The organism is Janthinobacterium longum (assembly GCF_051380735.1).
Classification (GTDB): domain Bacteria; phylum Pseudomonadota; class Gammaproteobacteria; order Burkholderiales; family Burkholderiaceae_D; genus Janthinobacterium.
In genome coordinates this window covers 169665-226421 of sequence record NZ_JBNYXQ010000002.1, presented here as the reverse complement: position 1 = coordinate 226421, position 56757 = coordinate 169665, and the positions used below count along the sequence as shown (strand labels likewise).

Below are 56757 nucleotides of genomic sequence, written 5' to 3'. Positions count from 1 at the left end.
ATAGTATGACGACCTTCAAACGCCCCGCCCTGACCCTGCTGGCCCTCAGTTTCGCCCTCGCCACCGCTTTTTCCGCCGCCCCCGCCATCGCGCAGGCCGATACCGTCGCCGACCGCTGGGACCTGAGCGCTCTGTACCAGGACGATGCCGCCTTCAACGCCGATGCCACGCAGCTCGATGCGCAATTGAAGCAGCTGGCTGCTTGCCGCGGCCAGCTGGGCGCTTCGGCGGCCCGCCTGAAATCCTGCCTGGACCTGTATGCCGAGGCGCGCAAGCGGGTAGGCCGCCTGACTTCGTACGCGTCGCAGTACTACGACCAGGATACGGGCGACAGCAAGGGCAATCAGCTGAACCAGCGCGCCGCCCTGCTGGGCAACGGCTTTGCGCAGGCCACCACGTTTATCCAGCCAGATATCCTGGCGCTGGGCAGCAAACGCATCGACGCCCTGCTGGCAAAAGACAAGGGCTTGCAGCTGTACCGCTTCCAGTTGACCAGCATGCTGCGCAATGCGCCGCACACGCTCGACGGCGCGGGCGAACAATTGCTGGCGCAGTTCGGCCTGGCGACCCGCTCGGCTGCCAGCGTCTACCGTACCCTGGCCAATTCGGAAGTGCCGTGGCCGACCGTCAAGCTGTCAAACGGCAAGCAAGTGCGGCTCGACCAGGCAGCCTACACGAAGTATCGCGGCGACGACAACCGCGACGACCGCAAGCTGGTATTCGACACCTTTTTCGGCAAGTGGAAAGACTACGAGCGCACCTTTGGCGAAACCCTGTACGGCCAGCTGAAGACTGACGCCGCCTATGCGAAAGTGCGCCACTATGCCGATTCGCAAAGCGCCGCACTCGACTCGGACAACCTGCCGCCGGCCGTCTACCAGACCCTGATCGCGCAAACCAATGCCAACCTGCCTACCCTGCACCGCTACTTCAAGCTGCGCGCGCGCATGCTGGGCGTGACCGACCTGGCCTATTACGACATCTATGCGCCGCTGATGAAAAGCGAGCGCACCTTCCCGCTGGCCGAAGGCAAGCGCATGATGCTGGCCTCGGTCGCACCGCTGGGACCGGACTATGTCAACGCCCTGACGGCGGCGGCCAACGCGCGCTGGATGGACGTGTACCCGCGCCCGCGCAAGGCGGCCGGCGCCTACATGAATGGCGAAGCGTATGACGTGCACCCCTTCGTGCTGCTCAATTACACCGACAACTACGAAGCCGTCAGCACCCTGACCCACGAATGGGGCCACGCCATGCACTCGGTGCTGGCCAACAAGGCGCAGCCGTCGATCTACGCGCCGTACAGCATTTTTGTGGCGGAAATCGCCTCGACCACCAATGAGGCGCTGCTGCTCGAACATCAGCTGAGCGTGGCGAAGGATGACGACGAGCGCCTGCTGTACCTGGGCGCGGCGCTGGAAGGCCTGCGCGGCACCTTCTTCCGCCAGGCCATGTTCGCCGAATTCGAGGCGGCCATCCACGGCAAGGTCGACAAGGGCGAGTCGCTGACGGGCGAACAGATGACGGCCATCTATGCCGACATCCTCAAGCGCTACCACGGCGAAGCACAGGGCGTGATGAAGATCGATCCGGCCTACGCGCTGGAATGGGCCTATGTGCCGCACTTCTACAACGGCTTCTATGTGTTCCAGTACGCCACCTCGATCGCGGCGGCGCAGGACTTTGCACAGCGCATCCTGGCCAAGGAGCCGGGCGCGCTGCAGGCCTACCTGAAGATGCTCGGTTCCGGTGGCTCGGCCTATCCGTATGAGCTGGTGAAAGCGGCCGGAGTCGACCTGGCCACGCCGAAACCCTACCAGGCGCTGGTGGCGCGCATGAACAGCATCATGGACCGCATCGAGGCGATCGAGAGCAAGCGCGGGAAATAAAAAACCCAACGACTTGACTGCTGGGGTCAGACCCTCAATGCCGCTAACTCAGAGGCTTGAGCTAACGCTAGCGGGGGTCTGACCCCGGAATTTCCGCTTCCGCAGCTGCGAAAGCCACGGCATCGCTCTCGAACATGTCTTCCAGTTCCTCGCGCGCCTTGCGCGTGAGTGACATCACTTTTTGCTGGTCCTGGAAGTGCGGCGCCACGTCGAGCAGGGTCTTCAGGTTATGCGTGCGGAAGATGGCGGCCGCGCGCCCGGCACGCTCGGCGCTGAAGCCGGCCTGGCGCAAGGTCTGCTCGCCCAGCAGCAGTGCGGCGGCAAACGTCTCGCGCTCGATCAGGGTCACGCCCCGGTTCATCAATTCATAGTAATGCGTAACGTTGCGCGCACGCGCCAGGATGGTCAGGTGCGGCAGGCGCAAACGCACGGCGTCGACCAGCGCCAGGCTGTCGTCGACATCATCGATGGCGATCACCAGCGCTTTCGCCTTTTCAATCCCGGCCGCCACCAGCAGGTCGACCCGCGTGGCGTCGCCATAAAACACCTTGAAGCCGAACTTGCGCAGCAGGTCGATCTGGTCCGGGTCGTGATCGAGCACCGTCACGCCGATCTTGTTGGCAGCCAGCAGGCGGCCGATGATCTGGCCGAAGCGGCCGAAGCCGGCGATCATGATGGGATTGTCCTGCGCTTCCATGGTGTCGTCGGGACGGCGTTTTTTATCGCTGCGCAGGCGCGGCGCCACCAGCTTGTCGTGCAACAGCAGCAGCAAGGGCGTGGCCACCATCGACAAGGTGACCACCACCACCAGCAAGGCAGAGGTTTCGGGCGTGAACACGTGCGCGGCCAGCGCGGTGGCGAACACCACGAAGGCGAATTCGCCCCCTTGTGACAGCAGCAGCGCAAAGAACAGTTGCTGGCCGCGCGGGATATCGAACAGTCTGGACAGGCCATACAGCAGCGCAATCTTGATCACCAGCAGGCCCGCCACCAGCGCCAGGATCAGCAGCGGCTGGGCGCGCAGCACGCCAAAGTCGACCGACATGCCGACCGCAATGAAGAAAAGGCCCAGCAGCAGCCCCTTGAACGGTTCGAGGTCGCTGATCAGTTCATGCCGGTATTGCGAATCGGCCAGCAGCACGCCGGCGACAAAGGTTCCCAGCGCCATCGACAGGCCCACCGATTCCATCAGCACGCAGATGGCGATCACCAGCATCAGCGCAAAAGCGGTGAAAATTTCGCGCAATTCCGTCCTGGCGATGAAACGCAGGATCGGGTTGACCAGGAAGCGGCCTGCCACCACCAGGGCGGCCAGCACGGCCACCAGTTTCAGCACGCGCAGCCAGCCCGGCACATCGCTGTGGGTGGCCAGGCCGCCAAGCAGCGGTACCAGCGCGATCATCGGGATGGCGGCAATATCCTGGAACAGCAAAATGGAAAAGCCGGCCGAGCCGGCCGGCGTCGACATCAGCTTGCGTTCGCCCAAAGTGGCCAGCACGATCGCGGTCGACGACAGCGACAAGCCCAAAGCCCCCACCAGCGCCGTGCGCCAGTCCACGCCAAACGCCATGGCGCCGGCGCACAGGCCCGCGCTGACCACCACCACCTGCGCCCCGCCCCAGCCGAAGATGGGCCGGCGCAGCAGCCAGAGCCGTTTTGGCTCCAGCTCCAGCCCGATCAGGAACATCAGCAGCACCACGCCGAACTCGGAAAAACTGAGGATCACGTCGACATTGTTGATCAGGCCAAAGCCCCACGGCCCGATGGCGACGCCGGCCACCAGGTAGCCCAGCACGGCGCCCATGCCCAGGCGCTTGGCCAGCGGCACCATAACGATGGCGGCGACCAGGTAAAACAGGATATTGAGTAAAAAGCTGTGGTGTTCCATGCGAATTCCGGTAAAACGTGACTGGAAGCGCAATCATGCCTGAACTTGCCTCCGGCGTAACCGAGCCGAAGGCCAGGCCCGCCGCTATTTTTTTACGGCCACGCGTGCGCGCAGCGCATCGAACATTTTCGGGATGCTGTCGCGGCTCATGCTGTCAACGATCCAGCCCAGCCCCATCGGTACCGGACCGGGATCGGTGTACACCTGGTATTTGATGGTGGTGCCTTGCGCAAGCTGCGGGTCGGGCGACAACTGCCAGTAGCCGCTGGTGTCCGCGATGGTATCCTCGGTTTTCACGCCTTCCATCGGCACCAGTTTCCAGGCCAGCTGGCAGGAAGCATCGGTGACTTTCGGCGTCATCTTCAGGCGGTACTGCTTGATTTTCCCCATCGGCAGCTTCAAGGTGACGTCAATCAGCGAGGCGCCGCCGCCGGCGGGAGCGACCTTGATCTTGTCCACATTCGGCATGAACTGCGGGTAGCCGGCAAAATCCTGGATCGCTGCACACACCGTTGCGACACTGGCCGGCACGGTGGTGCTGGCGGCAAAGGTCTTGCCGGGCGCACCGGGTTTGCTGATATCGACCAGGTTGACAGCAGGCGCGGCCAGGCTGGCCAGAGGGCAGCAGGCGGCCAGCAGGAGCAGCAAGGTCTTCATGGTTTATCCTGTTCGATCTGTGCGCGGATGGCTTCCACGTCAACGCGCTTGAGGTATTTTTCTATATTTCTCCACACCGCGTGATAGCCATAACCGCCGTTTTTCAGTTCGTCGATGGCCTTTTCGCGCGGCCAGGCCTGGTACAGCATGCGGTACATGGCCGTCATCATGCCGGTACGGTCGGCGCCGTGCAGGCAATGCAGCAGCACCGGGCCATCCTGTTCGGCAGCGCGGATGCTGCGCATGGCTTCGATCACGTGGCGGTCGCGGATGGCCCAGGTATTGATGGGAATGCGCACGGTGCGGATGCCGCTGTCCTTCAACACTTCGGTATCCGAATGAAACGAGCGCAGGCTGATCACGGTTTTCACCCCCAGCGCCTGCAGCTGCTTCACGTCGGCCCGGTCCAGCATGGCGCTGCGGTACAGCACCGGCGTGACCTGGTGCAGGTTCGACACATGCGGCATCGGCGTGGCCCAGTCGGGGTTGCGCGCGGGCGAGTCGGGCGCCTGTGCGCCGGCCGGCATCATCATCAGGCCGAACGACAGCGCCAGCAGCATCGCGGGAATCGAGTTCATGATTTTCTCCTGTATGAAAAGAACAGCAGCACGCTGGCCACCAGCAGCGAGACCCAGTAATCGGTCGGTGCAAACCACAGCCAGTGCTTGTGCCAGGCGATATGCGCCGGGCTGAAATGCGCCACGCCGTAGGCGGGGTTCATGACAAACCACAGATAGTCTTCGACCACCCAGAACAGCATGATGCAGCCGATGGCGCGCGCTTCCAGGCGCCAAGACCATTGCGCCAGGAATAGCAGCGGAAAATGAAAGAACAGCGCCACAAACGGAAATACCCAGGCGTGATAGCCCGTCATCGGCCGGCCGCCCCAGAAGATATCGAGCAGCCAGTGGTGTTCGATGCGCCAGGTGGGCAGGTTGGCGGCCCAGCCGGCCGCGCCTTCGATCTGGATCTCCACCTGTGCGAAAAACAGACCCAGCAAGCAGACCCAGGCCACGGTCAACGCGATCTGCCACGGTTTGACCACGGTGCTCTTCATGCCTGCGTTCCCAGCACTTGCCCCAGGACGTCGATCGCAGCGCCCGGACGGCCCAGTGCCAGCGCTTTTTCGTGCATCGATTGCAGCTGTTCAGGGTGGTCCAGCAGATGGCGCACGCGGTATTCCAGGGTCACGCCATCGAAGGCTTTAAGGGCCACGCCCTGTTCCAGCAGATAGTCGGCATTGCGCTCTTCCTGGCCGGGAATCGGCGAATTGACGATCATCGGCAGGCCCAGCGCCAGGCATTCGGACGTCGTCAGGCCGCCCGGCTTGGTGATCACCAGGTCGGCGCAGGCCATCAGCCGTTCCACTTCGCTGGTAAAGCCCTGCGCCAGCAGGCGGCCAGGGTATTGCGCGGCCAGCTTTTGCAGCGCCGCCAGCGCCGCCGCGTTTTTCCCGGCCAAAACGATCAGCTGGAAGTCGCCCGCCAGCGCCAGCAGGCGCGCAGCGATCGTGTCGAGGCTGCCGAGGCCAGCACCGCCGCCCATCAGCAAAATGGTTTTGCGGGCAGGGTCCAGTCCGAATGCCTGCGCACACTGCGTGCGGTCCAGCGCCTTGGCAAAGGCCGGCATGACGGGGATGCCCGTCACATGGATGCGCTCGGCCGCAATGCCTTCGTGGCGCATGCGGAACGCCACTTCGTCGGTGGCGGCAAAATAGCCCTGCATATGATCATGCACCCACATGCGGTGCAGGTCGAAGTCAGTCACCTGCACCCATACCGGGCAGGCCAGCTGGTGTTCGCGCAAGGCGCGCGACAGCAGTTCGGCCGGCAGGAAGTGGGTGCAGACGATGGCGTCGGGCGCAAAGGCGGCGATCTTTGCCATCAGGGCGCGCGTGTTGAGGCGCTCGACACCACGCCGCAAACGCTGCATGGTGCTGTCTTTCGGCGCATCATTGGTGGCGTGGTACAGATAGCCCCACAGCGCAGGCGCCTTGTTGACCAGCTTGATATAAAAATCCGTGTACATCTTGCGAAATGCGGGCGTGACGAACTCCATCACATCGAGATGGCTGGCGATGGCGCGCGGCCCCTGGCCATTATCCTGCGCGGCATAGGCTTCGATGGCCTGCGCCGCGCGCATATGGCCGGCGCCGGCCGACACGCTGAGGATCAGGATTTTTTTCGGTGTAATGTGCAGCATGCGCTGGCGCTCCATGGAAGCCCGCTTGTCGGGAAAGCAGGCACAATAGCATTTTCAAGCAAGGACATCGCGCACAGCGCTTATTTCAGCGCCGGCGCCACATTGACGCGCATGACCGGATACAAGTTCAACCGCTCATCCCACGAGGCATGGCGGCGCGCGAAAAACGCCAGCCGCGCTTTCGGGTTGCTCGCAAAGGCCGGGTCGGCGGCCAGCTTCTGGCGGAACTGTGCCGCCAGCGCCGGGTCGGCCGCCAGCTGGGCGCGGGCCACGTCTTCGGCCACATAGTCTTCCATGTATTCTTTCGCTTCGTAGGCCGTGTTGAAACTGCCCCAGGCCTGCAGCGAATCGGGCGCGCGCGGCTCCAGCAGGGCCAGCACCAGGCGTGCCTTGGGCTGGTTCACCGGCACATACAGGGCGCCGGCGCCGATGGTGCGCGCTTCAACTGTCCATTCGCCCGTCACCTGCGCCGTCTGCCGGCCTTCGAACGATTGCGCGCCGAATTTCACGCTGCTGGCGCGGAAGGTTTCGACTGCCTGGTTGGCCAGCGCCGTGCGCAGCACCTGGTACTGCACGCCATGCTGGCGCAGCTTGTCCGCCACCATGGCGGCATGAAAGGCCGGCACCAGATAGCCGGCCTTTGGCGCCGTCACCTGCAAGTCGGGCACAATCTCGTCGCGCAGCGGCACCGTCCACAGCTGCGGCGTGGTCTCGTCATAGCGCGTCATCAGGGCCCCGGAAATGTCGGACGGCGTGCGCGTGTAGGCGTAGCCGCGAAAGTCGATCATGCGGCTTTTGTCGGTGGTTTTATAGCTGAGCGGCACGCTGGCGCCGGCAAGTTGCTGCGCACGCGCGTCGGCCGCCAGCGCGGTGTCGCGCCAGGCGGCGCCGTGCTGCGCCACTTGCTCCAGCAGCGAGACGATGGTGTTGCGCGTGATGCGCACGCGGGTCGGGTAGTCCTTCCACGAATGGGTTTCCACCAGCACGCCGAAGCGGTTGCGCAGCTGGAAGTAGCCGTGCGAAAAACGCGGGTTCGGCGCGCCGTCGACAAAGCCCGATTGCGGATTGTCTTCTTCGGCAAACGAGATATAAAACGGTTTCGGGTCCGAGCCCTGTTTTGCCAGGTCGGCCAGCACGCCGTCGCGCAAGGCAGTCCCCGCCTGGCGCAGTGCCACATCGCCCGTGTGCACGGGTTCGACCTGGATCGAGATATCGGGTTCGAACTTGGCGCCATCGGTGACGTGCAGGTCGACATAGGCCAACGGGTCCCAGGCGTTCACCAGCGCCAGCATCTGCTGCATTTCGGGCGCGTCGGCCTTCATGTAGTCGCGGTTCAGATTGTAGTTTTGCGCCGTGCTGCGCCAGCCCATTTCCACCGGGCCGCGCTGGTTCGGGCGGTTCCACTGGCCAAAGCGCTCGTGGCCGTCGATATTAAATACTGGCACGAACAGCAGCACCTGTTTGTCGAGCGCGCCGGGCGCTGCCTTGCCATCGAGGATTTCGCGCAGCGCCAGGAACCCCGCATCCTTGCCATCGATTTCACCGGCATGGATGCCACCCTGCACCAGCAGCACCGGCAGCTTGCGGCGCGCCGCCTCCTGCGCGCTCAAGGCGCCTGTGTTCGACACCGCCAGCGCCAGCATGGGCCGGCCCTCGGGCGTGCGGCCAAATTCGAAGCAGCGCACCTGCTTCGGATAGCGGGCCTGGAACTGTTTGCACAAGGTTTCCACTTCGGCGTAGCGGCCGGTGTTCAAAAAACCCGAGCGTTCGGCGATGGTGCTCAAGGGCGTGGTGGCGTGGACAGGCAGGGCAAAGGTGGACAACAAGGCGGCGGACAGCAGGGCGTGGCGTAGCATGGGCAAGGCTCCAACGGCAGATGGGAAGCGGGCAATTATAGAGTGTCATTTCCTGTGCGGCCTCAGCTTTTTTATTCACCCAACTACGTAAAGGCTGGGGTCAGACCCGACGGGTCTGACCCCGAAATCAGCTACCGAAGTGGTAATTGAATTCGATCCAGCCCTGGCGTCCGACCGGGCTGTAGTTACCGATCGGGTAGTACGGCCAGCCGCCGCTGCTGTCGCGCTTGATCTTGTCAAACACATTGTTGACGATTACCGACACGCTGGCGCGGTCGTTGATGCGGTAGACGCTGCTGATATTGGCCAGCGCCGTCGGCGTCAGGTAGCCGGTACCGGCGGAATTGGGCACCTTGCCGTAGCGGCTGACCAGCAAGGTGTTCGACCAGTCGCCCGCACCCCAGTTGACGCTCAGGTTCAGCTTGTCGGGCCAGTCCATATTCGTCAGCGATTTGGTTTCGTCAATCTCTTCGTCGCCCACGAACTGCTGCGACTTCTTGCTCAGCACCCTGGCGTAATTGGCCTTGAAGGCGAAGCGGCCATAATTCGTGGTGCGCAGCAGGTACTTGAGGCTGACGTCGATGCCGCTGCTGCTTTGCCTGGCGGCGTTGATCGGGTTGACGGTGATGGTCTTGATCTCGCCGGCCTTGTTCAGGGCCGTGGCCGGGTAGCGCTCGATGCGTCCCAGGGTATCGATGCAGGTCGGCGAATTGATGTCCGTCTTGCCCAGCCGGCAATCGGCTTCGTCGCGCAGCAGCTTGTCGTCGCTGAGGTTGGTTACCAGGTCATCGATCTTGATGTTCCAGTAATCGACCGACACATCGAAATTCGCGCTCGGCGACCAGACGGCGCCGATGCCGAAGGACTTGCCTTTTTCCGACTGCAGGTCGCGGCTGCCGTTCTGCACATAGTCGGCACCGGGCGACTTGTTGGCGAACTCGCAGGTCTCGATAGCCTGGCCGGTGGCGCCGCAGCGGTAGTAGTCGGTGGTGCTCGCATAGTAGCCGGTGCCCCGCGCCTGGTAGATATAGTTCATGTCCGGTGCGCGGAAGCTGGTGGCGTAGTTGGCGCGAAACAGCAGCTCGGGCGACGGGCGCAGTTCCAGCCCGCCGTTGTAGGTGAACTTGCCTTCCTTGCGGCCGGCAAAGCTGTAGCGGTCATAGCGGCCGGCCAGCGTGCCGGTCAGCTTTTCATGCAGCGGCAGATTCAGTTCGGCGCCCAACGCGGTGCGCGAGCGGGTGCCGGCCGTGACATCGGCACCGTTGGCCAGGTTGAAATAGCCTTGGTTGATACGCGAGTCGGGCGCGTTGCGGAAACCCTGCTTGCCCACCTCGGCGATCGTGGCGATCTTGGCCGTGCCGGCCGGCATCTGGAACAGGTCGCCATTGGTGGCCAGGCTGAGGGTATTGGTCCAGGCTTTGTCGTCGCTATTGGTGTAGTCGGTGATGCCGTTGAATTGTTCCGGCGTCAGGCGGCGCGACAAGCGTGCCGGGTCTGGCGCGTAGATCGCCACGCCATTGGCGTCAGTGCCCAGTCTGGGGCCCAGGAAAAAGCTGTCGATATTGGCGCGCATGCGCGGCGTGTGGCCTTCGCTCTTGTAGATCGAGGCGTTGTAGTTCGCTTCATACTGCCACGTGCTGGTGCCGGGTATGCGGCCCTTGGCGCCCAGGGACACGGCGGTGGCCAGGTCGTCCCAGCTGCGGTTGTAGCGCTGCACGCCACCGATTTCCTCGGGCGATATATAGCGCGACCACTCTTCGTAGCCACCCGTGTTCTGGTTCAAAAACGAACCGCCGTTCAGCGAGGCCGAGGTCCACGACGGGCCGCGCGTATTGTTGACGGTCTTGTTCTTGCCAAGCAAGAAGTCGGCAAACAGGGTGGTGTCGGCGTCAAGCTCGTAATTGGCGCTGCCGAACACGTTCTGGCTGCTGTTTTTGGTTTGCGTGGTCCAGTAGGTGGGCCGGGTTTTCGGGCTGGCGCAATAGCTGCCGTTTTTTGCCGTGTACTTGATGACGCTGCCGCCATACATGTCGCCAAAGTCATTGCAGGTATTGCCCAAGTCGACATAAGTACCGGACGTGCCGGGCTGCAAGGTGCGGCGCGAGGCGACGATGGTGGGCGTGCCCGAACGGCTGGACATGAAATCGCGGTCCATGCTCGACAAAGGGTCGCGCTCGCTCAGTTCCAGGCTGAACAGGGTATGGAGCTTGTCGAAGTTGCCGCCGCCCGTCAGCTGCACACGCTGGCTGGCCGCGCCGCCGCGCGAGGTGCCGCCGGCCTTGACGTTGATATCGAAGCCTTCGGCCTGTTTTTTCAGGATTACGTTGACCACGCCGGCGATCGCGTCCGAGCCATAGATGGCGGACGCGCCGCCGTTCAGGATCTCGATACGGTCAACGATGCTCGAGGGAATATTGGCCAGGTTGGTGAAATTGACGGCGCCGTCATAAGCGATCGGAAAATCGGCCAGGCGGCGCCCGTTCAGCAAAATCAGCGTATGGTTCGGGCCCAGGCCGCGCAGGCTGATAGTATTGGCCGATGGCGTAAAGGTATTGCCATAGTCTTCGCCCTGGGTAAAACCGCTGTTCTGCACCTGGTTGTTGAGCGCATCGAAAACGTTTTTATAACCCTGCTTGGTGATCTCGTCGCCAGTCAGGATGGTCACCGACGAAGGGCCCTCCAGGCTGGCGCGCGGGATGCGCGAACCGGTGACGACGACAGCCGGCGGGGTGGACGCCGGCTGGTTTTCCGCTGCGGGCGCTTGCGTTTGTGCGTACGCCTGCGATGTGGTACCGCCCAGCACGGCCAATACGGCCAGTGCCAGCGGGTGTAACTTGTGAACTTTGTGCATTGCTAAATATCTTGGAGGTAAGAAACCTCGCACGATATCAAAATGCCAGTCTTCACAGAACGAATGCTTTCTTCTTTCCTTATACCAATATTGTTATAAGCAAAGATCCACCCATGCCGTCAAGGCTGGCGGCGGATGGCGATTTCCTTGTATTGCGGGCGCAGCAGGCGGGTGGCTACCGTCTCCGAACTTTCCACCGTACTGAGCAGGCGGCTCATGCCGGTGGCCAGGGTGCATCGGCCTGTACTGCGGTATTGCAAGGCGGCCGCCAGCATGCCTTCATTGCTGTCGCCGAGCGCGTGCTGGTAGTCGTCGGCCACGGCGCAGGTGGGCGCCATGCCGTCGGCATAGTCGCCAAAGCCCTTGGCATTCACGCCTTGGAACTGCACCGCAAAATAGGTGGTGCCGCAGTTCGGCTGCGGATAGAAACCGTAGGGCTTGCCGCAGGTAGTGCCGCCGATCAGATTCACCTCGACATCGACGCCGCGCAAGCCGTTGATGATCGATTCGCTGGCCGAGCAGGTATTGCCGGTGGTCAGCAGAGTGACGCGCTTGAGGCCCAAGTAAGGCAGCGCCGTACCCTTGGCCACCGGATTGGCGGCGGCGAAGCCCTGGCTTTGCGCAAGGAAACCCACTGGCGCTTCGCGCCGCGTCTTGTCATTGGCAATAATCTGCTCGAAGGTCTTGCCGCTGGTCGTTTGCGGGCCGGCGATCATGTAGGCCAGTTCGCTGGCAATATCGAGCAGGCCGCCGCCGTTGTAGCGCACGTCGAGCACCAGGTCGCTGATGCCGGCCGCCTGGAAGCGGCGCATGGTGTCGACCAGCTGGCGCTCGGCCACATTGTTATGCGTATTGAAGGTCAGGTAGCCGACCTTGCCGGTAGGCGTATCGATGATGCGCTCGTTCTGCACGGCGCTGGTATTGACTTCGATCGCCTGCAAGGTGGCGCTGACGGCCACGCCGTTACGGCTGAAACTCACCGTATGGGTGCCCTGGGCCGACGGAAACAGCGCTGCATTGAGGGTAGTGACGCTGGCCTGGTCGCCCGCGTTGACGAAATCGATGCCATCGACGGTTTGCAGCACATCGCCGCGCTGCAGGCCAGCCAACGCCGCCGGCGAACCCGGCTCGACAATGGTAATTACCGCCTTGCGTGGTGGCGTGGTCTGCGTCAGCGCCAGCAGCATGCCGTAGCCAAGCTCGACACCCTTGAGCGAAGCTTCCCATTCTGCCGTGGTGTAGGTGAAATGGAACTGGTCCTTGGGCTTGCCCGAGGCCGTCACGGCCGAGGTTTTCAGCACGTTGAAATAGGCAATCGGCGTGCTGAAATTTTGCGGCAGATAGGTGGTCGGTACTTCCTTGTACCAGAGATAGCTTTCATCGATCCAGCTGCGCACCCAGGTCAGCTCATTGAGCAAGGTACCCTGGCGGTCCGTGGCATTGCCGCTGCGCGGCTTTTCGCACAGGTTCTGCACGGTGTTCGAGGCAACAATGGTGGGCGTGACGCCGCTGGCCGGTGGCGTCGGCGTTGTCGGTGTTTCGCTGACAGCCGGGCTGCCACCACCTCCTCCGCCACCACAGGCACTGAGCAACAAAAACAGGGGAAGGGCCAGCAAAGAAACATCACGCAAGGTTTTCACAATTATTTTTCCATGAAGAAACTATTTAAAGATTATAAACCTTTTCAGCAAATAGTTGCACATTACAATACTGAAATAAACATGTAAAAATGGCGCCCGCAGGCGCCATTCATCAGCTCATTATTTCCTTACGCCACCGTGGCCGGCAGCAGTGGCGCCACTGGCGCTGCCGCCGGTACCAGGATCGGGCTGCTATTGAAGGCGGTCAGCAGGCTGGCTTCCTTTTCTTTTGCCGCCACCAGGTGCCGCTCCTTCACATGGCCATAGCCGCGGATATCTTCCGGAATACTGGCAATCGCCACAGCCTGCGCCAGCTTTGCTGTCGTCAGCTTGGGCAGCAGGCCACCCACCGTGCGCCGGTATTCGTCGATCAGCGCGCGCTCCATCTTGCGCTCGGCTGTGCGACCAAAGATATCGAACGGCCCGCCACGCAAGCCCTTCATTTTTGCCAGCAAGCCGAATGCCTTCATCATCCAGGGGCCGAATTCCTTTTTCACCAGGTGTCCTTGGGCATCGGTTTTCGCCATGATGGGCGGCGCCAGGTGGAACTTGAGCTTGATGTCGCCTTCGAACATGGCGGCAATCCTGGCCTGGAAAGCGCCGTCCGTGTACAGCCGCGCCACTTCATACTCGTCCTTGTAGGCCATCAGCTTGTAGAAATAACGGGCCACCGCTTCCGTCAAACGCAGCTGCGGGCCGTTCAGGGCAGCTTCGGCGGCGCGCACCTTGCCAACGAAGTCGAGGTACTGCTGTGCATAGGCGCGGTCCTGGTAGGCCGTCAGCAAGGCCACGCGCTTGTCGATGATGTCGTCGAGCGTGTCGATGCGCTTGAATTCCACCACCTTGGCCGGCGCCGTCATGCGCTGCAGGCTGGCCGTGTCATGGGCGCCCGCACGGCCCCAGTTGAAAGCTGCCTTGTTGAAGGCCACCGACACATTGTTCAGGTCGATCGCCTTCATGATCGCCGCTTCGCTCAGTGGCACTTTGCCTTTTTGCCAGGCGTAGCCCAGCATAAACATATTGGTGGCGATCGAGTCGCCCATCAGCGCCGTGGCGATCTGGCCCGCGTCGATAAAGTCCACATGGTCCTTGCCGCAGGCTTTTTCGATTTCCATGCGCGCCGAAGCGCCCGGGAACTGCCAGTCCGGGTTTTTCACGAAGGCCGCCGTCGACGAGCTGGTCGAGTTGATCATGGCCCAGCTGCGCCCTTCTCCCATGCGCGACAAGGCGTCGCGGCTGGCCGTGACAATCAGGTCGCAGCCGATCACCAGGTCGGCCGCGCCGGTACCGACGCGTGTCGAATGGATATCTTCCTGGCGGTCTGCCAGGCGCACGTGCGACATCACCGGGCCGCCTTTTTGTGCCAGGCCGCTCATGTCGAGCACGGAACAGCCCTTGCCTTCGACGTGGGCCGCCATCGCCAGGATCTGGCCGACGGTCACCACGCCGGTACCGCCGATGCCGGTGACCAGGATGCCGAACGGTTCGGCCGTCGACGGTATCAACGGTGTCGGCAAGGCCGGCACTTCAGGGCCGCCCTTGTCGGCGGCAGCTGCCTTTTTCGGCTTTTTCAGGCTGCCACCTTCGACCGTCACGAAGCTGGGGCAAAAACCCGTGGTGCAGGAAAAATCCTTGTTGCAGGACGACTGGTTGATCTGGCGCTTGCGCCCCAGTTCGGTTTCCAGCGGTTCCACCGACAGGCAGTTCGATTGCACGGAACAGTCGCCGCAGCCTTCGCAGACGGCTTCGTTGATCAAGGCGCGCTTGGCCGGGTCCGGGTATTCATTGCGTTTGCGGCGGCGGCGTTTTTCCGACGCGCAGGTCTGGTCGTAGATCATGGCCGATACGCCGGGCATGTCGCGCAGCTCGCGCTGCACGTCCATCAGCTCGGAACGGTGACGCACAGTGACACCCTCGGCCCAGGCATAGTCGGACGGGTATTTTTCAGGCTCGTCGGTAACGACGATAATCGGACCCACGCCTTCGGCCGCGATCTGGCGCGAAATAATGGCCGGCGATAATGGCCCGTCGAATTCCTGGCCGCCCGTCATCGCCACCGCGTCGTTGAACAGGATTTTATAGGTGATATTCACCTTGGCCGACACTGCCGCGCGGATCGCCAGTATCCCCGAGTGGAAGTAAGTGCCGTCACCGAGATTGGTAAATACGTGCTGTTCATTGGTGAACGGCGCCTGGCCCACCCACGTCACGCCTTCGGCGCCCATATGGGTAAAGGTCGAGGTTTCGCGATCCATCCACAGCACCATATAGTGGCAGCCGATGCCGGCCAGCGCGCGCGAGCCTTCCGGTACCTTGGTCGAACTGTTGTGCGGGCAGCCCGAGCAGAAGAAAGGCGTGCGGTCTTTTTGCGGATCGGGTTTTACGCTGATGGCCTTGAGGACGTTTTCTTTCGCTTCCAGGTAGGCGATGCGTTGCTTGACGCGCTGCTCGACCGGATGGCCGGCGTAGTAGCGCGAAATGCGGCTGGCGATCGCGCGCGCAATCATGGCCGGGTTCAGCTCATAGGTGGCCGGCAGCAGCCAGTCGCCGTGGCCCGTACCCTTCTGGTTGCTCCATTCGCCCGTGTCGTCGAACTTGCCGACCACGCGCGGGCGCTCGCCATCCTTCAGGTTGTACAGTTCTTCCTTGAGCGCATATTCGAGGATCTGGCGTTTCTCTTCCACTACCAGGATCTCGTCGAGGCCCTTGGCAAATTCATGCACGCCGTCCGCTTCCAGCGGCCAGGTCATGCCGATCTTGTACAGGCGAATGCCGATATCGGAGGCGGTCTGCTCGTCGATGCCGAGGTCGGCCAGCGCCTGGCGCGTATCCAGATAAGACTTGCCGGCGGTAATGATGCCGATACGCGCTTTCGGGCTGTCCCAGATAATTTTGTTGAGCTTGTTGGCGCGCGCATAGGCCAGTGCGGCATACCATTTGTAGCTGTTCATCCGCACTTCCTGCTCCAGCACGGTGTCTGGCCAGCGGATGTTCAGGCCACCGGCCGGCATTTCAAAGTCGGTAGGCAACACGATCTGCACGCGGTCCGGATCGAAATCAACGGCCGCGCCCGACTCGATAATGTCGGTCACGCATTTCATCGACACCCACAGGCCCGTGTAGCGGCTCATGGCCCAGGCGTGCAGGCCGTAGTCGATATATTCCTGCACCGACGATGGGTACAGTACGGGAATGCCGCAGGCGTTCAGGATATGGTCGGACTGGTGTGCCGTCGACGAGGACTTGGCCGCATGGTCGTCGCCGGCCAGCACCAGCACACCGCCGTGCTTCGCGGTACCGGCATTGTTGGCGTGCTTGAAGACGTCGCCACAGCGGTCCACGCCGGGACCCTTGCCATACCACATGCCGAACACGCCGTCGTATTTGGCGTCTTTGAACAGATTGGTCTGCTGCGTACCCCATACGGCCGTGGCCGCCAGGTCTTCGTTCAGGCCAGGGTGGAATTTGACGTGGTGTTCGTCGAGGTATTTTTTGGCTTTCACGGCCGTCATGTCGACCGAGGTAACGGGCGAGCCACGGTAGCCGGTGATGTAGCCGGCCGTGTTCAGGCCCGCTTTCAGGTCGCGTTCGCGCTGCATCATCGGCAGGCGTATCAACGCCTGGGTGCCGGTCATGAAGGCGCGGCCGCGCTGTAGCGTGTATTTGTCGTCGAGGGAAATATCGGACGCGTGCGCGCCCGGCTCAAGATTCGAGCCCTTGATTGGTGCATTCATTGCTTGTCTCCATTATTCTCTGTGCTACGCGTGCGAACTCGGTTGAACTCGCACGTACCGCCATGCCTTGTAAGCGCGACGGTGCGGAAAAATGATTTGTTTGTCGTAGACTACCACAGGAATGCGCACAGTTCTTTTGCTGCACTGCACTCCCGCGCGGGTACTTTTTATTGCTTTTTTATTATTCAAGCGACGCTGGTGTCCTTCAGGACGCCGCGCCTGATCTGGTCCAGCTCGATCGATTCGAACAGCGCGCGGAAGTTGCCTTCGCCGAAGCCCTGGTCACCCTTGCGCTGGATGATCTCGAAGAAAATCGGGCCGATCACCGTCTGCGTGAAGATCTGCAGCAGCAGTTCGCGTTCGGTTTCCGTGCTGTGGCCATCGATCAGAATACGCAGGCGGCGCAGTTCTTCGAGCTGCTCGCCGTGGTTCGGCAGGCGGCGGTTGACCAGTTCATAGTAGGTTTCGATGGTGTCCTGGAAATCGATGCCGGTGTCGCGCATGCCTTGCACCGAGCCATAGATATCGTCGGTGCCGAGCGCAATATGCTGGATGCCTTCGCCGTGATACTGGTCCAGGTACTCGGCGATCTGCGACTTGTCGTCCGACGATTCATTGATCGGGATGCGGATCTTGCCGCACGGCGAGGTCATGGCTTTCGACTTCAGTCCCGTGTGCTTGCCGGCGATATCGAAATAGCGCACTTCGCGGAAGTTGAACAGGTTTTCATAGAAACCGGCCCATTCCTTCATGCGGCCACGGTGCACATTGTGCGTCAGGTGATCGATATAGGTCAGGCCATGGCCTATCGGATTGGCAACCGCGCCGGGAATGGCGACGAAATCGACGTCATAGATGCTGATGTCGCCGATGCCGCCCGGCGCAGGGGCGCCCTCTTTGTTTGCGCCCTTGCCGCGCCAGCGGTCGACAAAGTACAGCAGCGAATCGCCGACGCCCTTGATGGCAGGAATATTGAGTTCCATCGGGCCGGTCTTGTTGTCAAAGCCCCAGGCGCCCAGTTCCAGTGCGCGGCGATAGACAAAGGCGGCATCATCGACGCGAATCGCGATGGCGCACACGGACGGGCCGTGATGGCGGGCGAAGCGTTGCGCGAACGAATCCTGCTCCGCGTTGATAATAAAATTGATGTCGCCCTGGCGGTACAGGGTGACGTCCTTGTGGCGGTGGCGCGCGATGGCCGTGAAGCCCATGTTCTCGAACAGCTCGCCCAATGCTTTTGGGTCTGGTGCTGCATACTCGACGAACTCGAAACCATCGGTACCCATCGGGTTATCCCAAGGTTGAAATTGCATGATGTCTCCTCCTAGAAGTAGGGCACAGTATAGGCGGGGGCGGCCGGCATTAAATGCCAAAGATCTCCCGAACAACCGTGATTTGCGCAATAATATTGCGTGAAACAAGTCCCCCGGAGGTACGCATGAGCAAAATTACGCTGGATAAAACCGACCGCAAGATCCTCTCGGTGCTGCAGGCCGACGGCCGGCTGTCCAACCAGGATGTGGCCGAACAGGTCAGCCTGTCACCATCGCCGTGTTTGCGGCGGGTCAAACGGCTGGAGGAAGCGGGCGTGATCCGCCAGTACGTGGCCCTGCTGGACCCGGAAAAGATCGGCCTGGGCCTGCTGGCCTATGTCAATGTGCGGCTGGAAAAGCACAGCGATGCCTCGGCCCACGCCCACAGCACGGCACGCGTATTGGCGCCCAACCTGGTGACGACGACCTCGCCACGGGCCGACTTTGCCGTGGCCGTGTCGCAATGGCCGGAAGTGGTGGCCTGCTATGCGATGACGGGCGAAATGGATTATCTGCTGCGCGTGCACGTGGAAGACATGGAACATTTTTCGCGCTTCATGATGGCGACCCTGCTGCGCCATCCGGCCGTGCTGGACGTGAAATCGAGTTTTGCCTTGCAGCGCATCAAGGACACCACCGCCCTGCCCTTATTGTAATGGCGGATTCCGGGGCTTTTTCTTGCGCCCCGGCAGGCTGTCCCACAGCTTGGAGGCAGCGCGTGCATTGGCCTTGAAGGTGTAGTCGAACATGGCGAACTGCTCCTGCACCGCTTCCTGCAGCATGCTGCCCGGGTTTGGCGGCAACAGTTTCAGGTAGGCGTCCGCTTCGCCGTATTCGCGCTGGATTTCCATGCCCGCCTTCCTGGCGATATGCATCATCGTCTTGTTGGACGATAAACAATGCATATACAAAGTATCGACATCGTTGTTGCGGCAGTGAATCGCCGCCCGCTCGAACAATTTCGAGCCCACGCCCATGCCGCGCATCGATTGCGACACCGACACACCGAACTCGGCTACCTGCTCCTTGGTCGTCACCACGCTTTTGGCAGGCGACTTGTCTTTCGGCGCAAACGCCAGGTGGCCTACGCCGACCAGCTTGAAACTGCTGTTGTAGACGCCGTAGACCATGTCACGCGAGAAATCCATCTTCTGCACGTATTGCGCCACCAGCTCGTCGGGCAAGGCGCTGCCGAAGCGCAGCAGGCGGTCGCTCTTTTCCAGCGACAAGAAATGCTTCATCATCCGGCGCCGGTCACGCTCGTGCAACTGCTTGACCAGCACCGCCGGACGCGCACCGCTGTTTTTGCTGAGCCAGCGGCGAAACGGATTCTGGAACAATTTCGGCAGGGTCATGGTATTTCCTGGCTGCTGATCACATTCGTCACGGCATCGACCCGCGCCGCATGGATCACGGCCGGTATGCGTTTGGGTTCCTGCGCGCAAGCTTGCGCCAGCGCGCCCGCATCGACGCCGCGCACGGCCGCCAGCATTGCTTGCAGCCAGGCGGACTGCGGGAAATCGCGGGCCTGGCGCATGCGGGCATCGCATTCGACCGCCTGCAGCATCTGCACAAAGCGCTGCGGCTTGCGCAAGCCGTCGCAGCGCTCGCACAGACGCACCAGCTCTTCGGCCGTCAAGGCCAGCGCATTGTCGATGGCGGCTTGTTCGCGCGCCGCCATCACCGCCAGCTCGCGGCAGTCGTTCGGCACGCGCAGGCGCTCGCTCAGTGCATTGATCCGGGCCACCGGCACGGCCAGCACCAGCACGGCAAAGCGCACGCACAAGTCATGACTTTCACTTGCCGCCCGATCGATCACCTGCAGCAAATGCTGGTTGACGGTCAGTTCCGGCAGTATGCGCGCCAGCGCGCCGCAGTCCTGCAGCACCGTCAGCATGCGCGAAGGCTGCGCTTCCATCAAGCCCTTGGCCAGTTCCTGCCATACGCGCTCGGCCACCAGGGCGTCCACTTCGCCGTTGGCCACCATGCTGCGCATCAACTCCATGGTGGCGGGCGCGACAGTAAAATCGCCAAAGCGGGCGGCAAAGCGGGCCAGGCGCAGCACGCGCACGGGGTCTTCGCCAAACGCCTCGGAGACGTGGCGAAACACCTTGTTTTTGATATCGTCGACGCCGCCAAACGGATCGGTCAGCGCACCGCTTTCATCACGGGCAATCGCATTGATGGTCAGGTCGCGCCGCACCAGGTCCTCTTCCAGCGACACGTCGGGCGCAGCATGGAATACAAAGCCCCGGTAGCCGGGAGCGGTCTTGCGCTCGGTGCGGGCCAGCGCGTATTCCTCCTGGCTGGCCGGATGCAGGAAGACGGGGAAATCCTTGCCCACCGGCCGGTACCCTTTGCGCAGCATCTGCTCGGGCGTGGCGCCCACCACCACGTGGTCATGGTCCTTGACCGGCAAGCCCAGCAGGGCGTCGCGCACGGCGCCGCCGACCGTATAAATCTTCATTTCAGGCACTACCCCGCTTCAGTCCGGCAAATCGGCATCGTGCCTGGCCGCCACTTCCGTCTCGGCCAGCGCTTCGGTGACCCAGCGCGCCACGGCCGGGTGCGCCTGCACCCGCTCGCAATAGGCGTTCAGGGCCGGCGCCAGCGATACGCCATAGGTACGAAAACGCATCACGACGGGCGCGAAATAGGCGTCGGCAATCGAAAAATCGCCGAACAGGAACTGATGGTGGCCAAAGCGCGACAGGCACTCTTCCCATATTTCACTGATGCGGCCGATATCGGCCTGCGCGCCCGGCGTGCGGCCACGGCCAGGCAGATGCGCCTTGATATGCATGGACATATCGTTGCGCAAGTCGGTAAAGCCCGAATGCATTTCGGCGCAGATACAGCGCGCCATGGCGCGCGCGGCCACGTCCTGCGGCCACAGGTGTTTGTCCGGGAACTGTTCAGCCAGGTATTCGCAAATGGCCAGGCTGTCCCAGATGGTGATCTCGCCAGCGAGCAATACCGGCACGCGACCGCAGGCCGAATATTCGGCGATCTTGCTGGACGTATCTTTCTGGTCCAGCAGCACGCGCACTTCCTGGAATGGAATGCCGAAGGCGGTCAGCGCCACCCACGGCCGCATCGACCAGGACGAGTAATTCTTGTTGCCGATAATAAGGGTCAGGCCCGGCTCGCGGGCGGTGGCCAGGGCTTGCGTCAGGCTGGGGTCGAGGACGGTAGTTTGCATGATCGGCTATCGGTTTGGTTAGATTAAGGCAAATCGGCGGCAATCGCGCTGTTCTTCGGCCCGACCGTACCCAGGCGGGCCTTCAGCGACTGCGGGCTTTTCTCGAACAGGGCCGCATAATACGTGGCGTTGGACATCACGTTTTTCACGTAGGTGCGGGTTTCGGTGTAGGGGATGATTTCCGCAAACACGGCCCCTTCCAGTGGACGCGTCATGGTGGCGCGCCAGGTACGCAAGCGGCCCGGGCCGGCGTTATAAGCGGCGCTGGCCAGCACTTGCGAGCCATCAAGCCCACCCAATACCATGTTCAGGTAGTTGGTGCCCAGCATCACATTCGTGCGCACATCGCTGAGCGTTTCCGTAACGAAATCGGTCAGGCCGATCTTCTTGGCCACATAGCGCGCGGTCGACGGCATCACCTGCATCAGGCCGGAAGCGCCCACATGCGACTGGGCATCCATGATAAAGCGCGATTCCTGGCGAATCAGGCCATATACCCAGGCCTTGTCCAGCCCCAGGCTCTTGGTGGCCGGATGCATCACGTCGTCGTGCGGGGTCGGGTAGCGCTGCGTATAGTCCACTTCCAGGCGCGTGCGGTCCGAGGTGTTGACCATGCGGTCGAGCACATTGTTCTGGCGTGCAAATTCGGCGGCGGCCAGGTGCTGGCGGTCCGTCATCGAGCGCAATTCCCAGTTCCATTCGCGCGTGCCTTCGAAACGCAGGCGCAGATTGAAAAACTTCAGGGCCCGCTGCAGGCCGGGATTGGCAGCCATGGCGGCAATTTCCGCCGGGCTGATCGGCTGGCCCGGTGGCGGCAGCACCAGATGGTTGCCCAGCTCTTCATTGGCCAGCAAGCCATAGAAATTCGACTGGTCATTAATGCTGCGGTATAACTTGTCGGCCTGGGCATTGGCACGACCCGGGGTTTCCGCCTGCAGCGCACGCGCCAGCCAGTAGACCCAGGTCGGGTCCTGGCGCAGCGACGCCGGCATCGACTCGATGGTCGCTCTCACCTGCGGCCAGTTGCCTTCGCGCAGGGCAATCCTGGCCTTCCATTGCATCTGCTCCTGGGTCAACGGTGCGCCATTCGATTTTTGCCAATAATCATACGCATCGGGCGACAGCGAATACGACGCCTGCAAGGCCACATTGGCCCAGCCGATCGCCTGTTCCTGCGCCGTCAGCTGCGGCAGGTTTTTTTGCAGCGCCACCACGCCCAGTTTCAGGCTGCTGCGGGCCATGCGGCCGATCGCCACCAGATAGGTTTCATGGTCGGCCCGGCTGTCGCCCGGCCCCTTGGCCAGCACCAGCGCCGGCAGGTCGATTGCCTGCGCCACTTTTGCGTCCGATGCGCCCAGCAGCAGCGCGACGCGGCGTGCCGGGCCGGTGGCATTGCTCTGGCCGGCCAGGCGCAGCTGCGCCCACAAATCATTGCTGTCGAACTGGCCGCTTTGCGCCAGCGCCGTGATCAGGCTGCCGCATGCGTCGCCATAGCCAGCCGGCGACAGCAACAGGTTGCGCGCCTCGTCCGCCACTTTCTGGCCCTTGGCCACGCGCGACATCAGGGCGTAGCACTTCAGCTGGGTATCATCATCGAGCGCAAATTGCGGATATTGTTCGTCAAAAATCAGCCAGTTGCGCTGGCGGCCCAGTTCCAGCAGCCAGTCGTTACGGAAGCGGTCGGCAATCGCGCTGCCCTTGTAGCGGGCCAGGTAATCGCGAATTTGTCCTTCCGTCAGCTGCCGGATGCGCGGTTTGAGCCGATAATAGTCAACATAGGACGGCACCTGGTAATTGGTGAGGCGACTGGCGTAAAAGTCGACTTTGTCCAGGTCGTCCTTGCGCGCGGCGTCGCGCAGCAGCAGGAAAGCGTCATCTTCGCTGCGCGTATCGGGCGCAGCCGGGTTGACTGGAGCGGCGGCCTGGGCGCATGCGGCCAGGGGTGTGAAGGCCGATGCAACACACAGCATCGTACCGGCAATCCATTTCAGTGGGGAAATCAATGTACGACTCTCATGTAGGCTTGATGGTGATATGAATAGCGACCCTAGAATAACATGCGATCCGGCCAGCTCGCCAGCCATTGCTCTACAGGAAAAGGCCAGCCTGCGCAAAGCCCTGCTGGCTACCCGCCGCGCCCTGCCCGATGCCACACGCGCGCAGTGGGATGCGGCCATCGCGGAGCAGCTGCTACATTACTGTGCAAATGAAAACGTGTCCGCGCTGGCCGTCTACTGGCCCTTGCATGGCGAACCGGACCTGCACGCCGCCTATCTGGCACTTGCCGCGCGCGGCGTGGCATTGAACCTGCCGGTGGTGCTGGAAAAGCATGCGCCGCTGGCGTTTGCCGCCTGGACGCCGGGCGAACCGATGGTCGAGGACGGCATGGGCGTGGCCGTGCCGGCCCATCTGCGGCTGGTGCCGGCGCCGCCGGTGCTGCTGGTGCCCTGCCTCGGTTTCAATGCCGGGCGCTACCGGCTAGGCTATGGCGGCGGCTATTACGACCGTACCCTGGAACATGCGCCGCGTCCGCGCACCCTGGGCATCGCCTATGGCTGCCTGCAGGCGCAGTTTGCCAGCGGCCCATACGACATCGCCCTCGATCACATCGTGACCGAGGGCGATTTTTACTGAAGAAATCAAACGCACTTACTTGACCAGCCGCTGCCACAAGGCAGTGGTGGGCGCCGCCTGGTTCATGCTGTAGAAATGCAGGCCAGGTGCACCGCCTTCGAGCAGGCGTTCGCACAAGCTGGTGACCACGTCCAGGCCGAACGCCTTGATCGATGCGCTGTCGTCGCCAAAGCTGGCCAGTTTCAAGCGCACCCAGCGTGGAATTTCAGCGCCGCACATGTCAGAAAAGCGCAACAGCTGCGTGTAGTTCGTGATCGGCATGATGCCGGCCACGATGGGCACGTTGATGCCGATCTTCTGGGCCTGCTCGACAAACTGGAAATACGCGTCGGCGTTGTAGAAGTACTGGGTAATGGCCGCATCGGCGCCGGCCTGCACCTTGCGCGCAAACGCTTGCAAATCGTCTTGCGGCGAACGTGCCTGCGGGTGCACTTCGGGATAGGCTGCCACTTCGATATGGAAATGGTCGCCCGTCTCGGCGCGGATGAATTCCACCAGCTCGTTGGCGTAACGGAACTCGCCCGAGGCGCCATAACCGCTCGGCAAGTCGCCGCGCAAGGCCACGATGCGGCTCACGCCAGCCGCCTTGAAGTCGGCCAGCACGGATCGGATCGATTCGCGCGAACCGCCGACGCAAGACAAGTGGGGTGCGGCTTGTTCGCCGGCCGCCAGGATCTCGCGCACGGTATCGAGCGTGCCCTGCTGCGTGGTGCCGCCGGCGCCGAAGGTCACCGAAAAATACTTCGGCTGCAATTCGGACAGCCTGGCGCGCGTGGCACGCAGCTTTTCCGCCCCTTCCGGGGTTTTCGGCGGGAAAAACTCAATACTGAAGTTATGGGTTGTCATCGCTTTTACTCAAAAGTAAGGTCGACAAGGCCCAGGAAATGATGCTGTAGAGAATGGCGCCACCCACGGCCGACCAGAAACTGGCGACATGGAAGCCATCGACCACCTGTGCCACCAGCCAGAACAGGAAGCCGTTGATAATCAGGATAAACAAGCCCAGCGACAAAAATGTTACCGGCAAGGTCAGCAGGACCAGCAAGGGACGGATCAGGGCATTGACCAGCCCCAGCAAAGCGGCGGCCAGCAGCGCGGTCCAGCCGCTGCTCATGCTGACCGAGTGCATCAGATAAGGAACGGCAAACAAGGCGGCTGCGTTGATCAGCCAAATCAGGAGCAAGCGCATTTCTCTAGCCTGTCAAAAAAGAGTCAGGCCGGCGCCAGGCGCCGGCCCCGGAGGATGATGTACAGCCCGACTACCGATCAGTAACGGTAAGTTTCCGGCTTGTATGGGCCTTCCGTGCGCACGCCGATGTAGTCAGCCTGCTCCTGGGTCAGTTCCGTCAGCTGCGCATTCAACTTTTTGAGTTGCAGGCGCGCGACTTTTTCATCGAGGTGTTTCGGCAGCGTGTAGACGCCGACCGGATAGTTGGCCGTATTGGCAAACAGTTCGATCTGGGCGATCGTCTGGTTGGCAAACGACGAGCTCATCACGTACGAAGGGTGGCCGGTACCGCAACCGAGGTTGACCAGGCGGCCTTCGGCCAGCAGGATAATGCGGCGGCCCGACGGGAAGATGATGTGGTCGACTTGCGGCTTGATATTTTCCCACTCGTATTGCTTGAGCGAGGCAACGTCGATTTCATTGTCGAAGTGACCAATGTTGCAGACGATGGCCTGGTCTTTCATGCGCGTCAGGTGATCGTGCGTCAGGATATGGTAGTTGCCGGTGCAGGTGACAAAGATGTCGCCATGTTCGCAGGCGTAATCCATGGTCACCACGCGGTAGCCTTCCATCGCTGCCTGCAGTGCACAGATCGGATCGACTTCCGTGACCCACACTTGCGCCGACAGCGCGCGCATGGCCTGGGCCGAACCCTTGCCGACATCACCATAACCGGCGATCACGGCAACTTTGCCGGCGATCATCACGTCGGTGGCGCGCTTGATGCCGTCAACCAGGGACTCGCGGCAGCCATAGAGATTGTCGAATTTCGACTTGGTGACGGAATCGTTGACGTTGATGGCAGGGAATGCCAGCTTGCCTTCCTTGTGCATCTGGTACAGGCGGTGCACGCCGGTGGTGGTTTCTTCGGTCACGCCGAGGATTTCCGGCAGGCGCTTCGAGTACCAGGTCGGGTCCGTTGCCAGATGCCGCTTGATCGAGTTGAACATGCAGATTTCTTCTTCCGAGCCCGGGTTTGCCAGCACGGAAATATCCGTCTCGGCACGCACGCCCAGGTGCAACAGCAAGGTCGCGTCACCGCCATCGTCGAGGATCATGTTCGAGTAGACAGGCTTGCCGTCAACCGATGGCCACTCGAAGATGCGGTGCGTGTATTCCCAGTAGTCGTCGAGAGACTCGCCCTTGATGGCGAACACCGCCGTGCCGGCGGCAGCGATGGCGGCGGCGGCATGGTCTTGGGTCGAATAGATGTTGCACGAAGCCCAGCGCACTTGAGCACCCAGTGCTTCCAGGGTCTGGATCAGCACGGCGGTCTGGATGGTCATGTGGATGGAACCGGTAATGCGCGCGCCTTTCAGGGGTTGCGCTGCCGCGAATTCTTCGCGGATGGCCATCAGGCCAGGCATTTCCGTTTCAGCAATCTTGATTTCTTTGTTGCCCCATGCGGCCAAGGTGATATCGGCGATGGTGTAGTCGTGTTGCGATTTGAGTACGGCGTTCATCACGCCCTCCTTTCAGTTGTGAAAAAGGTACGTGAGCGCAGTTGCAGGATATTCCGAGCCTGGCGAATTTCTTCGTCGCAACGCTCCTCGGACTTCGTATCTTAACATCGGCTTGGCGTCAACGGCAACAACAGCCTGACGCGCCGGCATATCAGGCGCTGAGCGTCCAGTTCTTGCCCAGACGAATGCATTTCGCGCGCTCATCATTGTCAAGGCGCTGCGCCATTTCATCGGCCATCTCACGCAGCGTCTCGACTGCGGTTTTATCTTCCTGGCTGCCGTCAGACGGATAGTTGGCGGCGCGCATGGCCCAGGTGCAGGTGAGTACGGGATCTGATTCGCCATTGCTGCGCCAGGCATCGCGGTTCGCAGCAAAAAGGCCACTGTCGGCATAGATCATCAGCACATAGATACTCTGCCGCACTGTCAACTTCCCCATCAGCTCGGTCAGTTCAGGCCCGGTCTCGATCACACTGCTCAGCGAACCATCAGGGAAAACCCGTTTGCCGCCCGCTGCCAGCATCAGCAGGGACTGGCGGTCGCCATGCTCGGCACGCTCCAGCAATTGCCCGACCGTCAAGGGCGCGGCGGCCGATGCCAGGCCGGACAGCGCCAACACGATGGCAGCAAAGGTAATGGCGAGAAGAACGGGCATGGCATCCTTGATGAATTTATGAGCAATATTGCATCTTATCATCATGGCGAGCATGCTGGCGCACCAACAAAAAAGCGCCCTCAGCCTTGCGGCGAGGGCGCTCTTTCAAACAGCCGATGCGGTTACTTCAGGCCGGCGGCATCGCGCAGCAGAGCAACCTTGTCGGTACGCTCCCACGTGAATTCCGGCTCTTCGCGGCCAAAGTGGCCGTAGGCGGCGCTCTTCTGGTAGATCGGGCGCAGCAGGTCCAGCATCTGCACGATGCCTTTCGGGCGCAGATCAAAGTGGGCCAGCACCAGTTTCGCGATTTCCGTATCGGGAATCACGCCCGTGCCTTCGGTGTAGACCGTGATATTGATCGGCTTGGCCACGCCGATGGCGTAGCTGACCTGCACCTGGCATTGACGCGCCAGGCCGGCGGCGACAATGTTTTTCGCCACGTAGCGGGCGGCGTAGGCGGCCGAACGGTCGACTTTCGACGGGTCCTTGCCCGAGAACGCGCCACCACCGTGGGGCGCTGCGCCACCGTAGGTGTCGACGATGATCTTGCGGCCAGTCAAACCACAATCGCCTTGCGGGCCGCCGATAACGAAGCGGCCGGTCGGGTTGACGAGGAATTTGGTTTCCGTCAGCCATTCATGCGGCAGGATAGGCTTGATGATTTCTTCGATCACGGCTTCTTCGATCTGCTTGTGCGACATTTCCGGCGCATGCTGGGTCGACAGCACGACGGTGTGCACGCCGACCGGGCGGCCGTCGACATAGCGCAGAGTGACTTGCGACTTGGCATCCGGGCGCAGCCATGGCAGGCGGCCGTCCTTGCGCAGTTGCGACTGGCGCTCGACCAGGCGGTGCGCATAATGGATGGCGGCTGGCATCAGCTCGGCCGTCTCGTCGCAGGCGTAGCCGAACATCAGGCCCTGGTCGCCGGCACCCTGGTCGAGGTCGATACCAGCGCCTTCATCGACGCCTTGCGCGATGTCCGGCGACTGCTTGTCATAGGCCACCAGCACGGCGCAACCCTTGTAGTCGATGCCGTATTCGGTGTTGTCGTAACCGATGCGTTTGATGGTCTCGCGCGCAACTTGAATATAATCCACATTGGCGTGGGTGGTAATTTCACCGGCCAGCACCACCAGGCCGGTGTTGCACAGCGTTTCGGCTGCCACGCGGGCGTTCGGGTCCTCGGTCAGGATGGCGTCGAGAATGGCGTCGGAAATTTGATCGGCAACTTTGTCAGGGTGGCCTTCCGAAACCGATTCGGATGTGAAGAGATAATCGTTGGACATGCAAGCTCCTGTTTACTATGTGAATGTTCTGTCGCAGTAAAGAGGACTTGCCTGCGACGCTTTAGCGATATTTATATTCCGCTTCGCAAGTTGTCTATTAACTCAGCGGATACTGCAACGTGGTATTTTACGCTTCTTAAAAAATTTTGGCAGAGCAACACGCCACACTTTAGAAACAGATCATTCATGCTCGTCCCCATCTTCCGCTTTTTATCCCGCTTTCCCCTGCCCTTTCTGCATGCGCTCGGCGCTGCGATGGGCTGGGTGATTTACGCCATTTCACCCTCGTACCGCCGCTGCATGCGCGAAAACATGCAAGGTGCGGGGTTTTCGCAACATTTGCATGCGGCCGTGGCCGAAGCGGGCAAGAGCGTGCTGGAACTGCCCTTTATCTGGTGCGCACCAGCCGAGCGCGTGGCGCGCCATGCAACGGTGGAAAACTGGCAACTGGTGGAGCAGGCGCTGGCGCATGGCCGCGGCATCGTGTTCCTGACGCCGCACCTGGGCTGCTTTGAAATCGTCGCCCAGCAGATCGCCCTGCGCACGGCGCTGACCGTGATGTACCGCCCGCCCAAGCGGGCCGCACTGAAACCGCTGATCGAAGGGGCGCGCGCACGTGAAAACCTGATGCTGGCGCCGGCCAATATGTCAGGCGTGCGCATCTTTGCCAAATGCCTGAAAAAAGGCCAGCCGATCGGCCTGCTGCCCGACCAGGTGCCGCAGGAAGGCGAAGGCGTGTGGGCCGAGTTCTTTGGCCGCCCCGCCTACACCATGACCCTGCCAGCCAAATTGGCGCAGATGGGCGGCGCCGAAGTGATCATTACCTATGCCGAGCGCTTGCCCGGCGGACGCGGCTACCGCGTGCATTTCGTGCCGTTTACAGAGTCGCTCGACGGCAGCTCGGCCGAACAGGCACGCACCATCAATGCGGCGATGGAACAACTGATCGCGCGCAGCCCTGCGCAGTACCTGTGGAGCTATAACCGCTTCAAGGTGCCGCGCGGGGCGCCGCCACCGGCGCCCACAACGACACAGGCTGACGGAGCATCAGCATGAGGCTGCTGATCGGCTTCATGTGGCTGCTGCACTGGCTGCCGCTGCCCATTTTGGGACGCTTCGGCGCCAGCATCGGTAATCTGTTGTTCCTGGTGATGGGGCCGCGACGCGAGATCGCCCTGACAAATTTGCGCCTGTGCATGCCGGAACTGACAGAGTCGCAGCGCCGCACCCTGGTGCGCCAGCATTTCCAGGCCTATTCGCGCAGCGTGTGGGAGCGCAGCATTTTGTGGTGGGCCTCGGAAGCGCGCCTGAATCGCCTGATCAAAAAAGTGCCGGCGTTTCCTGGCCAGCAGATCGCCGACAAGCCGACCATTTTGCTGTGTCCGCATTTTGTCTGCCTCGACGTGGCCGGCGCTGCCACCGCGATGGAGATTTCCGCTTCGTCGATGTATGTGCAGCAAAAGAATGCCGTCTTCGACCAGGCGCTGCGCAATGGCCGCTCGCGCTTCAAGCCACCAAAACTGTTCACGCGCCAGGACGGCATCAAGACCATCTTGCGTGCGCTGCGCGACGGCCTGCCCTATTTCATGCTGCCCGACATGGATTTCGGCGAAAAAGACGCCGAGTTCGTGCCGTTCTTCGGCGTGCCGGCCGCCACCCTGACGGCCACGGCGCGCCTGGCGATGGCCGCGCGCGCGCAGGTGATCCCCGTGATCGCCACCTTTTTACCCAATTACCAGGGCTGGCAGGTGACCTACTATCCGGCCTGGGACGATTATCCGGGCGACGACATCACGGCCGCCACGCGCCGCATGAACGAATTCATCGAGGAGCGCGTGCGCGAAGCGCCGGCCGAATATTTCTGGACCCACAAGCGCTTCAAGACCCGCCCGGCAGGCGAAGCATCGTTCTATCACCAGAAAAACTGAACAACATGAAACTGAACTTTACCAAGATGCACGGCGCCGGCAACGACTTCATCGTCATCGACGCCATCAGCCAGCAGATCGATTTCACGCCGGCACAATGGCAGCGCCTGGCGGACCGCCGTTTCGGCATCGGCGCCGACCAGATCCTGGTAGTGGAAGCGGCGCGCCTGCCCGGCTGCGACTTCCGCTACCGCATCTATAACAACGACGGCGGCGAGGTGGAACAGTGCGGCAATGGCGCACGCGCGTTTGTCAAATTCGTCAGCGAAAAAGGCTTGTCTGCGAAAAGCAGCATCAGCGTGGAAACCATGGCCGGCGTGATTACGCCACGCCTGGAACCCGACGGCAGCATCACGGTCGACATGGGTGCGCCGGTCCTGGCGCCCGGGCTGGTGCCATTTACCGCGGACGGCCTGGATGGCGTGCAGCAAGGCGACGACACCACCTGGCCGCTGGACCTGGCGCTGCCGGGACAGGACGCCACGGTGCTGGTATCGGTAGTATCGATGGGCAACCCGCACGCGGTTCAGGTGGTCGACAATGTCGAGGCAGAAAACCTCGAAGCATCAGGCCCGCTGATCGAACACCATCCACGCTTTCCGCGCCGGGTCAACGCTGGCTACATGCAGGTGATCGACCGCCATCATGTGAAGTTGCGCGTGTATGAACGCGGCGCCGGCGAAACCCTGGCCTGCGGCACCGGCGCCTGCGCTGCCGCCGTTGCCGGCATCTTGCGCGGCCTGCTCGATTCGCCGGTGCGCATCAGCGCGCGCGGCGGCGAACTGTCGATCGCCTGGCAAGGACCGGGCCAGCCGGTCCTGATGACAGGACCGGCGGTGACGGTCTTCGAAGGCCAGATCGAGGTGTAAGGTCAAGCCGCCAGGAACTGCTGTTCCTGCGGCGCGCCGAGTTCCGCCAGATAGCATTTCAGGCGGTACAGGCGCTGCCGGTAATTGCCTTCCGGGCCGTCGAGGCTGCAATCGACGCGCTCGAACATGCGCAGTACCTGGTCCAGCACCTGGCGTTCTTGCGCCGAGCGCACCAGCACCAGGCGCCGCTTGCCACGGCCATGGGTGGCGCTGATATCGATCAGCAAACAATGGCCCTGGTCGGCCGCATGCACGTCGAGCAACAGCGCTTCGGCGCGGGTCAGGTGAAAGCAGCGTGCCAGCGCCATGCGCCCTGCCAGCAGGGGCTGGCTCTGATCGAGTTCGCGCTTGAGTGCAGGGCTGTCGGCGCCGGCAAACTGGCCCCAGTCGCAAGGCTCGACACGCGGCGCGATTTTCGCCAGCACCGCTTCAGCCTCGCTGCTGCCCTGCGACTGTGCCTGCAACAGCCAATAGGCGGCGCGCACGTCGCTGTTGATGCCGTCGCGGCGGTTACGCCAGGCGTGCATGCCGCATTCGAGCTGGGCCGGTCCATGGCCCAGGTCGGCGGCGCGCTCCAGACAGCAATGCGCTTCAACCACATTACGCTGGGAAAATTCGGGCTTGGTATAAATACGCGACAGCACGAACCAGGCCTCGGCCAGGCCCTGTTCGCCGGCTTGCGTCAGCCAGCGCACGGCACGCTTGAAATTGGCCGCGCCGTTGCGCGCGGCCAGCTTGCGGCCATGGGCGTCCATGCGCGCATAACCGAGGCCCAGTTCCAGCTGCGCGGCCCGGTCGCCACCATGCGCCGCCAGCTCGCAGCACTGCCAGCTCTCGGTGCCGCCGGTGGGCGCCAGTGCCTGCGCGCAGCGCGACAACAGCAATACTTGCGCTGGCGTCAAGGCGATGCTGCGCGCGCCATGGACGGCCTGGCGCTGCAACAATTCCCGCGCCAGCGGCATGGCGTGCGTGAGGAAGCCGGCCTGGTCGCCCGACAGCCACGCTTGCTCCAGCCAGGCGTCGCCGCCGCGCTGTGCGGCCTGGTCCTGTGCCCCATCCTGGCGCGACAGCAGCCACAGCGCATCGGGCAAACCTGCCTGGGCCGCCGCTTCCAGCCCCAGCCGGGCCTTGGCGCGCACCGCTTCGCAGTGGTTGGCGCTGTCGGCCAGCACCAGTTGCGCCAGCACCAGGCCAGCTTGCGCCAGGCCGGCGTCAAACGCCCGTTGATAATAGGGGATGAGCGCCTTGGCCGCCGCTTGCGCCAGCTCGAAAGGCACATGCGTGCCGATCAGCAGACACGCTTCCTCGCTGCCTTCCTGCGCCGCGCGCGCCAGCCAATGCAAGGCCGTCGGCACGCTTTTTGGCACGCCGTGGCCAAACAAATACACTCTTCCCAGCGCCAGTTGGCAAACGACGTCGCCCGCACGCGCTCCCTTGATCAATCCTAAAATTTCGCGATTTGCCATCGATTCTCTATATTGAGTCAATGATTCTAATAATCTGCTGTCTCCTGGCTTGCAAGCGCACGGCGCGGGTTGAAAACGCTGTCATGTCATGCAAACTGTTACATAGTGTAACTTCCTTGCGTGCCAAATCGGCCATGGCATAAAGGAAAATTAATTAGGCGCAATATTTTCTTCGCTTGCGCGCGATCGCTGATGGCAGGGCGAGAGTGAGCGACAGCAGTTGCTGGCGCACGCGGGAAAAATCCGGCGTTACGAAAATACAACAGCGCACGCTGCTTGTCGGGCTTTCCACCAATTTTTTCATTCATATTTGACCAATCCCGCGCGTACCGCGTGCCAAAGACTTAAGGTTGACCCATCGAAACGCGGCAATCAGCGCGCTTCACTCTGCTCGGATCTCTGACGGAAACCACCTTAACTAGGGAAAAAGACATGAAAAAATCACTCGTTGCCCTCGCACTGTTTGGCGCTTTTGCCGCCACCGCGCAAGCACAATCGTCGGTGCAAATCTATGGTACGGTCGATGCCGGACTGGCCAAAGCCACCAACGGCACCACCTCCGTCAGCAAGCGCGACAACAACAAGCTGGGCTTCAAGGGCACGGAAGATCTGGGCAATGGCCTGAAAGCTATTTTCCAACTGGAAATCCGCTATGAATCCGACACCGGCACAATTGAAAACACTTCGGGCACCAATTCGCGTCCATTGTTCCAAGGTCAAAGCCGCGTCGGCCTGCAAGGCGACTTCGGTACCGTCCGCCTGGGCCGTGGCCTGACCGCTTTCCAGGAAACCAGCACCGCGTTTGAGCCATGGTCGGGCATGCCTACCCAGGCTGGCTTCCAGACCGACCTGACCGTTGCCGGCTACACCAGCGATCCGCTGAGCGCAAACGGCAACTCGCGCAACCGTTTCTCGAACGCCGTGTTCTACAACTCGCCAGTGTTTGCCGGCTTCCAGTTCAACGCCACCGTGGCCGCCAAGGAAGCGAACAACAATTCCGCCATCGCCGCCACCCTGCCAAACGCGTTCACGAACGCCAGCGGCAACTTCGCCCTGCCAGCCAACGTTGCGCCAGCGTCGAACCCGTACTCGGTGTCGGTCACCTACAACAATGCCCAGTTCGCCGCCATGGGCGCCTACGAGCGCAATGGCGTGCAAGCGAAGCTGTGGTCGGTCGGTGCATCGTTCAACGTTGCGCCTGAACTGAAACTGATGGCGACCTACCAGCACCAGGACGACGGCAACTTCAAGCTCATCAACACCGACACCAAGGCGTGGGTGCTGGGCATGAACTACGACGTCGGCCCGGGCAAGATCCGCGCCGGCTACGGCCAGAAAACCCCGGATGGCGTGATCAAGACCAAGCAGGCTTCGCTCGGTTACGATTACAACCTGTCGAAACGCACGTATGTCTACGCAGACATTTCGAACAAAAAACAGGCTAGCGCCACCAACTACAATAACTCGACCACCATCAATTACGTGGGTCTGGGCTTGCACCACAATTTCTGATGGCCTGGCATGACGCCCTTCCCGGGCGGCATGCACCATGGAATATCAGGCGGCATGGGCAACCATGCCGCTTTTTTCATGGCCGCACGCTTTTGCAGCGTCAGGCGGCGCGCTGTCGGTTAGAATCAGGCGTTATTCTTACTATTGACTGCCTTTATCAATGACCGCCACACTCGACGCAAGCACCGTCGCCCAGTATCTGAGCGAGCACCCGAAATTCTTCGAAGAACACACCAGCCTGCTCGGCGAAGTCAAGCTGAGCAGCCCGATCACGGGACGCACCATCTCGCTGCAGGAACGGCAGATGGAAGTGATGCGCGACAAGTACAAGGCACTCGAGCTGCGCATGTCCAACCTGAACCGCGTGGCCGTGGAAAACGGCGCCATCGCCAATAAATTCCACGGCTGGAACCAGGCCATGTTGCAGGTGCGCGACAGCGGCGCCATGCCGCGCGTGCTGGTCGACGCCCTGCAAAGCCATTTCGACGTGCCCCACGTCAGCCTGCGGCTGTGGCAGCTGGCGCCCGAATTTGCAGATGCCTGGTATGCCCAGGACGTAACGGCCGATATACGCATGTTCGCCAATGGCCTGCAAACACCCTACTGCGGCAGCAATCGCGATTTCGAAGCCGTGCACTGGCTGCACTCGGACAAGATCGCCTCGACCGTGATGATCGCCTTGCGCGCACCAGGCACCAGCGGCACCTTCGGCTTGCTGGTGCTGGGCTCGCCCGACAGCGAGCGGTTTACCGCCAGCATGGGCACTGATTTCCTGGTGCATATCGGCGCCACCGCCAGCGCCGCCCTGGCCGCCCTGCGCGCAGCGGCGTAACACAGCATGAGCCTGGCACGCAGCAAGGCCGAGTGGATAGCCGCCTGGCTGGCCCAGCTGGCAACCCAGCGCAAGCTGTCGCCGCACACCGTGGCGGCCTACGGACGCGACCTGCGCGAATTGCTGGTGCTGAGCGGCGACATCGCGTGGCAGGCGCTGGCGCACAATGAAGTGCGCCGCTATACCTCGAAACTGCACGCCAGCGGCCTGGAGCCGCGCTCGATTGCCCGCAAGCTGTCGTCATGGCGCGGCTTCTTCGACTGGCTGGCCGGCGAGACGGCGATCGAGGCCAATCCGGTCGACGGCATCCGCGCGCCCAAGCGTTCAAAGACCTTGCCGAAAGCCTTGTCGGTGGACGACGCCGTGCGCCTGGTGGCACCCGCGCCGCACCAGGAGGGCAAGGCCGAGCTGGAAGAATTGTGCAGCCGCGCCATGTTCGAACTGCTGTACTCGAGCGGCCTGCGCGTTTCCGAGCTGACCAGCCTCGATACCCACTACCACAAGGCCGATGGCGCACAGCCCGGATCGCTGGGCTGGGTCGACATGGCCAGCTTTGAAGTGGTGGTCACCGGCAAGGGCGACAAGATGCGCAAAGTGCCAGTTGGCAAGGCTGCCCTGGTGGCCCTGTCAAGCTGGCTGGCGGTGCGCCCGCCACCGAGCGACGGCAGCGCGGCGCTGTTCCTGAGCACACGCGGCACGCGCATCTCGCCGCGCGTGCTGCAGCTGCGCCTGAAAGCCCATGGCCTGGCCACCGGCATCCCCGCCAATGTGCACCCGCACGTGCTGCGCCACTCGTTTGCCTCGCATGTGCTGCAATCGTCGGGCGACCTGCGCGCGGTGCAGGAGATGCTGGGGCACTCCAGCATCACCTCGACCCAGGTATATACGGCGCTCGACTTCCAGCATCTGTCGGCGGTCTACGACAAGACGCATCCGCGCGCCAAGGTCAAGTAAGGATGCCGCCAGTGCTGGCGTGACCCATATCAAGCCGATTCCGGCGCATTTGCAAGCATTTCCAAAATTCCGGCATAATCGTCCGGATACGCCCGCTGGCAACGGCAACACCGACTCACCGCACAGGTACTCCACATGGCAATGATCCCCGCTACCATCCTCACCGGCTTCCTTGGCGCCGGCAAGACCACTTTGCTGAACCGCATCTTGCAGGAAGACCACGGCATGCGCATCGCCGTGATCGAAAATGAATTCGGCCAGGAAAACATCGACAATGAAATCCTGGTGCAGGACAGTAGCGAACAAATCATTGAAATGAACAACGGCTGCATCTGCTGCACCGTGCGCGGCGACCTGATCGTGGCACTGACGGCGCTGGCGCAAAAACGCGATGCGGGCACCTTGTCGTTCGACCGCGTGGTCATTGAAACGACCGGCCTGGCCAATCCCGGGCCGGTGGCGCAAACCTTTTTTGTCGACGAAGAAGTGGGCAGCCACTATATGCTCGATGCCATCATCACCGTGGTCGATGCGCGCCATGCCATGCAGCAACTTGACGACTATGAGGAAGCCCAGCGGCAGGTGGGCTTTGCCGACAAGCTGCTGCTGTCGAAAACCGATCTGGTCAGCGAAGATGAGCTCGATGCTCTCTCCCGTCGCCTGAAACGCATCAATCCGCGCGCACCGATCGGCAAAGTGGACTTCGGCCGCGCACCGCTGGCCGAAGTGCTCGATATCCGCGGCTTCAACCTGAACGAAAAGCTGGAACTGGACCCGGACTTCCTGGCTACAGAAAGCGCGCACGTCCATGATCACGACCACCCTCAGGAAGATGCACACCAGCACGCACACGAACACAGCGACGCCTGCGCCACCGATTGCGGCCATGCCGACCACCACCATGGGCATCACAGCGACGATATCGCCGCCTTTGTATTCAAAAGCACGCAAGCGTTCGACAGCGCCAGGCTCGATGAATTCCTTGGCGGCCTGGTGCAGGTATATGGTCCGCGCATGCTGCGCTACAAAGGGGTGTTGCTGATGCAGGGCGCCGAACGCAAGGTGGTGTTCCAGGGCGTGCACCAGCTGATGGGCAGCGACCTGGGTGCCAAATGGGCCGAAGGGGAAGTGCGCGGCAGCAAAATGGTGTTTATTGGCAAAAATCTACCGAAAGATATTTTTATTCGCGGACTCGAACAGTGTTTGGTATAAACTAGCCGGGTTTTGCGATTTACCCATTGCAAACAGGCAAGGGAAAGTCAAGCATGCTCTCCCGCCGTCCGCAGGCAAACTTCCCGCAATACGCTGCGCAGCGACGACAGATGATCGCTCAAGCAACAAATCGGGATGGCAATATACGGCAAAGCGTGCCAAAATCAGCGACGAAAACAGCTCCTGTCGTGAGCCTGTCATGAAACACTGGCAAACTGCCGATGGCGGAACGCCAGGCATGAAACCGATCCACCCAACAAGCCCGTCAGCGCGCCTGTAGCGAGACTGGCATAAAGCGGTAAAAAGTTATCAACATGGCACCATGATCGGATGATAGTCCGGGCCGGTGCTGGCAAGCCAAGGTCGCAAGCAGACCATCCGGACAGCAATGCCCGGCGGAACCTGTGCAGTTGCTCGGCATCGCCGCATCAACTGATCAATTTGAAAACTCTGTCGTATCGAAGGTAAGCGAAGTCATGACCAAAACTAATAAATCGACCCCAGCCGCCAATCAGGACATTCCTGTCATCAGCGAAGATGCGATTCGCGCCATGAGCGAGGATGACTACATGAATCCGGCGCAACTGGCATTCTTCAAGGCACGCCTGCAACAGCTGGAAAAAGACCTGCTGAAAAACGCCGGCGAAACCACCGAACACCTGCGCGAAACCGTGCTGGTACCTGATCCGGCCGACCGTGCCACCATCGAGGAAGAGCATGCGCTGGAGCTGCGCACGCGCGACCGCGAACGCAAATTGCTGAAAAAAGTACAGCAATCAATCGCCAGCATCGACGGCGGCGACTACGGCTGGTGCGAAGAAACGGGCGAGCCAATCGGCATTCCGCGCCTGATCGCGCGCCCTACCGCCACCCTGTCGCTGGAAGCCCAGCAACGGCGCGAACTGAAACAGAAGCTGTACGGCGACTGATACTTCAGCTGTCCCGACGCAGGAAAAAAGCATGCAGCTTCGGCCGCATGCTTTTTTTTCGTCCCGCCCCAGCCATGCCCGTATCGCTTGCAATTGCCTGATCCATCCCCACGTTTGAGCCATCAGCGCGCAATCAGCCCATTCTGCGCGAGTCTGCAGCACACTTTTTGAGGTCAATATGGAACAATTTCACGGCACCACCATCCTCTGCGTACGGCGCGGCAAGCAAGTCGCCCTCGGCGGCGACGGTCAGGTAACACTCGGCAATATCGTCATGAAGGGCACCGCCCGCAAAGTGCGCAAGCTGTACCAGGGCAAGGTCCTGGTCGGCTTTGCCGGTGGCACCGCCGACGCCTTTACCCTGCTCGACCGCTTCGAAGGCAAGCTGGAAAAACACCAGGGCAATTTGCTGCGGGCCTCGGTGGAACTGGCCAAGGACTGGCGCACCGACCGCGTGCTGCGCCGCCTGGAAGCGATGCTGCTGGTGGCCGACAGCGAGTCGACCCTGGTGATTACCGGTAACGGCGACGTGCTGGAACCGGAAGACGGCATCGGCGCCATCGGTTCGGGCGGCACCTACGCCCAGTCGGCAGCCAAGGCGCTGCAGGAAAACACCGACTTGTCGCCGGCCGAAGTGGTCAAGAAATCGCTGACCATCGCCGGCGAGCTGTGCATCTATACGAACATGTCGCACATTATCGAGACGCTGGACTAAGCGTCCCCGAGCCAAGCATACAGAAAGCCAACTATGATCATGAACATGACCCCGTCGGAAATCGTTACCGAACTCGACAAACACGTGGTGGGCCAGGCCAAGGCCAAGCGCGCCGTTGCCATCGCCTTGCGCAACCGCTGGCGCCGCCAGCAGGTGGCCGAGCCGCTGCGCCATGAAATCACGCCCAAGAACATCCTGATGATCGGCCCCACCGGCGTCGGCAAGACCGAGATCGCGCGCCGCCTGGCCAAGCTGGCCGAGGCGCCCTTCATCAAGATCGAAGCAACCAAATTTACCGAAGTCGGTTATGTGGGCCGCGATGTCGACACCATCATCCGCGACCTGATCGACATCGGCATCAAGCAGACCCGCTCGCTGGAAATGAAGAAGGTGCGCGCGCGCGCCGAAGACGCGGCCGAAGACCGCGTGATCGATATCCTGGTGCCGCCGGCGCGCGACTTCGGCTTTACGCCGAACACGGCGGCAGCGGTAGACTCCGGCAGCGGCGACAACACGCGCCAGACCTTCCGCAAGCGCCTGCGCCAGGGTGAACTGGATGACAAGGAAATCGAGATCGACCTGGCCGAAGCGGGCCCGCAGATCGAATTCATGGCGCCACCTGGCATGGAAGAGATGACCGAGCAGATCAAGTCGATGTTTTCCGGCGCGGGCGGCGGCGCACGCAAAAAGGCGCGCAAGGTCAAGATCAAGGAAGCCTTGAAACTGCTGGTCGAAGAAGAGGCAGCCAAGCTGGTCAACGAAGATGAACTCAAGCAGAAAGCGATCCAGAACGTCGAGCAGAACGGCATCGTGTTTTTGGATGAGATCGACAAGATCGCCTCGCGTTCGGAATCGGGCGGCGCCGATATCTCGCGCGCCGGCGTGCAGCGCGACCTGCTGCCGCTGGTCGAAGGCACCACCGTCAATACCAAATACGGCATGATACGCACCGACCATATCCTGTTCATCGCCTCGGGCGCGTTTCATTTGTCGAAACCGTCGGACCTGATCCCGGAACTGCAAGGGCGCTTCCCGATCCGGGTGGAACTTGAATCGCTGTCGATCTCGGATTTCGAACGCATTCTGACCAGCACCGACGCCTGCCTGACAATGCAGTACGAAGCGCTGCTGGCGACCGAAAACCTGAAGCTGCAGTTCGCCCCCGAAGGTATTACGCGCCTGGCCGAAATCGCCTATTCGGTCAATGAGCGTACCGAAAACATCGGCGCGCGCCGGCTGCATACGGTGATGGAAAAGCTGTTGGAAGAAGTGTCGTTTACGGCCAGCGAAGGCAGCAGTACTGGCGAGAACCTGCTGGTGATCGACGCCGCCTATGTCAACGAACGCCTCGAAGCGCTGTCGGTCAACGAAGACCTGTCGCGCTACGTGCTGTAAGCGGCAAGGTCCGGGCAGCAGCGCAGGCCGCCTGCGGACGCCCGGTCGGGCGTCCGCGATCAAGCCAGTTGCACAGTTTCACCCTGTTTCCCGCAAAGTACCATTTGCTTGTGCAAAGTGTCGTAAGCAGCTACATTTGGTAGCGTAAAATGCGACCTATCTTGCATAAAGGGAAATCATGAGTACACCCGAGCTGGTCTTGCGCGTGCTGCGCGCCGAGTTGCGCGCCGTCGGCATGACCTACAAAGTGCTGGCCGAACGCATCGGCATGAGCGAATCGAGCGTCAAGCGCATGTTCGGCCAGCACGACATGTCGCTGTCGCGCCTGGCCCTGATCTGCAAGGCGGCCGGCATCGCCATGGAAGACGTGCTGCGTGGCGCGGCCGACATCACGCCGCATGCCGACACGCTGACGCTGGTGCAGGAAAAGTCGCTGGTGGCGCAGCCGCGCTTGCTGCTGGTGGCAATCTGCTGCCTGGGGCACTGGAATCTGGAACAAGTGGTGGAAACCTATGCGCTGACGCAGGCCGAATGCATCGTCTGCCTGGCTGAACTGGACCGCCTGGGACTGATCGAATTGAAGCCGCTGAACCGCTACAGCCTGCGCGTGTCGAATGCCTTTCACTGGCTGGCCGACGGCCCGGTGCAGCAGTACTTCCGCGAACATGTGGTGGCCGATTATTTCAGCGGCCATTTCGATGGCGCCGGCGAGACGCTGATGTGCATCCCAGCCCGCCTGAGCCTGCCCAGCGCGCAGGAGATGGTGCAAAAGATCCGCCAGCTGGCCGAGGAACTGGCGCGGCTGCACCAGAGCGACCGGCGTCTGGCCCCGCCCGAGCGCGACGGCTTTACCCTGCTGCTTGGTTTCCGCTCATGGGAGTTTGCCGCGTTTACCGCGCTGCGCCGGCAGCAGGTAGCTGGTAGCAGGTAGCTGGTAGCTGGTAGCAGGTAGCAGGTAGCAGGTAGTAAAAAAGCGCACCTCACCAGGCCGGCCCGAGGAACAAATAAAGCGTGCTCTCGCCGCCCTTCGAGGCGCCGCCAGCCATGTACACGGGACCGAAGCGGGTGTCGACCGAAATGAAGGCGCTGCCGGCCTGGGTGAATTTGCTGGCCTTCCAGCGTTCGCTCTGGTCAAAACCGCCGCCCATTTCCAGCGAGAAACCGGCCCGCACGGCGCCCCCAAAAGTGGCCGGCAGCGAGCCGATACGGCGCGCCATTACCAGCCTGGCCAGCCCCACGCTGCGCCCCGTCACCGATTCGAACTGCGTACCCGACAGGCGCAAAAAGCCGCCCAGGTTCAACGGCGCCTCGCCTTGCTGGGCGCGCGCCCATTCGGCATACACATGACCGGCCCAGTTGCCGCGGCCGAAGGCCTTCAGGGCCGTCACGGCCGAGCGGCCCACGCCCGCTTCGCCGACGCCGGGTGACGGCGAGTGCATCCAGGTCGCATCGAACAAGGCGCCGCGCGTGGGAAAACCCGTGCCGTCGAGCGTGTCGACGCGGAACTGCACAAACTGGTTGGTGCCGAGCGCGCGTTCTTCCGGCACGCCGGGGTCGGCCGGGATCACCAGGCTGCCTTTGACCTTGCTGCGCGTGACGCCGACCTGCAGGTCGCCCCAGTAGCCAAACTGGCGGCCCAGCACCAGCGAGGCGCCATGGCCGCGATAGGCCATGCGCGCGCTGCGCCGGCCCTGGTCAAACAGGTCGACCGCCGACGAGGTGTATTGCAGGCTGGGCGCGATATACCACGGGTTGCCGGCCCCCAGCGGCTGCCAGAACTGCACGCCGAAGTCGCGCGTGGTGCCGATCTGCGCCATGCTGCGCAGCTCGCCGCCCCAGCTGTTCAGATTCGAGGCCACATGCAGCAGTTTCAGCGCGTACGTGTTGCTGTCCTTGAAGTCGCTGCCCAATTCGAGCCCCACGCGCAGGCGGTTGCTGGCCCACGGCGCTTCGACCGCGTTGATGGTCACCGTGCGCTGTTCGCCGGCGTCGACCACCGAGGTCTCGACGCGGGCGATATCGCCGCGGCCATACAGGCGCGCCGCCGCCGTCTGCACGTCGGCCTGGCTTACCAGCTGGCCTTGCACCAGGCCCGACTGCGCCTGCAAGGTGCGCGGATTGATGTCGCCTTCGCTTTCCACCGCCAGGCGCGTCAGCGGCAAGGCCACGTCCAGCAGGGCCGGCGCGGCCAGGCGCAGTTGCTCGCGCGCCGCGTATTGTTCCGGCGACAGCGCCAGCGGCGCCAGGCGCGCGGCCAGCGCCTGCGCCGCCTGTTCGCCGGCGCGCATGGCGCGTGCATAATTGGCAAAATCGAGAAAGCTCACGCCACTCAAGTCCGGCGCCACCAGGATATCGTCGGCGCGCAGTTCCTTCAGCGAGCGCTGCACGTTCTGTTCGGTGAGTATCTGCAGCATCTGCTGTGCCACGCCGATCGCACTGCCCAGCTCTTTTTCCGGCGCCAGCGGCGTGCCGACATTGACGGCAATAATGATGTCGGCGCCCATGGCGCGCGCCATGTCCACCGGAAGGTTGCGCACCAGGCCGCCATCGACCACCAGCCGGTTGTTGACGCGCACCGGCGAAAACACGCCCGGCACGGCCAGCGAAGCGCGCATCGACAGGAACAGAGGCGTATCGACCAGTTCCACCAGTTCGCCATTGACCAGGTCCGAGGCCACCGACCGAAACGGCAGCGGCAAGGCGCTGGCCGGGCGGTCGCGCATGCCCGGCGGCAGCAAGCGCGTCAGGGCCACCTCCAGCGCCGCATTGCTGGCAGCGGCCGGCGGCGTCGAAATGCCATCGCGGCTGACCCCGAACTCGATGCGCGAAGCGAGCAGCAAGTCTTCCTCGCGGCGCCGGAACGCCAGCTCCTCGCGGGGCGGACGGTCGGCCACCACGCGCTGCCAATCGGTTTCGCGCGCCATCTTTTCCAGGTCCGCCACCGAAGCGCCGGCCGCGTAGGCGCCACCGACCACGCCGCCCATGCTGGTGCCCACCACCATGTCGACCGGCACATGCAATTCCTGCAGCACTTTCAGCACGCCGATATGGGCAAAGCCGCGCGCGCCACCGCCCGACAGCACCAGCGCCACGCGCGGACGCGCCGATGGGGCTGGTGCGGCGGCTACTGCTGCATCCGCTTCAGGCGCGGCATGGACGGCAGCGGACGGCAGGCAGCACAGCGCTGCCACGCAGCCGGCAAGGACGGCACGAATGGACAACATGGGTACTCCCGGGAAGATGGCGCGCAGGCTCAATGCGCCGGCGAATTCGGCGGCGGCTGGTTGGTGCTCACCTGCCCGGCGGGCGCCACCGTCACCGGCGGACGCTGCGCTTCCATCGGCAGCGGCGGCGGCACCAGCGAATTGTTTGGCGCCTGCTGCGCCGGCACCGGCGCTGGCGTGGGCGTGGGCGTGGCCACAGGCAGCGGCGTCATCGACGGCAGCGCCAGCGACTTGTCGTCGGCCACCAGGTCGATGCGACGGCTCACGCCGCCGTCCTGCAGCAGCACGTAGCGCGCCTGGACTTCGCGCACCGTCACGCCGGGCGCCACCTCGAAGCCGGTCGGGTAGGCCTTGGCCGGCTGGCCGTCGGTGGCGATAATGGCCACGGCACCGCGACCATTGGCCGGCGCCACCACGCCGCGCAACTGGTAATTGCTGGCGGTGGCCACGCTGACCTGGCCGCCAAACAGCGCGGCGCCCGCCTCCACGCTGGCATCCTGCACCACAGGCACAGGCGGCGGATTGATCGGCCGTTGCGGCGCCTTGAACAGCTGCATGGCCCAATAGGCCAGCGACACGGACAGCGCCACCAGGGCGAGCAAAGTTACAAATTGAGGCAGACGCTTCATGATTTTCCAGATTCTTTTTTAACGCACTAACTGATTGATTTCAATAATCGGCATCAGCACGGCCAGCACGATCAGCAGCACCACCACGCCCATCGCCAGGATCAGGGCCGGCTCCAGCAGGCCGGCGATGGTCAGCGTGCGGCGTTCAAGGTCCTGCTCCTGGGCGCTGGCGGCGCGTTCCAGCATGGCCGGCAACTCGCCGGTGATTTCGCCGGCCCGTATCATGTGGATCAGCATCGGCGGAAAGTGCTTTTGCGCCGACAGCGCGCGCGCCAGGCTGACGCCTTCGCGCACGGCGCCGCTGGCCTCGGCCACCAGCTCCTGCATCGCCACGTTGGTCAAGGTGTCGCGGCTGGTGTCGAGTGCGCGCAAAATCGGTACGCCCGAACCGGTGGTAATGGCCAGCGTGCTGGCGAAGCGCGCCGTGTTCAGGCTGCGTTCGAACTTGCCATACAAGGGCGCCGTCAGCAGCCAGGTATGCCAGCGCCGCTTCAGCGCCGGCTGCTGCAGCGCGCGCCGCCATGCCACCCAGGCGCCAACCAGCGCGACAGCGACCAGCAGGCCATAATTGCGCACGAAGTCGGACAGCGCCAGCATGATCACGGTCAGCAGCGGCAGCTTCTGCTTGGTATTGGCAAACACCGAGACGATCTGCGGCACCACGTAGGTGAGCAAAAAGATCACGATGGAAAACGCCACCACCGTGACGATGGCCGGGTAGGTGAAAGCCAGCTTCACCTTCTGCACCAGCCCATTACGCCGCTCGATATAGTCGGCCAGGCGCGACAGCACGCGCGACAGGTGGCCGATCTGCTCGCCCGAGGCCACCAGCGCACGGTAGATCTCGGCAAAGTCGCGCGGATGGCGCGACAGCACGTCGGAAAACGCCGCGCCGCCAATCACTTCGGAGCGGATCGAGGCGATCAGGTCGCGCAAGTAAGGCCGTTCGGCCTGTTCCAGCAAGGCGGAAAATGCCTGTTCCAGAGGCAGGCCCGCTTCGAGCAGGCTGGCCAGCTGGCGTGTAAACAGCGCCAGTTCGGTGCTCGACAGGCGCTCGCCGAAACCGCGCCGTTTGGTCACCCCGGCCGCATCGACTTGCGCCGCGATCAGGTCGACGGCCAGCGGCACCAGGCCTTGCAGGCGCAGTTCGGCACGCGCGGCGCGCGGACTGTCGGCATTGAGCACGCCCTTGCGGGTGGCGCCGACGGCATCGACGGCTTCATAACGGAATGCGGGCATGGTGGCGGGCCTAGTCTTTGGTCACGCGCAGCAGCTCGGCTTGCGTGGTGGTGCCGTCGCGCAGCCAGCGTTCGCCGTCCTCGCGCATGCCGGTCATGCCGTCGCGCAGGGCGACGGCGCGCACTTCCGCTTCCGAGGCACGGTTGTGGATCTGCGCGCGGATCTGCTCGGTGGTACGCAGCAGTTCATACACACCGACGCGGCCCTGGTAGCCGGTGTGGCCGCACTGCTCGCAGCCGACCGCCTGCCAGTACTGGCTTTGGCCATCGAAGGTCTTGCAGGCGCCGCACAATTTGCGCACCAGCCGCTGCGCCAGCACGCCCAGCAGCGACGACGACAGCAGGAACGGTTCGATACCCATGTCGAGCAGGCGCGTGACGGCCGCCGAGGCGTCGTTGGTGTGCAGGGTCGCCAGCACCAGGTGGCCCGTCAGCGAGGCTTGCACCGCGATCTGCGCCGTTTCCAGGTCGCGGATCTCGCCGATCATGATCACGTCCGGGTCCTGCCGCAAAATCGCGCGCAGGGCCTTGGCAAACGTCATGTCGATACGCGGGTTCACCTGCGTCTGGCCGACGCCCGCCAGGTCATACTCGATCGGGTCTTCCACCGTCAGGATATTGGTGGTGGTGGCGTTCAGCATCGACAGCGCCGCATACAGGGTGGTGGTCTTGCCCGAGCCGGTCGGGCCGGTCACCAGCACGATGCCGTGCGGCTGGTTGATCAGGCCGTCGAACTGCCCCAGCATGGGCGCGCTCATGCCCAGGTGCTGCAGGTCGAGCCGGCCCGCCTCTTTGTCGAGCAAGCGCAATACCGCCCTTTCGCCGTGGCCGGTCGGCAGGGTCGAGACGCGCACGTCGACCGGCTTGCCGCCCACGCGCAGGGTGATGCGGCCGTCCTGCGGCAGGCGCTTTTCGGCGATGTCGAGCTGCGCCATGATCTTGATACGCGAAATCAGCGAGCCGTGGATGGCCTTGCGCGGGCGCACCACGTCGCGCAGGCTGCCGTCGATGCGAAAGCGCACCACCGAGGTCTGCTCGAACGGTTCGATATGGATGTCGGACGCGCCTTCGCGCAGCGCCTGCGTCAGCAGCGCGTTGATCATGCGGATCACCGGCGCGTCGTCTGAGGATTCGAGCAAATCCTCGATCGCCGGCACGTCCTGCAGCAGCTTGGTCAGGTCCAGGTCGGCGTCGAACTCATCGGCCATCTGGGTCGCGTTGCCACCGCCGCCGGCATACGCGCCGGCGATCGCCGCATCAAGTTCCTCGCGCGGCAACACCTTCAATTGAACCTGGCCGAAACGGCGCGACACTTCGGCAATCGCCGACGGCGGCGTCGACACGGCCACCAGCACCTCGACCGCAGCGCCGTCCTGCGCGCCGGCCCGGGCCAGCAGGCCAAAATCGCGCGCGTAGGCGTAAGGAAGCAAATTACTCATGGCTGGCCGATCACTGTTGCGGAGGGTTTTGCAAATTCTGCTGCTGATTTTGCTGATATTGCTGCAGCATCGTCGGTGGCGTGGCGGCGTTGGCCGGCGCGCCTTTCGGCGGCAATGGCGCAGCCGGCACCGGGCGGGTGACCATATTGCCGCCGATCGGCTGGCCGTCCTGCAGCGCCGGCAATACCGGCGTACCGAGGTCTTTCAGCATCAGATTGCCGGTGGCCGGCACGGCCGCCGATTCGGCCGAGCGCATGTAGTCGTAGCGGTCGGCTGCCAGGCTGCCGCTCTGCTCCTTGTTGCGCACGATGACCGGACGCAAAAAGATCATCAGATTGGTTTTCGTGCGTTCGCGCGTCTGGTACTTGAACAGATTGCCCAGCAGCGGTATATCGCCCAGGCCGCGCACTTTTTCTGCATTGTCGCCGGTATTGTCCTCGATCAGGCCACCCAGTACGATGATCTGGCCATCGTCGGCCAGCACATTGTTTTCGATCACGCGGTTGTTGATGGTGATGCCGCTGACCGCATTGGTGGTCGATTTATCCACGCTCGAGGTCTCGTGGTAAATCGCCAGCTTGATGGTGCCGCCTTCGGAAATCTGCGGACGCACTTTCAAGGTCAGGCCCACGTCCTTGCGGTCGATGGTCTGGAACGGGTTGGTATTGGTGCCGGACGAACTGGTGAACTGACCCGTCAGGATAGGCACGTTCTGGCCCACTTGCATGGTGGCCAGTTCGTTGTCCAGGGTGACCAGGTTCGGCGTCGACAGGATATTGGCGTTGCCGTCCGATTCGAGCGCATGGGCCAGCGCACCGAGGCCCAGCGCGCCATTGATCTGTTTGAAGATGCCCAGGGTCAGGCCACCCGTCGGCAGCACGGCGCCCTTGCCGGTGGCCAGCGCGGCGATATTGTTGCTGGTGCCGCTGGCGAAGGACTGCAGGGCGCCGACGCGGTAGTTGCTGTTGCTGTCACCGGACAGCCCCAGCCACTGTACGCCGAATTCCGAGGCCTTGGTCGACGTCACTTCGACGATCAGCGCCTCGATATATACCTGGGCGCGGCGCACGTCGAGCTGGTCGATCACGGCGCGCAGGTTGCGGTAGACGGCTTCGTTGCAAGTGAGGATCAGGGTATTGGTCGACGCATCGGCCTGGATGAAACCGGCCGCGCCGCCCGAAGACAGCGGTTGCGGGCCGTTGTTGAGCGAAGCGCCGCCGGTGGCGCCGCCTTGCGTGTTGCCGCCCATGCCGGAGCTGTTGATGCCGCTGATGTTCTGGGTCTGGTTATTATTGCCCTGTGTGCCGGTATTAGTGCTGGCGCCTTGCTGCGCCGTCGCGGCCGAGCCGTCCGAGGTCACCACCGAGCGCAGCGTCTGCGCCAGCTTGGTGGCGTCGGCGTTCTTCAGGTAGACCACGTGCACATTGCCCAGCTGCGTGGTCGGCTGGTCCAGCTTGGCGATCAGCGACTTGGCCAGGTTGGCGCGCGCTGCCGACGGCGCGCGCAGCACCAGCGAATTGGTGCGCGGATCGGCCAGCACCGATACCTTGCCCGTATCGGCGCCGCCAGCCGTGCCGGTACCGGCATTGCCGCCCTCCATCAGCTTGTTCACCATCGAGGCCAGGTCGGAGGCGATCGCATAGCGTACCGGGATCACATCGAGGTCGGCCGATGCCGGCACGTCGAGCGCAGCGATGATTTTCGCCATGCGCTTGAGGTTGTCGGCGTAATCGGTGATCACCAGCGAGTTGTTGCCAGGGTTGGCGTTGATCGTGTTGTTCGGCGAAATCAGCGGGCGCAGCACGGCCAGCAGGTTGGCCGACGATTCGTAGTTCAGGTAAAACACCTGGGTGGCGATCTGGTCGCCCTTCACCTGAGCCGCGCCATTGCCGACCTGGGTCGGCACCGACTGCAGCTTGGCGTCCGCTTCCGGCACCACCTTGGCGTAGCCGTCGCCCGACACCACCGCATAGCCTTGCAGGCGCAGGGCCGAGGCCAGCAGCGCAAAGGCCTGCGTCTTGCTGATCGATTTTTCCGACACCAGCGTGATCGTGCCCTTGACGCGCGGATCGATCACGAAATTGATGTTGGTGTAATGGCCCACCGCCTTGATCACCGACTCGATATCGGCAGCAACGAAGTTCAGCGCCGCCTCGTCGCCGGGCGCGGACCAGGCGGGCGCCGGCAGGCCAGCAACGGAACAGCACAACAGGGCGGCGGCAGACAGGCGGCGCAGCGAAAAAGTAGATTTAATTGGGCTCACGGATGATTTTTTCATTGTCTAAACTCTAGGGCGATGATGTTTTTTTCGCTATTGCTACGGCGCTGTCCCAGCAAATTCAACAAACTCGCCAAGGTCTCTTCATATCCTGCTGCGGCCTGGGCCTGGCCGGAAAACTGCATGCGCCCGTGATTCAGGCTGCCGCTGCCGTCGAGCAGCAAGGGGCCCTTCATGGAACGCAAGGTCAACCGGGCCTGCTGCCCCTGCCAGTCGAAATCGAGTTCATAACTGCCCAGCGGGCGCAGCGACGACAGGCGCGAAGCCATGTCCGTCATCTGCAAGGTGGTGCGACCAACCGCCGAAAACTGCTGCTGCTCCAGTGCCAGCTGCAAGGTACTCCACGACAGGCGCATGCTGCCGGTCGGCGCCACCGTATTCAAGGGGGCGCCCAGGCCGCCCAGGCCATCGGCCGGCAGCAGCAGCGCCGCCGGGCTGACCTGCCAGTGCGACATGGAGCCACGCAGATTGACCGGCTGCGACAGCGCCTCGGCGTTTTGCAGCTCGACGTCGACCGAGCCCCACAGCACCGACGGCGCAATACGCCAGTTGAAGCGGCCAGGCAACAGCGGCGTCACGGCGCCGCCGGCACTGGCCGCGCCGCCGATAAAGGCCGAGCCGCGCCACAGGGTACCTTGCGCGTCGCCCAAGGTCAAACGCCCGCCGGTCTGCTTTTCAACGATGCTGGCCACCCAGGCGGCCGGAAAAAAAACCAGCAGGGTCAGGCAAACGCTGACGACAATCGCCAGCAACCAGAGCGCGCTCCGCTTCATCGGGTCACGCCCGGGCTCTGGTGCAGCGAGATGGTGGCATCGACCAGCCCCGCCTTGCCTTGCGCCGTGATCTTCGCATCCTGCACCGCGATGCGGCCTTCGCGGCGCAGGCCGTCGAGCCACAGCATGACGCTGGAAAACGGCACGCCGGCCAGCTGCACGCGCGCATATTCCCCCGTCAGCGACAGCGATTGCGGCGCCAGTGCTCGTGCACGCAACGAGGCGTCGAGGCCCTCGCGGTTCATCGGCGCCACCTGTACCGGCGCCTGGCGCGACAATTCTTCAGCTTCGCGCGCCAGCGACTGCAGCACGGCCGCCTTCTGGCGCAGCTCGGGCAAACTCTTTTGCAGCGCAATACGGCCATTCCAGGCCGGTTCGAAAAACGCTGCATACACCAGCGCCACGCCGGCCACCACTGCGCCAATCGAAAGCAATTTGCGCTCCTGCGCCGTGCGCCCGGCCCAGAATGCCTGCAGCCACTGCTGGCGCGTGGCAACCAGCGCCCGGCCCTTGTTCAATACGATGCTCATGCTGCTGCTCCCTTGACGACCGTGGCCACCGTGATTTTCCAGACCCCGGGCTCGGTTTCGTTCAGGTCCAGCTTGCGCGCGGCCAGCCCCTGTTTCACCTGCGCCTGGGCGCTGGCGTCGACCGTATCGGGCTTGATACGCACGATCAGGCTGCGTTCGCGGTATTCCAGCGAGGCCACCACGCCACGCCCGGCCAGACCACCCAGGGCCTCGCCCAGCGCCGCGCTCATGCTGGTGAAGTCGTCCATGCTGGCCTGCCCCCCCTGCAGGCGGGCCGCAGCGATATTGCGCCGCATCTGTTCCTCTTCCAGGCCAAACACCGGCGCCTCATTCGGGTAAGCCGCCTTGAATGTCTGCTGCATCGAGGTATTCACGGTGGCCACTTCGCGCTTCAGGCGCGACCACTCGATATTGATGCCGACCAGATTCACGATCACGGCCGCCAGCGCCAGTCGCAATGGCCAGCGCCAGCGCGACCAGTCGCGCGCGGCGCTGCCGCCCGCCCCCAGCGCCGGCGCCAGGTCCAGCGCGGCAGTGCGGCTGGCGGAGATCCAGTGCGCCCAATGCTCAAGCTCGACGGTGACGCCGGCCACATCCTGCGCCAGCTGTTGGTATTGCGCCAGTTCGTCCTGCGCCACATATATGGTCATGGGCACGTCGCCGGCAAACGCGCGCGTGGTCGCCAGCGCCTGTTGCGCATCAAACGGCAGCACCAGGCCCAGGCCTTCCTGCGGCGCCTGGCGCAAGGCCAGTTCGATGCCCTGGCTGCCCGTTTGCAGGCTGGCCGCCACGCCACCGGGCGGCAAGGGCAGGCACAGTTGCGACGGCAGCACCGCCACCTTGCGCGCGCCCTGCGCCAGCAAGGCCTGCACCAGCACTTCCACCCAGGCGCGCTGCGCCACAGCCACCGTGCGCAGGCCGGCGGCGTCAGGCGCGCCGGCGGCCAGCACGCAGTCCTGGGCGTCGCCCAGGATATGTTCTTCCACCAGGCCAGGCAGCGCCGCGCGCAGGCGCGCGCCGGCCAGCGGCGGGGTTTTCAGGCGCAGCAACGTTACGTCGGCGGCCGCCAGCAGCAGCACCACGCGTTGGGCGCCGGCGATCAGCTGGCCCAGGCTGCCCAGGGCGGCGCTGCCCTGCTGCTGCAGCGCGCCGCCGCCATCGCCGGCATGGGCCAGCACGAAGGCGCAGACGGCCGCACCATCGGTGGAGGCCTTGGCCGGGTGGCGGATATACAAAGTTGTCAAAGGGACTCGCTTTCAGGTTTTAATTTTCCCGCAACCAGACCAGGCTGGTGGTGCGCTGTGGATTCGGCTGGCGCCACACCAGCGCCTGCGCGTCGAGCGCGGCGCGGTCCAGCCGCACCCGGATTACGGTAAGAAAGTACTGGCTCTTCACATCGAGCAACACGCCATCGATCTGCTTCTTGCCATTGATATTATTGAGGAAATTGGCTTGATCGACAAACTTTTTGCGCGGGTTCGACAAGGTCAGCGCGCTGGCCTCGGAGACCGACATATCGGTGACGGCAGCGAGCACTTCGGCCGAGGCGGTATTGACGTTGACCGCCGTTACCTGCGGCAGCACGATCACGTAATCGCGCAGCTTTTCGATCACTTGCGGGGTATAACCGGGGACCGCCAGCAAATCCTCGATCTGCGTCATGGCTACCGGTTCGCTGCTGCCGCCACTGCCGGAGCTGGTGTCGGTTTTCTTGTCGCCGCCATCAGGCGTGGCACGAGCCTTGGGCCTGGCGCGCGCTACCGCGTCGGCCGTGGCGCGCGCCAGGCCGCTGTCGAGTTGCAAATTGCCCAGCAGGCGCTGATAAGCCTGCAGCTGCCCGGGGCTGGGCGCTCCCGTGATATCGACCAGGTTGGTGAGGTTGAAACGCGCCTGCGCGTCGAGCGCGCGGCCCGACACGGTAGCGTCGAATTTTTCCATCTCGACCTTTTCACGGTCCACATAATCGTCGAGCCGCGCTTCCTCGATCGGCGTGGCCCAGATGCCGTCAAGCGCCGTCAGGGACGGATTGTCCTGGCGCAGCCAGAAGCGGGCAAAGTCGACCATGCCGCGCATGGCCCACTGCGTCTGCAGGCGCTGGCGCTGGTTTTCCATCGAGCGCACCTGTACCTGCTGCTGCCAGAACAGGCTGGCCACCACCGTAATGGCCAGCGCCGTCAGCAGCAGGGCCGTGATGACGGCCACGCCGCGCTGGCGGGTGGGAAGTCGATGCGACTTCATCCCGGCCCCAGCAAAAATACTTTGGACAGGCCAGCCGCCTGGCCCGGCAATTGCAAGGTCACTTCCAGGCCGGCCAGGTCGTCGGTCTTGCTGCCGGCGGCCAGGGTGATCCAGTCGGGCGGCGCGTTGCTGGTCGGCTTGCGCTGGCCACGCATCACCATGCTGTCGACGCCGCGCAGCAGCACCACGCTGGCATTGCCGGTATCGGTGTCGTCGCGCGCCGCCTGCCACAGGGTGTCGAGCACGGCCAGGTCGCGTGTGCCGTTCGACTCGCGCCGCGTCAGCACGCCGCCGACCAGGCGGTAAGTGACTACCTGCAGCTGCTGCGGCTGCTGCTCGGCAACCGCCTGGCGCACCAGAATCAGGCGGTCGGTCTCGGCCGACAGGTTGGCGCGACCATTGAGCAGGGTATTGGTGCTGGCACTGACGGAAGTGGCGCCGGCCAGGTGGTCGCAATCGCTCTGCATCTGCGCGAATGTCAGCTGCATGCCGCGCGACTGGTCCAGCTGGGCATTGAGCACTTCGCGCGAACGCACGATGCTGTCCAGGCCACGCCAGCCCAGCACGGCGACCATGGCCAGGATGCCGATCGCCACCAGCAGTTCGATCAGCGTGAAGCCGGCGGCGGAGCGTGGGCGCGCCATCAGTCGTTGAACGACAACAGGACCAGGCGCACGATGCGCCGGGCCGGGTACTGCGCGTCATAGACATTCACACGCACCTGGCGCATGCGCGGATTCGGCGTGGCCACCACTTCTTCCTCGCAAATCAGTTTCAGGTCGCCCTGCGGGCAATCCTCGGTGCGCTTGCCGGTTTGCGGAAAGCTCTTCGCCAGGCGCAGGCGCACCAGATGGTTTTCTGCCGACCAGGTGGCCATCATGGCGCTGCGCAGGCCGTCGCTGTTCTGTGTCAGGCTGCCGACCGCGCGCAAGGACGCGCCCAGCGCGGTGCCGACGATCACCAGCGCCACCAGCACCTCGAGCAGAGTGAAGCCGCGCTGACGCCGGGGGCGGGGAAAAAATCGCATTATTGTTCGACCGTGAAGTGGCCGATGCCGTCGGCACGGATCGATACGCTGCGCTCGCCGCTGGCCAGGGTCAGCACGAAGGGCTTGTCGACCGGCTCGCGGCCGAACACGATGCGCAGCGGCTGGGCCGCGCTGGTTGACGGCTGCACGCTGAGCAGCATCGGCGTATTGGCAAAGCTGCGCTCGCGCAGCAAGTCATCCTTCGTCACGGCTTGCCACAGTTTTTCATTGAGCACCAGGAAACGGTACTGGTTTTCATCGGCTTCGAAGGCCACCTGCCGGCTGCGCACGATGGCTTCGTCGCGCGCCAGCTGCAGCAGCAGGGCGATGCGCTCGGCCTCTTTTTGCAGCGCCTGCTGGCCATTCGGCATGGCATTGAGCGACACCAGCCCCAAGGTGACGCCAATGATGACCATCACCACCAGCAGTTCGATCAGCGTGAAGCCGCGCTGGCGCAACTGGCGGCGAGTGCTCATGGCAGGCATGAAATAGAAGCTTACTGGTCCCAGGAGCCGATATCGGCGTCGTCGCCGCTACCGCCAGGCTGGCCATCGGCGCCCAGCGAGATAATGTCGACTTCACCCTTCAGGCCCGGCGACAGGTACTGGTATGGGTTGCCCCATGGGTCTTTCGGCATTTTTTCCAGGTAGCCGCCCGCCTTCCAGCCATTCGCGGCCGGGCCGACGGTCGGCTTTTCCACCAGCGCGCGCAAGCCCTGCTCGGTGGTCGGATAGCGCTGGTTGTCCAGGCGGTACAGTTTTAAAGCCTGCATCACGGTGGCGATGTCGACTTTCGCCGCCGCCACCTTCGATTCACCGGTGCGGGCGATCAGCTTGGGCACTACCAGCGAGGCGAGGATGCCCATGATCACCACCACCACCATGATTTCAATCAGCGTGAAGCCGCGCGCGCGGCGCTGCGGTATCGAACGATTTGCTGCGTTTTGCATAAGAAGAGAGAGAAGTAGGTCCGTGGAATGCAGAGTATAAAGCCGAAATATGACAAAGCCTGTCATATAGGGAGAATTTACGAAAATTTATCCCCGTGTGCTCAGACTGACAAGGCGCATTGGGCTGCTTTATCACCACAGACCAGGCAGGCCGGGTCACGCGCCACGCGCATGCTGCTCCATTCCATGTGCAGGCCGTCGAGCAGCAGCAGCCGCCCGGCCAGCGACTCGCCGATGCCCATGATTAGTTTGAGCGCTTCGGCCGCCTGCATGCTGCCGACCACGCCCACCAGCGGCGCGAACACGCCCATGGTGGAGCAGGCTTCTTCGGTGAATTGCTGGTCCTGCGGGAACAGGCAGGAATAGCACGGCTGGCTGCCGCTGCGCGGATCGAACACGCTGACCTGGCCGTCGAAGCGGATCACGGCGCCCGACACCAGCGGCACCTTGTGCGCCACGCAGGCGCGGTTGACGGCGTGGCGGGTGGCGAAATTGTCGGTGCAGTCGAGCACCACGCTGCTGGCCGCTACCAGCCCGGCCAGGCGGGCATCATCGACGCGCTCCTGCAAGGCAATGACGTCGATGTCGGGATTGATATCCACCAGCGTGCTGCGCGCCGAAGCGGTTTTCGGCTGGCCCACGCGCTGCGTGGTATGGGCGATCTGGCGCTGCAGATTGGTCAGATCGACCGTGTCGTCGTCGACCAGCGTGAGCTGGCCAACGCCCGACGCCGCCAGGTACATGGCGGCCGGCGAACCGAGGCCGCCCGCGCCGATCACCAGCACCCGCGCGTCAAGCAAGGCCTGCTGGCCTTCGATGCCGATCGCATCCAACAGGATATGGCGCGAGTAGCGCAGCAGCTGGTTGTCGTTCACGGTTTCTGGACGGGGATCTTCTTGTCTTCCGCCTTGATATCGGACTTGATCTCGGGCTTGTCGCTGATCTTGACCACCTTGGCGTCTGCCTTGGCGCCGGCCTTGGATAATTGCACCGGCAAGCCCTGGAAGTGGTTCAGCGCCTGCTGCAATTGAAAATCGTCCTTGCCGCCGTATTCCAGCGGCTTGCGTTTTTTCGCCGTGGCGATCAAGCGCTGCTCTTCTTCCAGCTGGCTTTGCACGGCGCCCATGGTGGGCGCGGCTGCTTCCGGTTTGCCATCGTCGCTGTTCAGGTGTTTTTCCAGGTCTGCTTCGCGCACGCGCAGGCTGTTCCAGCCGTCACCATCGGCCGTTTCATCGACCAGGATGTCCGGCACGATGCCACGCGCCTGGATGGTGCGTCCTTTCGGCGTGTAGTAGCGCGCCGTGGTCAGCTTGACGGCGGTGTCAGCGGTCAGCTGGCGCAAGGTCTGCACCGAACCTTTGCCGAAAGTTTGCGTGCCGATCACGGTGGCGCGCTTGTAATCCTGCAGCGCGCCGGCGACGATTTCCGAGGCCGAGGCCGAACCGGCGTTCACCAGCACCACCAGCGGCACGGTTTTCAGCGCGGCCGGCAGCCTGGCCAGCGGGTCGGTCTTTTCATTTGGGGGCGCATAGAACTCGCGGCGGCCATAAAATACCTGTTTCGATTCCGGCAACTGGCCGCTGGTCGACACGATCACGGAATTGCTGGGCAAGAAAGCAGCCGAAACGCCGATCGCGCCCGGCACTACGCCACCCGGGTCGTTGCGCAAGTCCAGCACCAGGCCCTTGAGCTTGGGATCCTGCGCATACAGGGCGTTGATCTTGCTGACCATGTCGTCGACGGTCGGCTCCTGGAACTGGGCGATGCGCAGCCAGGCGTAGCCGGGCGCGACCATTTTGGCCTTGACGCTCTGCACGCGGATTTCCTCGCGCACGATGGGAAACACCAGCGGCTTGCTGTCGCCCTTGCGCGAGACGGTCAGCACCAGCTTGCTGTTCGGCTGGCCGCGCATGCGCTTGATGACTTCGTCGAGCTGCAGGCCCTTGAGCGGCACGTTGTCAAGCCGGGTGATCACGTCGCCGGCCTCGATACCGGCCTTGGCGGCGGGGCTGTCCTCGATCGGCGAGACCACTTTCACGTAGCCGTCTTCCATGCTCACTTCGATGCCGATGCCGACAAACTTGCCCTGCACGCTTTCACGCATTTCCTTGAAGGCGTT

General features: G+C 62.9%; 50 protein-coding genes and 1 riboswitch (1 of these 51 cut by a window edge). Of the genes, 14 read left to right on the top strand and 36 right to left on the bottom strand.

Annotated elements, in window-relative coordinates; genetic code table 11:
* The first annotated feature begins 5 nt into the window (after positions 1-5).
* A complete protein-coding gene (gene pepF / locus ACQ4WM_RS09300) occupies positions 6-1889 on the top strand; it encodes an oligoendopeptidase F (RefSeq protein ID WP_436546422.1) in 1884 nt (627 codons plus the stop codon).
* A gap of 67 nt (positions 1890-1956) precedes the next feature.
* Here the strand turns inward: pepF and kefC are convergent, their stop codons facing one another.
* The 10 genes from kefC to hppD form a co-directional block, all read right to left on the bottom strand.
* Positions 1957-3777: a glutathione-regulated potassium-efflux system protein KefC gene (gene kefC / locus ACQ4WM_RS09295; RefSeq protein WP_436546421.1), complete on the bottom strand. Its 1821-nt coding sequence runs from the start codon at positions 3775-3777 to the stop codon at positions 1957-1959.
* Between the two features lie 84 nt (positions 3778-3861).
* Positions 3862-4434: an SRPBCC family protein gene (locus tag ACQ4WM_RS09290; RefSeq protein WP_436546420.1), complete on the bottom strand. Its 573-nt coding sequence runs from the start codon at positions 4432-4434 to the stop codon at positions 3862-3864.
* Positions 4431-5012: a dual specificity protein phosphatase family protein gene (locus ACQ4WM_RS09285; RefSeq protein WP_436546419.1), complete on the bottom strand. Its 582-nt coding sequence runs from the start codon at positions 5010-5012 to the stop codon at positions 4431-4433. The genes ACQ4WM_RS09290 and ACQ4WM_RS09285 overlap by 4 nt, the downstream gene beginning before the upstream one ends.
* Positions 5009-5491, bottom strand: a complete 483-nt coding sequence (locus tag ACQ4WM_RS09280; RefSeq protein WP_436546418.1) for a hypothetical protein — start codon at positions 5489-5491, stop codon at positions 5009-5011. The genes ACQ4WM_RS09285 and ACQ4WM_RS09280 overlap by 4 nt, the downstream gene beginning before the upstream one ends.
* Entirely contained in the window at positions 5488-6636 is a 1149-nt protein-coding gene (locus ACQ4WM_RS09275; RefSeq protein WP_436546417.1) for an MGDG synthase family glycosyltransferase, read from the bottom strand. Before ACQ4WM_RS09275 ends, ACQ4WM_RS09280 begins: the two co-directional genes overlap by 4 nt.
* An 80-nt stretch (positions 6637-6716) precedes the next feature.
* Positions 6717-8492, bottom strand: a complete 1776-nt coding sequence (locus tag ACQ4WM_RS09270) for a M14 family metallopeptidase (protein ID WP_436546416.1) — start codon at positions 8490-8492, stop codon at positions 6717-6719.
* A gap of 127 nt (positions 8493-8619) precedes the next feature.
* A complete protein-coding gene (locus ACQ4WM_RS09265) occupies positions 8620-11343 on the bottom strand; it encodes a TonB-dependent receptor plug domain-containing protein (protein WP_436546415.1) in 2724 nt (907 codons plus the stop codon).
* Positions 11344-11462: 119 nt separating this feature from the next.
* Positions 11463-12983, bottom strand: a complete 1521-nt coding sequence (locus ACQ4WM_RS09260) for a S41 family peptidase (protein ID WP_436546414.1) — start codon at positions 12981-12983, stop codon at positions 11463-11465.
* 128 nt (positions 12984-13111) lie between these two features.
* Positions 13112-16717 carry an indolepyruvate ferredoxin oxidoreductase family protein gene (locus ACQ4WM_RS09255; protein WP_436546413.1) on the bottom strand — a complete coding sequence of 1202 codons (3606 nt, stop codon included), beginning with the start codon at positions 16715-16717 and terminating at the stop codon, positions 13112-13114.
* 185 nt (positions 16718-16902) lie between these two features.
* Positions 16903-18030: a 4-hydroxyphenylpyruvate dioxygenase gene (gene hppD / locus ACQ4WM_RS09250; protein WP_436546412.1), complete on the bottom strand. Its 1128-nt coding sequence runs from the start codon at positions 18028-18030 to the stop codon at positions 16903-16905.
* A gap of 125 nt (positions 18031-18155) precedes the next feature.
* Between hppD and ACQ4WM_RS09245 the strand changes: the two genes are divergently transcribed.
* Positions 18156-18686: an Lrp/AsnC family transcriptional regulator gene (locus tag ACQ4WM_RS09245; RefSeq protein WP_436546411.1), complete on the top strand. Its 531-nt coding sequence runs from the start codon at positions 18156-18158 to the stop codon at positions 18684-18686.
* On the opposite strand, the gene ACQ4WM_RS09240 is transcribed toward ACQ4WM_RS09245, so the two are convergent.
* The 4 genes from ACQ4WM_RS09240 to ACQ4WM_RS09225 are packed head-to-tail and all read right to left on the bottom strand — an operon-like array spanning position 18678 to position 23202.
* Positions 18678-19385, bottom strand: coding sequence for a GNAT family N-acetyltransferase (locus ACQ4WM_RS09240; RefSeq protein ID WP_436546410.1), 708 nt, complete (start codon positions 19383-19385; stop codon positions 18678-18680). The two genes, ACQ4WM_RS09245 and ACQ4WM_RS09240, sit on opposite strands and share 9 nt — an antisense overlap.
* Complete coding sequence (locus ACQ4WM_RS09235) at positions 19382-20497, bottom strand: tRNA nucleotidyltransferase/poly(A) polymerase-related protein (RefSeq protein ID WP_436546409.1); 1116 nt, start codon at positions 20495-20497, stop codon at positions 19382-19384. Before ACQ4WM_RS09235 ends, ACQ4WM_RS09240 begins: the two co-directional genes overlap by 4 nt.
* A gap of 18 nt (positions 20498-20515) precedes the next feature.
* Entirely contained in the window at positions 20516-21232 is a 717-nt protein-coding gene (locus ACQ4WM_RS09230; RefSeq protein ID WP_436546408.1) for a glutathione S-transferase family protein, read from the bottom strand.
* A 23-nt stretch (positions 21233-21255) separates the two neighbouring features.
* On the bottom strand, positions 21256-23202 hold the full coding sequence (locus tag ACQ4WM_RS09225) for a lytic transglycosylase domain-containing protein (RefSeq protein WP_436546407.1): 1947 nt from the start codon (positions 23200-23202) through the stop codon (positions 21256-21258).
* Between the two features lie 64 nt (positions 23203-23266).
* Here ACQ4WM_RS09225 and ACQ4WM_RS09220 point away from each other — a divergent pair, with 64 nt between their 5' ends.
* Positions 23267-23866 (top strand): 5-formyltetrahydrofolate cyclo-ligase, encoded by a 600-nt coding sequence (locus tag ACQ4WM_RS09220; protein ID WP_436546406.1) that lies wholly within the window; start codon positions 23267-23269, stop codon positions 23864-23866.
* Positions 23867-23881: 15 nt separating this feature from the next.
* Here the strand turns inward: ACQ4WM_RS09220 and metF are convergent, their stop codons facing one another.
* From metF to metK, 5 genes are all read right to left on the bottom strand, one after another.
* Positions 23882-24712: a methylenetetrahydrofolate reductase [NAD(P)H] gene (gene metF / locus ACQ4WM_RS09215; RefSeq protein ID WP_436546405.1), complete on the bottom strand. Its 831-nt coding sequence runs from the start codon at positions 24710-24712 to the stop codon at positions 23882-23884.
* The gene (locus ACQ4WM_RS09210) at positions 24699-25055 is read right to left on the bottom strand and encodes a phage holin family protein (protein WP_436546404.1); all 357 of its coding nucleotides are present in this window, start codon (positions 25053-25055) and stop codon (positions 24699-24701) included. Before ACQ4WM_RS09210 ends, metF begins: the two co-directional genes overlap by 14 nt.
* 77 nt (positions 25056-25132) lie before the next feature.
* On the bottom strand, positions 25133-26557 hold the full coding sequence (gene ahcY / locus ACQ4WM_RS09205; protein ID WP_436546403.1) for an adenosylhomocysteinase: 1425 nt from the start codon (positions 26555-26557) through the stop codon (positions 25133-25135).
* Between the two features lie 26 nt (positions 26558-26583).
* A riboswitch (S-adenosyl-L-homocysteine riboswitch) is annotated at positions 26584-26652 on the bottom strand.
* Between the two features lie 56 nt (positions 26653-26708).
* Positions 26709-27266 carry a hypothetical protein gene (locus ACQ4WM_RS09200; protein ID WP_436546402.1) on the bottom strand — a complete coding sequence of 186 codons (558 nt, stop codon included), beginning with the start codon at positions 27264-27266 and terminating at the stop codon, positions 26709-26711.
* A gap of 68 nt (positions 27267-27334) precedes the next feature.
* A complete protein-coding gene (gene metK / locus ACQ4WM_RS09195) occupies positions 27335-28501 on the bottom strand; it encodes a methionine adenosyltransferase (RefSeq protein WP_436546401.1) in 1167 nt (388 codons plus the stop codon).
* A 186-nt stretch (positions 28502-28687) separates the two neighbouring features.
* Here metK and ACQ4WM_RS09190 point away from each other — a divergent pair, with 186 nt between their 5' ends.
* The 3 genes from ACQ4WM_RS09190 to dapF are packed head-to-tail and all read left to right on the top strand — an operon-like array spanning position 28688 to position 31298.
* The gene (locus ACQ4WM_RS09190; RefSeq protein WP_436546400.1) at positions 28688-29557 is read left to right on the top strand and encodes a lysophospholipid acyltransferase family protein; all 870 of its coding nucleotides are present in this window, start codon (positions 28688-28690) and stop codon (positions 29555-29557) included.
* The gene (locus ACQ4WM_RS09185; protein ID WP_436546399.1) at positions 29554-30429 is read left to right on the top strand and encodes an LpxL/LpxP family acyltransferase; all 876 of its coding nucleotides are present in this window, start codon (positions 29554-29556) and stop codon (positions 30427-30429) included. The genes ACQ4WM_RS09190 and ACQ4WM_RS09185 overlap by 4 nt, the downstream gene beginning before the upstream one ends.
* 5 nt (positions 30430-30434) lie before the next feature.
* On the top strand, positions 30435-31298 hold the full coding sequence (gene dapF / locus ACQ4WM_RS09180; RefSeq protein ID WP_436546398.1) for a diaminopimelate epimerase: 864 nt from the start codon (positions 30435-30437) through the stop codon (positions 31296-31298).
* Between the two features lie 2 nt (positions 31299-31300).
* Here the strand turns inward: dapF and ACQ4WM_RS09175 are convergent, their stop codons facing one another.
* Positions 31301-32764 carry a tetratricopeptide repeat protein gene (locus ACQ4WM_RS09175; protein WP_436546397.1) on the bottom strand — a complete coding sequence of 488 codons (1464 nt, stop codon included), beginning with the start codon at positions 32762-32764 and terminating at the stop codon, positions 31301-31303.
* A 98-nt stretch (positions 32765-32862) separates the two neighbouring features.
* Positions 32863-33072, bottom strand: a complete 210-nt coding sequence (locus ACQ4WM_RS09170) for a hypothetical protein (RefSeq protein ID WP_436546396.1) — start codon at positions 33070-33072, stop codon at positions 32863-32865.
* A 124-nt stretch (positions 33073-33196) separates the two neighbouring features.
* Between ACQ4WM_RS09170 and ACQ4WM_RS09165 the strand changes: the two genes are divergently transcribed.
* The 8 genes from ACQ4WM_RS09165 (at position 33197) to ACQ4WM_RS09130 (ending at position 41244) form a co-directional block, all read left to right on the top strand.
* Positions 33197-34276 carry a porin gene (locus ACQ4WM_RS09165; protein WP_436546395.1) on the top strand — a complete coding sequence of 360 codons (1080 nt, stop codon included), beginning with the start codon at positions 33197-33199 and terminating at the stop codon, positions 34274-34276.
* Positions 34277-34436: 160 nt separating this feature from the next.
* Positions 34437-35108, top strand: a complete 672-nt coding sequence (locus ACQ4WM_RS09160) for a DUF484 family protein (RefSeq protein WP_436546394.1) — start codon at positions 34437-34439, stop codon at positions 35106-35108.
* Positions 35109-35114: 6 nt separating this feature from the next.
* Complete coding sequence (locus ACQ4WM_RS09155; RefSeq protein WP_436546393.1) at positions 35115-36062, top strand: tyrosine recombinase XerC; 948 nt, start codon at positions 35115-35117, stop codon at positions 36060-36062.
* Between the two features lie 135 nt (positions 36063-36197).
* Positions 36198-37274 (top strand): CobW family GTP-binding protein, encoded by a 1077-nt coding sequence (locus ACQ4WM_RS09150; protein WP_436546392.1) that lies wholly within the window; start codon positions 36198-36200, stop codon positions 37272-37274.
* 476 nt (positions 37275-37750) lie between these two features.
* Positions 37751-38203, top strand: a complete 453-nt coding sequence (dksA, locus tag ACQ4WM_RS09145; RefSeq protein WP_436546391.1) for an RNA polymerase-binding protein DksA — start codon at positions 37751-37753, stop codon at positions 38201-38203.
* A 178-nt stretch (positions 38204-38381) separates the two neighbouring features.
* Positions 38382-38918 carry an ATP-dependent protease subunit HslV gene (gene hslV / locus ACQ4WM_RS09140; protein WP_065310218.1) on the top strand — a complete coding sequence of 179 codons (537 nt, stop codon included), beginning with the start codon at positions 38382-38384 and terminating at the stop codon, positions 38916-38918.
* A gap of 39 nt (positions 38919-38957) precedes the next feature.
* Entirely contained in the window at positions 38958-40313 is a 1356-nt protein-coding gene (gene hslU / locus ACQ4WM_RS09135) for an ATP-dependent protease ATPase subunit HslU (protein ID WP_436546390.1), read from the top strand.
* A 178-nt stretch (positions 40314-40491) separates the two neighbouring features.
* Entirely contained in the window at positions 40492-41244 is a 753-nt protein-coding gene (locus ACQ4WM_RS09130) for a helix-turn-helix domain-containing protein (protein WP_436546389.1), read from the top strand.
* 49 nt (positions 41245-41293) lie between these two features.
* On the opposite strand, the gene ACQ4WM_RS09125 is transcribed toward ACQ4WM_RS09130, so the two are convergent.
* The 15 genes from ACQ4WM_RS09125 to ACQ4WM_RS09055 form a co-directional block, all read right to left on the bottom strand.
* Positions 41294-43537, bottom strand: a complete 2244-nt coding sequence (locus tag ACQ4WM_RS09125; RefSeq protein ID WP_436546388.1) for a patatin-like phospholipase family protein — start codon at positions 43535-43537, stop codon at positions 41294-41296.
* A gap of 29 nt (positions 43538-43566) precedes the next feature.
* Positions 43567-44166: a type II secretion system protein N gene (locus tag ACQ4WM_RS09120; RefSeq protein WP_436546387.1), complete on the bottom strand. Its 600-nt coding sequence runs from the start codon at positions 44164-44166 to the stop codon at positions 43567-43569.
* An 18-nt stretch (positions 44167-44184) separates the two neighbouring features.
* On the bottom strand, positions 44185-45405 hold the full coding sequence (gene gspF / locus ACQ4WM_RS09115; RefSeq protein WP_436546386.1) for a type II secretion system inner membrane protein GspF: 1221 nt from the start codon (positions 45403-45405) through the stop codon (positions 44185-44187).
* Positions 45406-45415: 10 nt separating this feature from the next.
* On the bottom strand, positions 45416-46843 hold the full coding sequence (gene gspE / locus ACQ4WM_RS09110) for a type II secretion system ATPase GspE (RefSeq protein ID WP_436546385.1): 1428 nt from the start codon (positions 46841-46843) through the stop codon (positions 45416-45418).
* Positions 46844-46853: 10 nt separating this feature from the next.
* Entirely contained in the window at positions 46854-49121 is a 2268-nt protein-coding gene (gene gspD / locus ACQ4WM_RS09105; RefSeq protein ID WP_436546384.1) for a type II secretion system secretin GspD, read from the bottom strand.
* Positions 49118-49894, bottom strand: coding sequence for a type II secretion system protein N (gene gspN, locus ACQ4WM_RS09100; protein WP_436546383.1), 777 nt, complete (start codon positions 49892-49894; stop codon positions 49118-49120). The genes gspD and gspN overlap by 4 nt, the downstream gene beginning before the upstream one ends.
* The gene (locus ACQ4WM_RS09095) at positions 49891-50424 is read right to left on the bottom strand and encodes a type II secretion system protein M (RefSeq protein ID WP_436546382.1); all 534 of its coding nucleotides are present in this window, start codon (positions 50422-50424) and stop codon (positions 49891-49893) included. Before ACQ4WM_RS09095 ends, gspN begins: the two co-directional genes overlap by 4 nt.
* The gene (gene gspL, locus ACQ4WM_RS09090; RefSeq protein WP_436546381.1) at positions 50421-51668 is read right to left on the bottom strand and encodes a type II secretion system protein GspL; all 1248 of its coding nucleotides are present in this window, start codon (positions 51666-51668) and stop codon (positions 50421-50423) included. The genes ACQ4WM_RS09095 and gspL overlap by 4 nt, the downstream gene beginning before the upstream one ends.
* A 19-nt stretch (positions 51669-51687) precedes the next feature.
* Positions 51688-52662 carry a type II secretion system minor pseudopilin GspK gene (gene gspK, locus ACQ4WM_RS09085; RefSeq protein ID WP_436546380.1) on the bottom strand — a complete coding sequence of 325 codons (975 nt, stop codon included), beginning with the start codon at positions 52660-52662 and terminating at the stop codon, positions 51688-51690.
* Positions 52659-53306 carry a PulJ/GspJ family protein gene (locus ACQ4WM_RS09080; RefSeq protein WP_436546379.1) on the bottom strand — a complete coding sequence of 216 codons (648 nt, stop codon included), beginning with the start codon at positions 53304-53306 and terminating at the stop codon, positions 52659-52661. Before ACQ4WM_RS09080 ends, gspK begins: the two co-directional genes overlap by 4 nt.
* Positions 53306-53689, bottom strand: coding sequence for a type II secretion system minor pseudopilin GspI (gene gspI / locus ACQ4WM_RS09075; protein WP_436546378.1), 384 nt, complete (start codon positions 53687-53689; stop codon positions 53306-53308). Before gspI ends, ACQ4WM_RS09080 begins: the two co-directional genes overlap by 1 nt.
* Positions 53689-54174 (bottom strand): type II secretion system minor pseudopilin GspH, encoded by a 486-nt coding sequence (gene gspH / locus ACQ4WM_RS09070; protein WP_436546377.1) that lies wholly within the window; start codon positions 54172-54174, stop codon positions 53689-53691. Before gspH ends, gspI begins: the two co-directional genes overlap by 1 nt.
* An 11-nt stretch (positions 54175-54185) precedes the next feature.
* Complete coding sequence (gene gspG / locus ACQ4WM_RS09065) at positions 54186-54638, bottom strand: type II secretion system major pseudopilin GspG (RefSeq protein ID WP_436546376.1); 453 nt, start codon at positions 54636-54638, stop codon at positions 54186-54188.
* Positions 54639-54739: 101 nt separating this feature from the next.
* Positions 54740-55513 (bottom strand): HesA/MoeB/ThiF family protein, encoded by a 774-nt coding sequence (locus tag ACQ4WM_RS09060; RefSeq protein ID WP_436546375.1) that lies wholly within the window; start codon positions 55511-55513, stop codon positions 54740-54742.
* Positions 55510-56757, bottom strand: partial view of a S41 family peptidase gene (locus tag ACQ4WM_RS09055; RefSeq protein ID WP_436546374.1) — the 3' portion only. Its footprint extends 255 nt past the window's final position; the window shows 1248 of its 1503 coding nt (coding positions 256-1503); the start codon falls outside the window, past its right edge — the gene reads right to left on this strand; it ends in the stop codon at positions 55510-55512. The genes ACQ4WM_RS09060 and ACQ4WM_RS09055 overlap by 4 nt, the downstream gene beginning before the upstream one ends.

What these genes read in the sequence shown, in the direction of transcription:
- ACQ4WM_RS09200 (WP_436546402.1), bottom strand. Translation starts at nt 27,266, where the DNA reads ATGCTCGCCATGATGATAAGATGCAATATTGCTCATAAATTCATCAAG.
- ACQ4WM_RS09235 (WP_436546409.1), bottom strand. Translation starts at nt 20,497, where the DNA reads ATGAAGATTTATACGGTCGGCGGCGCCGTGCGCGACGCCCTGCTGGGC.
- ACQ4WM_RS09185 (WP_436546399.1), top strand. Translation starts at nt 29,554, where the DNA reads ATGAGGCTGCTGATCGGCTTCATGTGGCTGCTGCACTGGCTGCCGCTG.
- ACQ4WM_RS09165 (WP_436546395.1), top strand. Translation starts at nt 33,197, where the DNA reads ATGAAAAAATCACTCGTTGCCCTCGCACTGTTTGGCGCTTTTGCCGCC.
- pepF (WP_436546422.1), top strand. Translation starts at nt 6, where the DNA reads ATGACGACCTTCAAACGCCCCGCCCTGACCCTGCTGGCCCTCAGTTTC.
- ACQ4WM_RS09210 (WP_436546404.1), bottom strand. Translation starts at nt 25,055, where the DNA reads ATGCGCTTGCTCCTGATTTGGCTGATCAACGCAGCCGCCTTGTTTGCC.
- ACQ4WM_RS09280 (WP_436546418.1), bottom strand. Translation starts at nt 5,491, where the DNA reads ATGAAGAGCACCGTGGTCAAACCGTGGCAGATCGCGTTGACCGTGGCC.
- metK (WP_436546401.1), bottom strand. Translation starts at nt 28,501, where the DNA reads ATGTCCAACGATTATCTCTTCACATCCGAATCGGTTTCGGAAGGCCAC.
- gspI (WP_436546378.1), bottom strand. Translation starts at nt 53,689, where the DNA reads ATGCGATTTTTTCCCCGCCCCCGGCGTCAGCGCGGCTTCACTCTGCTC.
- ACQ4WM_RS09190 (WP_436546400.1), top strand. Translation starts at nt 28,688, where the DNA reads ATGCTCGTCCCCATCTTCCGCTTTTTATCCCGCTTTCCCCTGCCCTTT.
- ACQ4WM_RS09290 (WP_436546420.1), bottom strand. Translation starts at nt 4,434, where the DNA reads ATGAAGACCTTGCTGCTCCTGCTGGCCGCCTGCTGCCCTCTGGCCAGC.
- gspD (WP_436546384.1), bottom strand. Translation starts at nt 49,121, where the DNA reads ATGAAAAAATCATCCGTGAGCCCAATTAAATCTACTTTTTCGCTGCGC.
- ACQ4WM_RS09225 (WP_436546407.1), bottom strand. Translation starts at nt 23,202, where the DNA reads ATGCTGTGTGTTGCATCGGCCTTCACACCCCTGGCCGCATGCGCCCAG.
- gspE (WP_436546385.1), bottom strand. Translation starts at nt 46,843, where the DNA reads ATGAGTAATTTGCTTCCTTACGCCTACGCGCGCGATTTTGGCCTGCTG.
- ACQ4WM_RS09150 (WP_436546392.1), top strand. Translation starts at nt 36,198, where the DNA reads ATGGCAATGATCCCCGCTACCATCCTCACCGGCTTCCTTGGCGCCGGC.
- ACQ4WM_RS09230 (WP_436546408.1), bottom strand. Translation starts at nt 21,232, where the DNA reads ATGCAAACTACCGTCCTCGACCCCAGCCTGACGCAAGCCCTGGCCACC.
- ACQ4WM_RS09255 (WP_436546413.1), bottom strand. Translation starts at nt 16,717, where the DNA reads ATGAATGCACCAATCAAGGGCTCGAATCTTGAGCCGGGCGCGCACGCG.
- ACQ4WM_RS09275 (WP_436546417.1), bottom strand. Translation starts at nt 6,636, where the DNA reads ATGCTGCACATTACACCGAAAAAAATCCTGATCCTCAGCGTGTCGGCC.
- ACQ4WM_RS09270 (WP_436546416.1), bottom strand. Translation starts at nt 8,492, where the DNA reads ATGCTACGCCACGCCCTGCTGTCCGCCGCCTTGTTGTCCACCTTTGCC.
- gspF (WP_436546386.1), bottom strand. Translation starts at nt 45,405, where the DNA reads ATGCCCGCATTCCGTTATGAAGCCGTCGATGCCGTCGGCGCCACCCGC.
- ACQ4WM_RS09130 (WP_436546389.1), top strand. Translation starts at nt 40,492, where the DNA reads ATGAGTACACCCGAGCTGGTCTTGCGCGTGCTGCGCGCCGAGTTGCGC.
- ACQ4WM_RS09240 (WP_436546410.1), bottom strand. Translation starts at nt 19,385, where the DNA reads ATGACCCTGCCGAAATTGTTCCAGAATCCGTTTCGCCGCTGGCTCAGC.
- ACQ4WM_RS09285 (WP_436546419.1), bottom strand. Translation starts at nt 5,012, where the DNA reads ATGAACTCGATTCCCGCGATGCTGCTGGCGCTGTCGTTCGGCCTGATG.
- hslV (WP_065310218.1), top strand. Translation starts at nt 38,382, where the DNA reads ATGGAACAATTTCACGGCACCACCATCCTCTGCGTACGGCGCGGCAAG.
- ACQ4WM_RS09265 (WP_436546415.1), bottom strand. Translation starts at nt 11,343, where the DNA reads ATGCACAAAGTTCACAAGTTACACCCGCTGGCACTGGCCGTATTGGCC.
- ACQ4WM_RS09155 (WP_436546393.1), top strand. Translation starts at nt 35,115, where the DNA reads ATGAGCCTGGCACGCAGCAAGGCCGAGTGGATAGCCGCCTGGCTGGCC.
- ACQ4WM_RS09170 (WP_436546396.1), bottom strand. Translation starts at nt 33,072, where the DNA reads ATGAATGAAAAAATTGGTGGAAAGCCCGACAAGCAGCGTGCGCTGTTG.
- ACQ4WM_RS09245 (WP_436546411.1), top strand. Translation starts at nt 18,156, where the DNA reads ATGAGCAAAATTACGCTGGATAAAACCGACCGCAAGATCCTCTCGGTG.
- kefC (WP_436546421.1), bottom strand. Translation starts at nt 3,777, where the DNA reads ATGGAACACCACAGCTTTTTACTCAATATCCTGTTTTACCTGGTCGCC.
- gspK (WP_436546380.1), bottom strand. Translation starts at nt 52,662, where the DNA reads ATGAAGTCGCATCGACTTCCCACCCGCCAGCGCGGCGTGGCCGTCATC.
- ACQ4WM_RS09080 (WP_436546379.1), bottom strand. Translation starts at nt 53,306, where the DNA reads ATGGCGCGCCCACGCTCCGCCGCCGGCTTCACGCTGATCGAACTGCTG.
- dksA (WP_436546391.1), top strand. Translation starts at nt 37,751, where the DNA reads ATGACCAAAACTAATAAATCGACCCCAGCCGCCAATCAGGACATTCCT.
- ACQ4WM_RS09175 (WP_436546397.1), bottom strand. Translation starts at nt 32,764, where the DNA reads ATGGCAAATCGCGAAATTTTAGGATTGATCAAGGGAGCGCGTGCGGGC.
- ACQ4WM_RS09160 (WP_436546394.1), top strand. Translation starts at nt 34,437, where the DNA reads ATGACCGCCACACTCGACGCAAGCACCGTCGCCCAGTATCTGAGCGAG.
- metF (WP_436546405.1), bottom strand. Translation starts at nt 24,712, where the DNA reads ATGACAACCCATAACTTCAGTATTGAGTTTTTCCCGCCGAAAACCCCG.
- hppD (WP_436546412.1), bottom strand. Translation starts at nt 18,030, where the DNA reads ATGCAATTTCAACCTTGGGATAACCCGATGGGTACCGATGGTTTCGAG.
- gspN (WP_436546383.1), bottom strand. Translation starts at nt 49,894, where the DNA reads ATGAAGCGGAGCGCGCTCTGGTTGCTGGCGATTGTCGTCAGCGTTTGC.
- gspG (WP_436546376.1), bottom strand. Translation starts at nt 54,638, where the DNA reads ATGCAAAACGCAGCAAATCGTTCGATACCGCAGCGCCGCGCGCGCGGC.
- gspH (WP_436546377.1), bottom strand. Translation starts at nt 54,174, where the DNA reads ATGCCTGCCATGAGCACTCGCCGCCAGTTGCGCCAGCGCGGCTTCACG.
- ahcY (WP_436546403.1), bottom strand. Translation starts at nt 26,557, where the DNA reads ATGAACGCCGTACTCAAATCGCAACACGACTACACCATCGCCGATATC.
- ACQ4WM_RS09095 (WP_436546382.1), bottom strand. Translation starts at nt 50,424, where the DNA reads ATGAGCATCGTATTGAACAAGGGCCGGGCGCTGGTTGCCACGCGCCAG.
- ACQ4WM_RS09220 (WP_436546406.1), top strand. Translation starts at nt 23,267, where the DNA reads ATGAATAGCGACCCTAGAATAACATGCGATCCGGCCAGCTCGCCAGCC.
- ACQ4WM_RS09120 (WP_436546387.1), bottom strand. Translation starts at nt 44,166, where the DNA reads ATGAAGCGTCTGCCTCAATTTGTAACTTTGCTCGCCCTGGTGGCGCTG.
- hslU (WP_436546390.1), top strand. Translation starts at nt 38,958, where the DNA reads ATGAACATGACCCCGTCGGAAATCGTTACCGAACTCGACAAACACGTG.
- dapF (WP_436546398.1), top strand. Translation starts at nt 30,435, where the DNA reads ATGAAACTGAACTTTACCAAGATGCACGGCGCCGGCAACGACTTCATC.
- ACQ4WM_RS09125 (WP_436546388.1), bottom strand. Translation starts at nt 43,537, where the DNA reads ATGTTGTCCATTCGTGCCGTCCTTGCCGGCTGCGTGGCAGCGCTGTGC.